General features: G+C 68.2%; 49 protein-coding genes and 10 pseudogenes (1 of these 59 running past the window's edge). 25 read left to right on the top strand and 34 right to left on the bottom strand.

Annotation, left to right across the window (positions count from 1 at the left end; all coding sequences use genetic code 11):
• Together ACFV8T_RS26480 and ACFV8T_RS26475 are read left to right on the top strand one after the other, a co-directional pair.
• On the top strand, positions 1–305 hold the final stretch of the coding sequence (locus ACFV8T_RS26480; protein WP_385331945.1) for an esterase/lipase family protein. The gene continues 985 nt to the left of window position 1, outside the view; 305 of the gene's 1,290 nt are visible here — the last part of the coding sequence; the start codon falls outside the window, past its left edge; its stop codon occupies positions 303–305.
• Between the two features lie 10 nt (positions 306–315).
• Positions 316–1,341, top strand: coding sequence for an alpha/beta fold hydrolase (locus ACFV8T_RS26475; RefSeq protein ID WP_385331942.1), 1,026 nt, complete (start codon positions 316–318; stop codon positions 1,339–1,341).
• Between the two features lie 93 nt (positions 1,342–1,434).
• Here ACFV8T_RS26475 and ACFV8T_RS26470 read toward each other — a convergent pair.
• Positions 1,435–1,785 (bottom strand): annotated as a pseudogene (locus tag ACFV8T_RS26470) (transposase); the annotation flags it as partial.
• A gap of 273 nt (positions 1,786–2,058) precedes the next feature.
• Positions 2,059–2,625, bottom strand: coding sequence for a TetR/AcrR family transcriptional regulator (locus ACFV8T_RS26465; protein WP_385331939.1), 567 nt, complete (start codon positions 2,623–2,625; stop codon positions 2,059–2,061).
• A gap of 126 nt (positions 2,626–2,751) precedes the next feature.
• On the opposite strand from ACFV8T_RS26465, the gene ACFV8T_RS26460 reads away from it, so the two are divergent.
• Complete coding sequence (locus ACFV8T_RS26460) at positions 2,752–3,135, top strand: nuclear transport factor 2 family protein (protein ID WP_385331936.1); 384 nt, start codon at positions 2,752–2,754, stop codon at positions 3,133–3,135.
• 459 nt (positions 3,136–3,594) lie between these two features.
• Here ACFV8T_RS26460 and ACFV8T_RS26455 read toward each other — a convergent pair whose 3' ends face one another.
• From ACFV8T_RS26455 to ACFV8T_RS26445, 3 genes are all read right to left on the bottom strand, one after another.
• Positions 3,595–4,698, bottom strand: coding sequence for a PP2C family protein-serine/threonine phosphatase (locus tag ACFV8T_RS26455; protein WP_385331933.1), 1,104 nt, complete (start codon positions 4,696–4,698; stop codon positions 3,595–3,597).
• 107 nt (positions 4,699–4,805) lie between these two features.
• Complete coding sequence (locus ACFV8T_RS26450) at positions 4,806–4,997, bottom strand: hypothetical protein (protein ID WP_385331931.1); 192 nt, start codon at positions 4,995–4,997, stop codon at positions 4,806–4,808.
• A gap of 343 nt (positions 4,998–5,340) precedes the next feature.
• Positions 5,341–5,955, bottom strand: coding sequence for a hypothetical protein (locus tag ACFV8T_RS26445; RefSeq protein WP_385331928.1), 615 nt, complete (start codon positions 5,953–5,955; stop codon positions 5,341–5,343).
• A 697-nt stretch (positions 5,956–6,652) separates the two neighbouring features.
• Between ACFV8T_RS26445 and ACFV8T_RS26440 the strand changes: the two genes are divergently transcribed.
• The 3 genes and pseudogenes from ACFV8T_RS26440 to ACFV8T_RS26430 all read left to right on the top strand — a co-directional run.
• Entirely contained in the window at positions 6,653–6,901 is a 249-nt protein-coding gene (locus tag ACFV8T_RS26440; protein ID WP_385331925.1) for a hypothetical protein, read from the top strand.
• 627 nt (positions 6,902–7,528) lie between these two features.
• Positions 7,529–8,029 carry a DUF4232 domain-containing protein gene (locus tag ACFV8T_RS26435; RefSeq protein ID WP_385331922.1) on the top strand — a complete coding sequence of 167 codons (501 nt, stop codon included), beginning with the start codon at positions 7,529–7,531 and terminating at the stop codon, positions 8,027–8,029.
• 254 nt (positions 8,030–8,283) lie between these two features.
• A pseudogene (locus tag ACFV8T_RS26430) lies at positions 8,284–8,661 on the top strand (ATP-binding protein); the annotation flags it as partial.
• A 38-nt stretch (positions 8,662–8,699) separates the two neighbouring features.
• On the opposite strand, the gene ACFV8T_RS26425 reads toward ACFV8T_RS26430, so the two are convergent.
• Entirely contained in the window at positions 8,700–10,847 is a 2,148-nt protein-coding gene (locus ACFV8T_RS26425) for a DUF6351 family protein (protein WP_385331919.1), read from the bottom strand.
• 395 nt (positions 10,848–11,242) lie between these two features.
• Positions 11,243–12,385 carry a mandelate racemase/muconate lactonizing enzyme family protein gene (locus ACFV8T_RS26420; RefSeq protein WP_385331916.1) on the bottom strand — a complete coding sequence of 381 codons (1,143 nt, stop codon included), beginning with the start codon at positions 12,383–12,385 and terminating at the stop codon, positions 11,243–11,245.
• 235 nt (positions 12,386–12,620) lie between these two features.
• On the opposite strand from ACFV8T_RS26420, the gene ACFV8T_RS26415 reads away from it, so the two are divergent.
• The 7 genes from ACFV8T_RS26415 (at position 12,621) to ACFV8T_RS26385 (ending at position 22,439) form a co-directional block, all read left to right on the top strand.
• On the top strand, positions 12,621–13,622 hold the full coding sequence (locus ACFV8T_RS26415) for a LacI family DNA-binding transcriptional regulator (protein ID WP_385331913.1): 1,002 nt from the start codon (positions 12,621–12,623) through the stop codon (positions 13,620–13,622).
• 80 nt (positions 13,623–13,702) lie between these two features.
• The gene (locus tag ACFV8T_RS26410) at positions 13,703–15,082 is read left to right on the top strand and encodes an ABC transporter substrate-binding protein (RefSeq protein ID WP_385331910.1); all 1,380 of its coding nucleotides are present in this window, start codon (positions 13,703–13,705) and stop codon (positions 15,080–15,082) included.
• 7 nt (positions 15,083–15,089) lie between these two features.
• Positions 15,090–16,040, top strand: coding sequence for a carbohydrate ABC transporter permease (locus ACFV8T_RS26405; protein WP_385331907.1), 951 nt, complete (start codon positions 15,090–15,092; stop codon positions 16,038–16,040).
• Positions 16,037–16,915, top strand: a complete 879-nt coding sequence (locus tag ACFV8T_RS26400; protein WP_385331904.1) for a carbohydrate ABC transporter permease — start codon at positions 16,037–16,039, stop codon at positions 16,913–16,915. The genes ACFV8T_RS26405 and ACFV8T_RS26400 overlap by 4 nt, the downstream gene beginning before the upstream one ends.
• A 103-nt stretch (positions 16,916–17,018) precedes the next feature.
• Complete coding sequence (locus ACFV8T_RS26395; RefSeq protein WP_385331901.1) at positions 17,019–19,310, top strand: hypothetical protein; 2,292 nt, start codon at positions 17,019–17,021, stop codon at positions 19,308–19,310.
• A 12-nt stretch (positions 19,311–19,322) separates the two neighbouring features.
• The gene (locus ACFV8T_RS26390) at positions 19,323–21,545 is read left to right on the top strand and encodes an FAD-dependent oxidoreductase (RefSeq protein WP_385331898.1); all 2,223 of its coding nucleotides are present in this window, start codon (positions 19,323–19,325) and stop codon (positions 21,543–21,545) included.
• Positions 21,546–21,569: 24 nt separating this feature from the next.
• Entirely contained in the window at positions 21,570–22,439 is an 870-nt protein-coding gene (locus tag ACFV8T_RS26385) for an NAD-dependent epimerase/dehydratase family protein (RefSeq protein ID WP_385331895.1), read from the top strand.
• On the opposite strand, the pseudogene ACFV8T_RS26380 reads toward ACFV8T_RS26385, so the two are convergent.
• Positions 22,390–22,640: pseudogene (locus ACFV8T_RS26380) on the bottom strand (GNAT family N-acetyltransferase); the annotation flags it as partial. The gene ACFV8T_RS26385 and the pseudogene ACFV8T_RS26380 sit on opposite strands and share 50 nt — an antisense overlap.
• A gap of 128 nt (positions 22,641–22,768) precedes the next feature.
• Between ACFV8T_RS26380 and imm45 the strand changes: the two are divergent.
• Together imm45 and ACFV8T_RS26370 are read left to right on the top strand one after the other, a co-directional pair.
• Positions 22,769–23,104, top strand: coding sequence for an Imm45 family immunity protein (gene imm45, locus ACFV8T_RS26375; protein WP_385331892.1), 336 nt, complete (start codon positions 22,769–22,771; stop codon positions 23,102–23,104).
• Between the two features lie 529 nt (positions 23,105–23,633).
• A complete protein-coding gene (locus ACFV8T_RS26370) occupies positions 23,634–24,134 on the top strand; it encodes a pyridoxamine 5'-phosphate oxidase family protein (RefSeq protein ID WP_385331889.1) in 501 nt (166 codons plus the stop codon).
• A 78-nt stretch (positions 24,135–24,212) separates the two neighbouring features.
• On the opposite strand, the gene ACFV8T_RS26365 is transcribed toward ACFV8T_RS26370, so the two are convergent.
• Entirely contained in the window at positions 24,213–24,959 is a 747-nt protein-coding gene (locus ACFV8T_RS26365) for a DUF2071 domain-containing protein (RefSeq protein WP_385331886.1), read from the bottom strand.
• A complete protein-coding gene (locus ACFV8T_RS26360) occupies positions 24,956–25,288 on the bottom strand; it encodes a metalloregulator ArsR/SmtB family transcription factor (protein WP_385331883.1) in 333 nt (110 codons plus the stop codon). The genes ACFV8T_RS26365 and ACFV8T_RS26360 overlap by 4 nt, the downstream gene beginning before the upstream one ends.
• Positions 25,289–25,447: 159 nt before the next feature.
• Between ACFV8T_RS26360 and ACFV8T_RS26355 the strand changes: the two genes are divergently transcribed.
• Positions 25,448–25,762: a hypothetical protein gene (locus ACFV8T_RS26355; RefSeq protein WP_385331881.1), complete on the top strand. Its 315-nt coding sequence runs from the start codon at positions 25,448–25,450 to the stop codon at positions 25,760–25,762.
• Positions 25,763–26,026: 264 nt separating this feature from the next.
• Here the strand turns inward: ACFV8T_RS26355 and ACFV8T_RS26350 are convergent, their stop codons facing one another.
• From ACFV8T_RS26350 to ACFV8T_RS26340, 3 genes are all read right to left on the bottom strand, one after another.
• Positions 26,027–27,934, bottom strand: a complete 1,908-nt coding sequence (locus tag ACFV8T_RS26350) for an SMI1/KNR4 family protein (RefSeq protein WP_385331879.1) — start codon at positions 27,932–27,934, stop codon at positions 26,027–26,029.
• 687 nt (positions 27,935–28,621) lie between these two features.
• A complete protein-coding gene (locus ACFV8T_RS26345; RefSeq protein ID WP_385331876.1) occupies positions 28,622–29,233 on the bottom strand; it encodes a restriction endonuclease in 612 nt (203 codons plus the stop codon).
• A gap of 107 nt (positions 29,234–29,340) precedes the next feature.
• Positions 29,341–29,550 carry a hypothetical protein gene (locus tag ACFV8T_RS26340; protein ID WP_385331873.1) on the bottom strand — a complete coding sequence of 70 codons (210 nt, stop codon included), beginning with the start codon at positions 29,548–29,550 and terminating at the stop codon, positions 29,341–29,343.
• Positions 29,551–29,836: 286 nt separating this feature from the next.
• Here ACFV8T_RS26340 and ACFV8T_RS26335 point away from each other — a divergent pair, with 286 nt between their 5' ends.
• The 3 genes from ACFV8T_RS26335 (at position 29,837) to ACFV8T_RS26325 (ending at position 33,118) form a co-directional block, all read left to right on the top strand.
• Positions 29,837–31,372, top strand: coding sequence for a hypothetical protein (locus ACFV8T_RS26335; protein ID WP_385331870.1), 1,536 nt, complete (start codon positions 29,837–29,839; stop codon positions 31,370–31,372).
• A gap of 257 nt (positions 31,373–31,629) precedes the next feature.
• The gene (locus ACFV8T_RS26330) at positions 31,630–31,959 is read left to right on the top strand and encodes a hypothetical protein (protein WP_385331868.1); all 330 of its coding nucleotides are present in this window, start codon (positions 31,630–31,632) and stop codon (positions 31,957–31,959) included.
• Positions 31,960–32,566: 607 nt separating this feature from the next.
• On the top strand, positions 32,567–33,118 hold the full coding sequence (locus ACFV8T_RS26325; RefSeq protein WP_385332187.1) for a YciI family protein: 552 nt from the start codon (positions 32,567–32,569) through the stop codon (positions 33,116–33,118).
• Positions 33,119–33,372: 254 nt separating this feature from the next.
• Here ACFV8T_RS26325 and ACFV8T_RS26320 read toward each other — a convergent pair whose 3' ends face one another.
• Both ACFV8T_RS26320 and ACFV8T_RS26315 read right to left on the bottom strand, forming a co-directional pair.
• On the bottom strand, positions 33,373–33,537 hold the full coding sequence (locus ACFV8T_RS26320; RefSeq protein WP_385331865.1) for a hypothetical protein: 165 nt from the start codon (positions 33,535–33,537) through the stop codon (positions 33,373–33,375).
• An 11-nt stretch (positions 33,538–33,548) separates the two neighbouring features.
• The gene (locus ACFV8T_RS26315) at positions 33,549–34,031 is read right to left on the bottom strand and encodes a DnaB-like helicase C-terminal domain-containing protein (protein ID WP_385331862.1); all 483 of its coding nucleotides are present in this window, start codon (positions 34,029–34,031) and stop codon (positions 33,549–33,551) included.
• A gap of 942 nt (positions 34,032–34,973) precedes the next feature.
• On the opposite strand from ACFV8T_RS26315, the pseudogene ACFV8T_RS26310 reads away from it, so the two are divergent.
• Positions 34,974–35,280: pseudogene (locus ACFV8T_RS26310) on the top strand (site-specific integrase); the annotation flags it as partial.
• A gap of 976 nt (positions 35,281–36,256) precedes the next feature.
• A complete protein-coding gene (locus ACFV8T_RS26305) occupies positions 36,257–36,472 on the top strand; it encodes a hypothetical protein (protein ID WP_385331859.1) in 216 nt (71 codons plus the stop codon).
• A gap of 564 nt (positions 36,473–37,036) precedes the next feature.
• Here ACFV8T_RS26305 and ACFV8T_RS26300 read toward each other — a convergent pair.
• The 8 genes and pseudogenes from ACFV8T_RS26300 to ACFV8T_RS26265 form a co-directional block, all read right to left on the bottom strand.
• Positions 37,037–37,948 carry a phosphatase PAP2 family protein gene (locus tag ACFV8T_RS26300; protein WP_385331857.1) on the bottom strand — a complete coding sequence of 304 codons (912 nt, stop codon included), beginning with the start codon at positions 37,946–37,948 and terminating at the stop codon, positions 37,037–37,039.
• Positions 37,949–38,044: 96 nt separating this feature from the next.
• The gene (locus ACFV8T_RS26295) at positions 38,045–39,004 is read right to left on the bottom strand and encodes a hypothetical protein (protein ID WP_385331854.1); all 960 of its coding nucleotides are present in this window, start codon (positions 39,002–39,004) and stop codon (positions 38,045–38,047) included.
• Complete coding sequence (locus ACFV8T_RS26290; protein WP_385331852.1) at positions 39,001–39,342, bottom strand: PadR family transcriptional regulator; 342 nt, start codon at positions 39,340–39,342, stop codon at positions 39,001–39,003. Before ACFV8T_RS26290 ends, ACFV8T_RS26295 begins: the two co-directional genes overlap by 4 nt.
• 394 nt (positions 39,343–39,736) lie before the next feature.
• On the bottom strand, positions 39,737–40,252 hold the full coding sequence (locus ACFV8T_RS26285; RefSeq protein ID WP_385331849.1) for a GNAT family N-acetyltransferase: 516 nt from the start codon (positions 40,250–40,252) through the stop codon (positions 39,737–39,739).
• A 133-nt stretch (positions 40,253–40,385) separates the two neighbouring features.
• On the bottom strand, positions 40,386–40,910 hold the full coding sequence (locus ACFV8T_RS26280; RefSeq protein WP_385331846.1) for a hypothetical protein: 525 nt from the start codon (positions 40,908–40,910) through the stop codon (positions 40,386–40,388).
• 271 nt (positions 40,911–41,181) lie between these two features.
• Positions 41,182–42,132 carry an SDR family NAD(P)-dependent oxidoreductase gene (locus ACFV8T_RS26275; RefSeq protein ID WP_385331843.1) on the bottom strand — a complete coding sequence of 317 codons (951 nt, stop codon included), beginning with the start codon at positions 42,130–42,132 and terminating at the stop codon, positions 41,182–41,184.
• A gap of 418 nt (positions 42,133–42,550) precedes the next feature.
• Positions 42,551–42,856: pseudogene (locus ACFV8T_RS26270) on the bottom strand (MarR family winged helix-turn-helix transcriptional regulator); the annotation flags it as partial.
• A gap of 122 nt (positions 42,857–42,978) precedes the next feature.
• Positions 42,979–44,466: a carboxylesterase/lipase family protein gene (locus ACFV8T_RS26265; RefSeq protein ID WP_385331840.1), complete on the bottom strand. Its 1,488-nt coding sequence runs from the start codon at positions 44,464–44,466 to the stop codon at positions 42,979–42,981.
• Positions 44,467–44,552: 86 nt separating this feature from the next.
• On the opposite strand from ACFV8T_RS26265, the gene ACFV8T_RS26260 reads away from it, so the two are divergent.
• Both ACFV8T_RS26260 and ACFV8T_RS26255 read left to right on the top strand, forming a co-directional pair.
• Positions 44,553–45,155: a TetR/AcrR family transcriptional regulator gene (locus tag ACFV8T_RS26260; protein ID WP_385331837.1), complete on the top strand. Its 603-nt coding sequence runs from the start codon at positions 44,553–44,555 to the stop codon at positions 45,153–45,155.
• Between the two features lie 470 nt (positions 45,156–45,625).
• Positions 45,626–45,976 carry a TSUP family transporter gene (locus ACFV8T_RS26255; protein ID WP_385331834.1) on the top strand — a complete coding sequence of 117 codons (351 nt, stop codon included), beginning with the start codon at positions 45,626–45,628 and terminating at the stop codon, positions 45,974–45,976.
• A gap of 117 nt (positions 45,977–46,093) precedes the next feature.
• On the opposite strand, the gene ACFV8T_RS26250 is transcribed toward ACFV8T_RS26255, so the two are convergent.
• Positions 46,094–46,495: a protein phosphatase gene (locus tag ACFV8T_RS26250; RefSeq protein WP_385331831.1), complete on the bottom strand. Its 402-nt coding sequence runs from the start codon at positions 46,493–46,495 to the stop codon at positions 46,094–46,096.
• A 107-nt stretch (positions 46,496–46,602) separates the two neighbouring features.
• A pseudogene (locus ACFV8T_RS26245) lies at positions 46,603–47,035 on the bottom strand (hypothetical protein); the annotation flags it as partial.
• 117 nt (positions 47,036–47,152) lie between these two features.
• Between ACFV8T_RS26245 and ACFV8T_RS26240 the strand changes: the two are divergent.
• Positions 47,153–48,106 (top strand): IS481 family transposase, encoded by a 954-nt coding sequence (locus ACFV8T_RS26240; protein ID WP_385331829.1) that lies wholly within the window; start codon positions 47,153–47,155, stop codon positions 48,104–48,106.
• Between the two features lie 22 nt (positions 48,107–48,128).
• Here the strand turns inward: ACFV8T_RS26240 and ACFV8T_RS26235 are convergent, their stop codons facing one another.
• Positions 48,129–48,566: a hypothetical protein gene (locus tag ACFV8T_RS26235; protein WP_385331827.1), complete on the bottom strand. Its 438-nt coding sequence runs from the start codon at positions 48,564–48,566 to the stop codon at positions 48,129–48,131.
• A 199-nt stretch (positions 48,567–48,765) separates the two neighbouring features.
• Between ACFV8T_RS26235 and ACFV8T_RS26230 the strand changes: the two are divergent.
• Positions 48,766–49,032: pseudogene (locus tag ACFV8T_RS26230) on the top strand (DUF6112 family protein); the annotation flags it as partial.
• Positions 49,033–49,561: 529 nt separating this feature from the next.
• Here the strand turns inward: ACFV8T_RS26230 and ACFV8T_RS26225 are convergent.
• The 8 genes and pseudogenes from ACFV8T_RS26225 to ACFV8T_RS26190 all read right to left on the bottom strand — a co-directional run.
• Positions 49,562–50,170 carry an IS3 family transposase gene (locus ACFV8T_RS26225; RefSeq protein ID WP_385331824.1) on the bottom strand — a complete coding sequence of 203 codons (609 nt, stop codon included), beginning with the start codon at positions 50,168–50,170 and terminating at the stop codon, positions 49,562–49,564.
• Positions 50,167–50,472 carry a transposase gene (locus tag ACFV8T_RS26220; protein ID WP_385331822.1) on the bottom strand — a complete coding sequence of 102 codons (306 nt, stop codon included), beginning with the start codon at positions 50,470–50,472 and terminating at the stop codon, positions 50,167–50,169. The genes ACFV8T_RS26225 and ACFV8T_RS26220 overlap by 4 nt, the downstream gene beginning before the upstream one ends.
• A gap of 205 nt (positions 50,473–50,677) precedes the next feature.
• Entirely contained in the window at positions 50,678–50,836 is a 159-nt protein-coding gene (locus ACFV8T_RS26215; protein WP_385331819.1) for a hypothetical protein, read from the bottom strand.
• A 233-nt stretch (positions 50,837–51,069) separates the two neighbouring features.
• A complete protein-coding gene (locus ACFV8T_RS26210; protein WP_385331816.1) occupies positions 51,070–51,867 on the bottom strand; it encodes a hypothetical protein in 798 nt (265 codons plus the stop codon).
• A gap of 507 nt (positions 51,868–52,374) precedes the next feature.
• Positions 52,375–52,704 (bottom strand): annotated as a pseudogene (locus ACFV8T_RS26205) (IS110 family transposase); the annotation flags it as partial.
• Positions 52,705–53,228: 524 nt separating this feature from the next.
• Positions 53,229–53,852 carry a histidine phosphatase family protein gene (locus ACFV8T_RS26200; RefSeq protein WP_385332184.1) on the bottom strand — a complete coding sequence of 208 codons (624 nt, stop codon included), beginning with the start codon at positions 53,850–53,852 and terminating at the stop codon, positions 53,229–53,231.
• A 632-nt stretch (positions 53,853–54,484) separates the two neighbouring features.
• Positions 54,485–55,294: pseudogene (locus ACFV8T_RS26195) on the bottom strand (IS5 family transposase).
• 56 nt (positions 55,295–55,350) lie between these two features.
• A pseudogene (locus ACFV8T_RS26190) lies at positions 55,351–56,036 on the bottom strand (transposase); the annotation flags it as partial.
• Between the last annotated feature and the right edge of the window lie 273 nt (positions 56,037–56,309).

Raw genomic sequence — 56,309 nt, 5'->3', positions numbered from 1 at the left:
GCTTCTACACCGCGGGCAGCGGCATCCAGGCCGCCATCGACGCCGGATCGCTGATCGCACCGCTGCACAGCGCCGGAGTACCCGCCTCCGTCACCACCTATCTGCTGGCCGGCGGATCCCCCGACATCGTCGGTATCTTCAACGAGAACCGCGGCCCCAGCGACGGCGTCGTCTTCATCTCCAGTGCGCTCGACACCACCGGCATCCCCACGGTCGGCGGCAAAGCCACCATCGCGACCGCCAACCACCTCGAACTGGGCTGGCACAGTGCGGCCACCTCCCAGGTCGCCACCTGGCTCTCCTGAAGGACCCGACATGGCCTCACTCCGCACCCGCCGCGTCTCCACCGGCCGGCTGACCGTCCAGATCCTCGACGTCCGGGACGAGGGCGAACCGGTCGTCTTCGTCCACGGCAACGTCTCCTCCTCCGCCTTCTGGCGCACCGCCCTGCTCGCCCTCCCGCAGCGCTACCGCCCCATCGCCGTGGACCTGCGCGGCTTCGGCGGCACGGACCCGCTGCCGGTCGACGCGACACGCGGACTGCTCGACTACACCGACGATCTCGCCGTGCTGCTCGCCGCCCTCGAAATCGACCGGGCCCACCTGGTGGGCTGGTCCATGGGCGGAGGGGTGGTCATGCAGTACCTGCGGGACCACCCGGCCGCGGTGCGTTCACTGACCCTGGTCAGCCCCGTCTCCCCGTACGGCTTCGGCGGTACGCACGGGCCGGACGGCACCCTCAACTCCCCCGACGGGGCCGGATCGGGCGGCGGCACGGCCAACCCCGAGTTCGTCCAGCTGCTCGCCAAGGGCGACCGCGGCGAGGACTCACCGCTCTCGCCCCGCAGCGTCCTGGCGACCTGCTATGTCAAGCCGCCGATGCGCCCCGAGCACGAGGACGAGTACGTCGAGTCCATGCTCAGCACACGGACCGGCGACGACCACTACCCGGGCGACAGCGCGCCGTCCTCCGCCTGGCCGGGTATCGCGCCAGGCACCCGCGGGGTGCTCAACTGCCTTGCGCCGACGTACTTCCGCATCGGCGACCTGCACCTGATCGACCCCAAGCCGCCGGTGCTGTGGGTACGCGGCGAGGATGACGTCATCGTCTCCGACACCTCGATGTTCGATCTGGCACACCTGGGCTCGATCGGCGCGGTGCCGGGCTGGGACGGGACCCCCGCCCAGCCGATGGTGGAGCAGACCCGCCATGTCCTGGACCAGTACGCGGCAGCCGGCGGCTCGGTACGGGAGGTCGCCGTGTCCGGAGCGGGACATTCGGTACACCTGGAACGCCCCGAGGAGTTCGGCGCAGCACTGTTGGGGATCCTGTCGGCATAACAGTGTGCACCCCGCGTCCGGGCGCCGTCCGAAGCCGACGGGCCCCGGACGCGCCGGCGTCCCCTCCAGGGTCCTGGGGCCGGTCGGGGTCAGCCGTCGCAGCTGGTGGCCGTCGGTGCGCGGGTGGTCGGCGAGCTTGTGACTGTCCCCTGCGTCGGTCTTGGCCGTGGAGGCTCCCCAGCGCGGACGCATGGCGTGGAAGGCGTTCGGGTGCACAGGCACCACCGGGTGGCCGGCGGCCGGCAGCCGGTCCACGACCAGCCCGCGGGTCGTCTCGATCGCCACCGGTGAGTCGGCCGAACTCCTGTGCCGGGCAAGGCGTTTGAGGGTCGTCCCGATGCCTTGCCCGGTGTGTGCCGGCTCCCAGCGGTCCACGCGGGTGCCGGAGTTGTCCATGACGCCGACGTCGTGGGTCTCGGTCGCCCGGTCCCATCCGATGAACACGAAAGAAGTACTCCTGTGACGTCGACGGAGCACCTGCCCGGTGGTGAGGTCGTCTGCCGGGAGCTCATTGATCGGCCCTCCGCGGGGCGTGTCCCTGAAGCCGATCAGACGGCCTCGGCCCGGCGGGGCCGGCGTAACTCATGCCGGCCGTCGAACGGCTCGCGCACATGGCCGTGCACCCACCGGGACCGAGAGGTCACAACCCTACCGAAGAGGGCTGCAGAAGGAATGGTCCTCCAATGAGCGCACCGGGCATCGGCAGCGCCGCCGTCTTCAGTCCGGAGGTCCTGCCAGGGCCTTGAACGCCGGGCGCAGTAGAGCGGCGATGCGGTCGGCTGAGGCGCCACGAAGAGCGGTCAGGCGGAGGAACTGATGGCCGATGGTGACGCCCAGCAAGGCGGTGACGAAAAGTGCGGCGCGCAGCTCGGGGTCCTCGGCTGCGGGCAGGGCAGCGCTGACGCTGTCGATCTGCCGATCGAGGGTGACGCGGACGTGATCGGCTGCTGCCGGGTCGGTGAGCATGGAGCGCAACATCGCCAGCGTGCCCTCGGGAAGGCCGCCGAGCTTGAGGTCGAGCGTGGCCAGCAGCTGCTCGACGAGCGCGTCGGTGTCAGTGGTTGCCGGCAGTACGGGAAACGCCTGCACGGCTTGGGTGAAAAGCTCGCGCTTCGAGCCGAAGTACTGCATGACCAGCGCCGGGTCGACGCTCGCCGCAGTCGCCACGGCACGGATGGTGGTGCGATCGAACCCCTTCTCGGCGAACAGCTCCCGGGCACTGTCGAGGATGCGCGCCTCGGTCGCTCGGCGGCGGTCGGCGCGGGACTGGCGAGGAGTGGACACCGATTCACTCTACAGCCGTTGACCGAACTTCCAGCCGACCCTACGGTAGGTGGGTCAACAAGTGTTGAGCGGATGGAGGCGTCAGTGCCGCATATGGATACACCTGCTGTTCGCACCCCTCGCGAGGTGCTGAACCGCTATTACCAGGCCATGCTCGACAAGTCCCCGGACGATCTCGCCGATCTCTATGCCATGGACGCGGTGCACGAGTTCCCGTTCACCTCTCCCGGTTTCCCTCCGCGCTACGAGGGACGCGAGGCAGTGCGCGCGGGATACCGGGCGGCCTGGGGCACAAGCCCCATCCAGGTGCAGGAGGTCAGGAAGATCGCGGCCTACGAAACCGCCGATCCGGAAGTGATCATCGCCGAGCACGTCGTGGTAGGAACGCTGCCGACCAGACGCACCAACTTCACCGTCCCCGGTCTTTTGATACTCCACATTCACAGCGGACTGATCACGCGCGCCCGCGACTACATGGACAGCTCGGCAGTCGCCGGCGCCAGAGGATGAAAGCCAGACCGATACGGGACACCCGGGCGCAAACGGAGCGTGATCAGCCGGTGTCCTGTGACAGCCAACCCTGACCGATTGCCACTGAACTTGACGACTGCGCGGTTCGCGCCATCGAACGTGGACAGGGCCGTCCCATAACCTGGCGGCGCATGTTGACACCGTGGCCCCTGAGGGACGCATGGACTCGTCGTCCTTGGTCTCGGCGATCGTCGCCGTCTGCAATGCGGCGGCTGCCGCGCTCTTCAGCTGACCGAGCAGCTCACCCGCCGCCTCGGCGTCACGCCCGACGAGGTGACCGCCGCGTACACGCCGGAGCTGCGGGCCGCCACCATCGACGAACCCAACCAGGCCCTCCACCTGTGACTGAGCGCTGTGGTCGGCCATGCCGAGCAGCCCAGCCGACCGCCCGAAGCACGGGCCGAGGGGTTCATCGGCCACTGGGAGTGGGCCCGTGCCTCATCCGTTACGGACCGTCGTCACCGTCTCCTCGACCAGGCGAGGCTCGTGTACTTGCCGGTCCGGCTCGATGGGGAACTGGCTGTGGGTGTGCTGGAGGGCGATCACGGCGGCGTCGTCGGCCAGGTGCCCGCCGACGTGGGCGAGCAGGTCGGTGCGCAGGCGGCGGATCAGTGCCGGGGGACTCTCGTCCGTCCAGGCGGCGGCGCGCTCGGCCAGCGGGTAGAAGACGCCCCGGGCGTCGCGGGCCTCGATCAGGCCGTCTGTGTGCAGCAGCAGCACATCGTTCGGTTCCAGGGTGAAGGTGTCGACGTGGTAGTCGGGGCGGCTCAGCTCGCCCAGGCCCAGCGGTGGCGCGGGCCGGAGAACAGGCAGCGCGGTGACGTGCCCGTCGTGCAGCAGCAAGGGTGGCGGGTGCCCGCACGTGACCATCTGCGCCCGCGAGGTCTTGTCGGGGATGTCGAGGACGGCGGCGGTGATGAAGCATTCCCCGGCTGTCTCCGCTTCGGCGGGCTCGGCCAGGTTCCAGCAGACGCTGTGCTCCAGGTAGGCCATGAGGGCGGGCAACGCGGCCTGGCGGTGCGCGGCCTCACGGAAGGCTCCCAGCAGCAGGGCGGCGTCGCTGATCGCGGTCAGGCCCTTGCCCCGGGCATCGCCGATGATCAGCCGGGTGCCGGTGGGGGTGCGGACGGCGGCGTAGAGGTCGCCGCCGATCAGGGCGTGCTCCTGCGCCGCCAGGTACATCGACGCCACCCGCAGTGGGCCGATCCGGCGTGGCAGCGGCCGCATGACCACGTTCTGCGTGGCTTCCGACACCGTCCGTACTTGCGTCAGCTCACGGGCGTGGCGCACCTGCAGATAGCGGAACACGGTCACGATCACCGAGACCACCAGCAGGGCGATGATCTGCGAATCGAAGTAGAGCGTCCCCAGGAGGTTCTCGTGTGCCAGGCCGATGCCCAGCAGGGCGGCCACCGCGGCACCACCCATCACCCCGGTCAGCACGGGACCGGCGAATGACGCCGTGATCGCAGGCGCCACGATCAGCAGCGGCCCCAGCGGGACACCGCGCGGGCTCAGCCCATCGGCCAACACGATGGTCACGATCAGCCCGAGCGGGACCGCCAGCAGAGCATCGGACGCTTGCCGAGAGCGCTGCCGGCGCGGAAGCCGCTGCCGCAAGCCCATAAGCCCGGTCTACACCCACGGGGTCAGTCGCGCAGGTCCTCGCTGGAGAAGCACACGAAGGCGGCCTGCGGTACGTGGGCACCGCACCAGAGGAACGTGGCGCGGCCGTGCCGGGCGGTGCGGCGGCGTACGACTTCGGCGTAGGACTGGGAGGCGAAGCCGCGGACGACCAGGACGGGGATGCCGTACTCGGCCGGCCAGGAGGTGGTGAACATCTACCGGAGGGTGTCCCTTTCCGCCGCGACGTACACCGGCCGCCGGCTCTCGGTGCGTCGAGGGCGGACCAGTTGGCGGCCTCGTGCAGGAACGTGGCCGCGTCCGGCCAGGCCGGCGGCTCACCCCTCCCCATACCCCATGGCAACCGCCCTTCTCACCACCTCATCGACCGAACGCCAACTACATTTGAACGCGCTCAAAATAATGTAGGGATCCGCCGTCAAGGCAGCAGGCAGAGCGCAAGGGCCCGGCGAGAGTTTGCCGGCGCATCAACTTCCATCCATCACTCAACGTGTCCTCATCAAGGAAGTTGAGCCAGAACCACTGCCCGATACCCCAGGCTCACCGGTCTTGGACGTCCGGCAAGGTGGTATCCGCGGCGGCATAGAGGAACTCCAGGAGCTTGCCGTATGCCTCGCTGTGCGCCCTGTCGTTCTCTGCCCCGTGCTGCGACGTTTCTGTGTCATTGTCAACCGCGTGCAGCCAGTCGATGACTGTGCCGAAGTACGGCACCAAAGCGCCTGTTGCCGCTTGCGCGGCAGTGCCCATCTCGCTGGGGCCTTCGATGAAGACGATGTGCTGAAGGCGGTCGAGCCGACGGTGCAGAGTTCGTGCTTCGTTCCAGAGGCGGCGGGCGGCTTGGCGGCGCTCTTCACGTTCCTCAGGAGGGTCGCTTGCTTCGATGCCTCCAAGTTTGATGCCCGCATCGCTCAGCGCTCCGTGTACCAGATGACAGCTTTCGGCGAAGGCCAGGTAGGCACTCTTGCGCGATTCGCGAAGAGCACGAGTCCGTTCAGCATCCATCTGAAGGTGGGCGTGCCTCAACTGCGTCTCGGACTGGATCTCGGCCTGTTGCGCTGCCTTCCTTCCAGTGATCCAGGCGGATGCCGTAGCTCCGAATGCGCCGACCGCAGCGCCGATGACGCCACCGAGGAGTCCTGCAAGTCCTGCGTCCATGGCGTGATTCTGGTGGCCACGCGGTGTGCGTTGCCAGTGGGGCGCGATCATTGTGCCTGACCACTCAACCAGTCACTGTGGGCCTTTGCTGCCGACATCGGCAGCGCAGGCGGCCCATTCTCCGGCGGCGGCTCGCTGCCACTTGACGGCGACGGCGATGTGGATGCCGAGGATGCGGGAAAGGACAGCTGCGGGCAGCTCGGTGGCACGCTGGAGCAGGGCGGTTGAGCGGGCTTCTGCTGGCGCCAGGCCCGTCCTGGTCGTCCCCCGCTGGTGCGAAAGTACCGCCGGCAGGCCCGCCGCCGTCGCCCCCGAGGATCGTTGGAACCGTGGTTGGTGGCGGAGCGGGCCGCGGACCGGGACTGGCCGGCCGCGAGGCCCCGGCCGGCGAAGTCGTCGCGCACGGTTCAGGTGGCGTTCCGGCTGTGGAGCGGTCAGCTGGCCCTGGTCTACGTGGCCGACGCCGACCTGGACGCGGCGGCTATGCGGCGGGCGCTGGAGGCAGAGGTGGGCCCGCATGCGGAGGTCAAGGCCGCCGCGCTGCTGCTGGACGAGCTGCTGCCGCCCGGCGCACCGGCCCCACGGGGCACGGCGCGCGGAGAATGGACACTCGCCACATACGTCATACACCGCCCCAACGAAGTCCAACTCGGAGTAAGTCTGGGGACTTGCAAAGTCGGGAGAATGAGGAACCCGCGTGGAGGCTGTCGTCCTGGCGTTGTGCGCCCTGGCCGCATACGGACTTTTCCTGAAGACCCGGACCGTGCTCCACACCTGGCGGCTCCCCGCCCCGTCCATCAGTATGGATCGGCTGGACGTCTACCAGAAGCAGGCGTTCCAGGAGATCTGGCGCCAGGACATCACCCCGGCTCCGCGACGTCCTCGACCCTCCGATCCCGCCACAAGAGGAAACCCTCTTCGAGATCTGACTGGTGACACACGGTAACGAACCACAGAACCTGAGCCAGAACCGGGATTCGTGAATAGAACCATCCTCCACTGACACAAATCCGCGGGCAGTCATCCCTCACTGGCACAGAAGCTCGTTGATCGCCCATCACCGGCAATCGATCAACGTTCACTGACACAGGTCACAACTGACCCGACCACCCGCACGGATCGTGATGGCCGGGATAGGGACTGTCACGCTTGCCGTGCTGTCACGAAAGCGGCCCTGGACGGGGGTTCCGGGGGTGTCCTGGCCTCAAAGAACGTTCAATTCGGGCATTCGGACGGCTGCTGTCACGCGGTCCGCGGTCCGCGGTGAGCGGTGAGCGTGACAGACAGCGTGACGTGACGCTCAGTAAGCATGAGCGACCACCTCGCTGCCTTCAGCGGCGGCTCCGGTTCGACGGGCCCGAACTGCTGAGAGCCTTGGCCTGAAAGACCGGTGGGCGGCCCGGCCCCGCACCCCGCACCCCGGCCCGGCTCACCGGTGACTTTGTCCGGAAGGGCTGTTCTTTGACATTTCGTGACATTGTCGCGAAGAGCATCGGGCAGGAATCCCGCTGACCCGTGGTTCCGTGGGGGAAGGTCCGCGGGACCAGTCGGCAAGGCAGGGAGAGAGCTGAGCATGCGCACCAACCGCACGTCCGTCATCGTCGTCGCCATCGCTTTGGCGGCCATCGCGAGCGCTGGCACCGCGCGGGCCGCGACGTCTTCCGATGTCGCCGCCCCGTCGGCCTGTCGGCCCGCCAACCACCTCGCGAAGATCAGGCAGGACCAGGCCAGTTCCGGGCACGTCCACTTCCGTGTCACCCTGACCGCGCCGAAGGGATACGCGGCGTGCCGACTGGCCGGCTCCCCGACCGACGTGGCCTTCGCGCACCACGGCACACCGCTCGGCATCACGGCCGGACAGTACGGTGATCAGAAAGCCGTGGTCACCTTCGGGCCGGGCCGACCCGTCCACTTCGACATCCAGGTCCCCAACAACGGCCACGCCACCCCGGCGGACGAGGCGTCGTTCACCCTCAGGGCCCCGGATGGAGAGATCCCGGGCACCTCCGCCGCCGAAGGCCGGTTCGTAGTGACCGCCGGGACCGTCATCGGCCCGATCCAGTCCGGAGCCTGACCCTTCGGACCGCTCGCCGCGCGGGGCACCGACATGCAGCGCGGCGGTGGTCCGACCGGTCGGCGAAGCGGCCGCGGAGCGTGCTGCCGGGTGGCATGCCGGGGGATGCCGGGCCCGGCCGCCCGCTCCGCGGGTCCAGCGGCCCGATAGGCCAGGACTTCGGACACGGGCGGGCGGCTCTCGCGCCCGTACGAGCACGCACTGCCGTCCGCCCCGTACGTCACCACACACTCAGGCCACATCGGCGCGCGGGGAAGAAAACGCTGCGGGCCTTCGACTTCGACGCCAACCCGAACATCGACCCTGCGGTCATCCACACCCTGGCCACCTGCGAGTGGATCAGGAAAGGGCTGCCGCTCTGCCTGATCGGCGACTCAGGAACCGGGTAGTCCCACCTGCTGATCGCGCTCGGCGCCGAGGCCTCCGTAGCCGGCTTCCGGGTCCCCTGCGCACTCGCCACCAAGCTGGTCAACGTGCTGGTTGAGGCCGCGGACGAGAAGATCCTGACCAAGACCATCGCCCGCTACGGACGCGTCGATCTCCTCTGCATGGATGAACTCGGCTACATGGAGCTTGACCGCAGGGGCGCTGAGCTGCTGTTCCAGGTGCTGACCGAACGCGAGGAGAGGTCGCAGCCGCCCCCCGGTTTGGGTCACCTGCCGCGATCCTGTCACCGGTCGAAGGAGAGCCAGGTACCGGCGAGGCCCTGCTGACCCGCCCCAGGCTTGGACCAGTCGCAGACACCGTCCCGGAAGATCGCCTTCAGATCCTCGAACTGGCCATCGGTCACCGGCACTCGGTAGTCGGAGCGGACCACGGGACGCTTGCGGCACTTGACGATGTCGTTGGCCACATCGGCTCCGGCGACCATCCGCGGCGATGTCCACACCGGGTAGAGGGTGTTGCACTCGGTGTTGTCGATGCCCTCGACCTGGGGCTCCGCGATCTTCTTCGCACCGATGCCACGGGTCCAGCAGGCGTCCGTCAGACCCTGCGGCTGGTGGCGGACGATCTTGTCGATGGGGGCATCCTTGCTGGAGTCTCCCTTGATGCCGGTGAGCCACTGGTCCATGTCGGACAGCATCCCGGCGAGAGTGAATCCGTGCCCGTTGGAGCGGGTGAGCATGACCTGGTTGGCGTGGGTGCCGTTGGCCTTGTCCAAGCGCGCCCGGGTGGAGAAGGAGTGGAAGCGCATGTGCATGTCGCCGGTCGCCGCGTCGTCCGTGTAGTCGCGGTAGTCGATGATCGGAACGTCGGCGAGGCCGCCGCCGCCGTTCAGCATGCGGCCCGTGCGGTAGGCGAGCCGTACCGCCTTGAGATCGGCGACGGTGCGCTCCGCGGCGGGCTTGGCGTCGTCGTCGAGGCCGCCGATGCGCCGGTTCAGGTCGATGAACTGGCCCATGTCGATGGTCCCCTTGTTCAGGGCATCGAGTCCGTACTGGATACCGGTGTTGTCGAGCGGCCTGCGCGCCTTCCCGGTCTCCGGTACCTCGCCGTAGACGTTCACGGTGTGGCTGTAGACGTCACAGCGGGCACCGTCCGGGTTGGTGACGGGGTCGTAGCGCTGTCCCTCGGGCAACTGGGGCGGACAGAACATCGTGGGGTCGATACGGCCGGCGGCCCTGGCCAGGCTGCCGATGCTCTCCCACTTCCCGAACCCGGAGACCGCCCTCTGCTGCTCCTGGGTGAATGCGTCCGGCGCGACGTCCTTGAAGTAGTGGTTCAGGAGCTGGGCGTCGCTGAGCGTCTGAATCGTCCCGAAGCCGACGTCGGGGAAGCTGCAGCCGGAGAGGATGCCGTCCAGCAGACCCGGGTAGTTGTCGGCGATCTGGTGGGTCTGGTACGAGCCGCCGGAGCAGCCGTTTCCGATGGTGAAGGCCGGGTCGCCGTACGTCTCCACGAAGCGTTCCTTGACCATGCTCATGGTCTCGGCGGCCAGCAGGTCGTTGCAGTTGTTTCCGAAGACGTTCAGCGTGGACGATGCGACGCCGTAGCCCTTGCTCAGATACGTGTCGTTCATGATGCCGACGGTGTTGCGGCCCTGGACGTACCAGCCACCGTTGCAGCCCCCGCCGAAGCCGTACACGAGGCGCCCGTTCCAGCCCGGCCCACGCTGCAGCGGGTCGGGGGTACCGGCGTTCGGGTCGTGCAGCACGGCCGTCTCGTAGATGCCGCGGTTGATGGTGCCGGTCTCCACGCGGACGATGTACGGCACCTTCTTGCCCGCGCTCGTCGTGACGGTCGCCAGGTCGGCGGGACGGACGTTCTCGTCGGGCAACGGAACGAACTTGCCGGCCGTGGTGCGATACATGTAATCGACGCGGGTCTTGACCGAGCAGTCCTTGTCGATCGGCTGCCCGAGAGTGTCGCCGGTGACCGTCTTGAACTCGGCGGTGTCACAGACGAACGGCTGCTCGTGCGGCCCGGCGAACACCGGCCCCGTGATGGGGTGGTTCTTCAGAGTCAGTTGTCCGGAGTCCGCGCCCTGGGCCCTGGCCGTGAGCCTGTTGTCGCCCTTGGACAGCTCCTTCACCACGCCCATCAGCGCATTGTCACCGGAGGGCCGGAAGCTCGGGGTCACGTCCCGGCCCTCCACCTCGACCCGGACTTTGTCGACCGCTATGGAGGCGGGCACCTCGACACGTATCAGGGCGTCGTCTCCCGACACCGTGCCGGGCCGCGACGACACGGCCGTCACCTGCAGCTTCACGCGTTCCTGGCTGCCGGCCGGCGTCGCCGACGCGCCTACCAGCACGCCCATGAACGCTATGCCGACAAGGCCCAGTTCGACCGGCCTCGCGGCTCCTCTGAACAACACGACGGAACTCGCCTCACTTTCTGGAGTCGGAGATCATGCTCAGTGTGTGGATGCGGGCCATGGGCCCGCCGGGACGGTGATGCGAATGTCCCGTTGTCATGGCGTGCAACTTTCCAGTCAATGACATGCACATGTAACATCCGGCTCGGCGTACGGCTGCGCCCGCCGATGAAGACGCCGAAGGACTTCGGGCAGGCCGGTATCGGCTGCTTGTTGCCCCGTCCGGCGGTGCCGGGCAGGACGACCGGAACAACTACGTCGCAGACGAGGCAGCGCCGTCCCCACCCCGGTGTTCCGACAGGGACACCGGCGGCTGATACAGCGGGGCGAAGGAGTCAGGGCCGGCCCCGCGCCGGTGGCCACGCCAAACGCCTGTACGTTCCGGCCCTGCGCGACTACCAGTTCGTGAACGCCCCGTCCGCCGTGCGCAAGTGCGGGCGCTCGGCCGCCGCGGCCTGATAACGCCGCGCCCCCTCCCGGTCGATGTCGACGCCGATGCCCGGCAGTTCACTCAGCTCCACCCGCCCCGGCAGGATCGTCGGCCGCGCGGTGAAGAGGGCGGCGATGGCCGGATCCAGGTCGGTCTGGTGCTCCTGGATCGCCACATTGGGGCAGGCCAGGTTGAGTTGGAGCGAGGACGCGGCGGTGACCGGGCCGAGCGGGTTGTGGGTGGCGAGCTTGATGTGGTGGGTCTCCGCCATCGCCGCGATCTTCTTCGCCTCGGTCAGGCCCGCGGCCACCCCGACATCCACGCGCGCGTAGTCGATGAGGTCGTCCTCGATGAGTGTCCTGAACTCCCATTTGGAGCCGTACTGCTCACCTGCGGCCAGTGGTACGCCGGTGCGGGCCCGCAGCATGCGGTAGCTGTCCGGGTTCTCACAGCGCAGTGGGTCCTCGACGAAGTACGGGCGGGCCGCCTCGATCTCCCGGCACAGGGTCAGCGCCTCCGGCGGATCCAGGCGCGTATGGACGTCGAGGATCAGCTCCACCTCGTCACCGACCGCGTCCCGCACCTGGTGGAAGAGGTCCACCGAGTCGCGCAGGCAGCGGCGGGCGTCAAGCGTGCCGTCGGCGTCGTGCGGCGAGGCGAACCGGAGATGACGCCAGCCCTCGGCGACCAGGTCGCGGCAGCGGTCCAGGAACCACGCGCGGTCGTGGTAGCCGTCGCCGACATGCACATAGGCGGGTACGTGATCACGCACCCGGCCGCCGAGGAGCTCATGCACCGGTACGCCGAGCGCCTTGCCGCGGATGTCCCAAAGGGCCACGTCCACCGCTGCGATGGCAGCGCCGAGTATGCGGTCGGCGGGAAAGAACCCGCGCCGGAACATCACCTGCCAGAGGTGCTCGATCCGTCGCGGGTCCTCGCCGACGATCAGCTCCGCCAGGTGCCCGAGCCCCCCCGCGACCGCCCGTTGGCGCGACCTGATGCCGACCTCGCCCAGTCCGTGGATGCCCTCGTCGGTGTCGACCACGACCAGCATCATGCTGTCGCCGTGGTCGGGGAGAGTCAGCACTTCCAGGCCGGTGATCTTCATTCCACTCCTCTATGAAAACGTTCCCGCAACTTCAGTGCCGTTCTTGAGAACACATCATCAACAGCAGTCGAGTCGAAGCACAAGACCCATGCACCCAGAAGGTTTTTCTCGATGAAATAGTCCTGACACACGTCTTGACACGTCATGGGAACGTTCGCAAACATCAACCGCATTCGCAGGATCCAGATGCGAGACGACCGGGGTCCCCCGGCTCAAGACGACGAGGAGGCCGTCCGTGGCAGTCACGATCCGGGAGGTGGCGAGCGCCGCGGGTGTCTCGGTGTCGACGGTGTCCCGTGCGTTCACCGCACCCGACCAGGTGCAGCCGACGACGCGGCAGCGCATCCTCGACGCCGCGGCCAAGCTCGGCTACTCCCCCAACCCGGCGGCCCGTTCACTGCGCGGCAGCGGCACCGGAACGCTCGGCCTGATCGTCCCGGACATCGCCAACCCGTTCTTCCCGCCGATCATCAAGGCGATGCAGGCCCGCGCCCGGCACCTGGGCTACACGGTCCTGGTCGCCGACAGCGACGAGCGCGAGGCGGACGAACTGGCCGCCATCGCGGCCGTGTCGAAGCGGGTCGACGGCCTGATCCTGTGGGCCTCCACCCTCACCGAGGACCGGCTCCATGAACTCGCGGGCCGGATGCCTCTGGTGGTGGTGAACCGTCACGTGCCGGGCATCCCCGAGGTCCGGATCTCACTGTCCGCCGGCATCGCGCAGGCCGCCGAGCAGTTGAAGGCGTACGGTCATCGGCGCTGCGTCTTCATCAACGCATCCCGCGCCGAGCTGAGCCGCGGAAAGTCCATCCAGGAGTCCTTCGAAGCGCTCGACCTCTCCCTGTCCGAGCTCGGCCCGTACGAGCCGCGGTTCGAGACGGGCGTGCACGCCGCCACCCTCGTCGCTGCCCACGATGCGACGGCCGTGATCGCCCACAACGACCTGGTCGCCCTCGGCGTGCTGCACCAGATGGCCAACCTCGGCGTAAGCGTGCCGCGCGACGTCAGCGTCATCGGCATCGACGACACACTGCTCGCCTCCGTCTCCACCCCCAGTCTCACCACGATCAGGATCGACCCCGAAGAGATCGCCACGCGGGCGGGGGACCTCCTGATCGAGACGATCGCGAGCACAACAGGACGTACTGGACAAGGACTTGACGTCACTTCCCCCTTCGTGGAGATCGGCTCCCGCCTGATCCCCCGCGCCTCGACGGGCCCCGCACCCGCCCACTGATCCACGGCGCACACCACCACAACGAGCAAAGCACCGCACTACACCGCACCGAGCCCACTCCTGCCCTTCTTGGAGCCGTTATGCCCAGAAATTCCCGCTGTGCGGCCATACTTGGCTGCATAGCGCTGACCGCGACCCTCGCGGGCTGTTCCTCCCTCACCCCGAGCAGCGCCGGCGGGGACGGCGATCTCGTGCTGCGGGTGCAGGGCATGCCGCCGGCCACCGACAAGCCGGGGGTCGCCCTGTTCAAGAAGCAGGTGGCCGACTTCGAGAAGGCCAACCCGGGCATCAAGGTCAAGGGGTCGACCACGGTCTTCGACCCGCTGACGTTCTCCGCGAAGCTGTCCGGCGGCAATGTCGAGGATGTCATCAAGGTGCCGCTGACCGAGCCGCAGCGGCTCATCCAGCAGAAGCAGGTACAGCCGATCACCGGGCAGCTCAAGGAGTGGAAGCACTTCAAGGAGTTCAACCCTCAGGTCCTCCAGCCGCTCACCGACAGCGCCGGCGACGTGTACGGCGTACCGCAGAATCCGTACGCCCAGGGCCTGGTCTACAACCGCGAACTCTTCGAGAAGGCCGGCCTCGACCCCGACAGACCGCCGACCACCTGGGCGGAAGTCCGTACCGCCGCCAAGAGGATCAGCGACAGTACCGGCAAGGCGGGCTTCGTCCACGAGTCCAAGGACAACCAGGGCGGCTGGCAGCTGACGATGCTGTCGTACGCCTTCGGTGGCGAGCTGGAGAAGGAGCAGGGTGGCACGTACACCGCCACGCTCACCGGGGAGCCGACGAAGAAGGGGTTGCGGCTGCTCAAGGACATGCGCTGGAAGGACGATTCGCTCGGCAAAACCCTCCTCAACAATCAGAACGACGTGATCAAGCAGTTCGCGGCCGGGCAGGTCGGCATGTTCATGGGCAGCCCGGGGACGTACCGACTGGCGAAGATGCAGTTCGGCATGGAGAACACCGACGCCTTCGGAGTGGCCCCGATGCCGCAGTCCGGCGGCGACGCGACACTCACCGGCGGCGACATCTACATGGTCCCGAAGTCCGCCGACAAGAAGCATGCGGCAGCCGCCGTCGAGTGGCTGACCTTCGCCTACGCCAAGCCGCAGTACAGCACCGACATCGCCGCCGAGCAGGCCAAGGCGCTCTCTGCCGACCCGAAGTCCGCGGTGGGCGTGCCGACGCTGCCGGTCTTCGACAAGAAACGGCAGACCGAGATCGACGCCGCGGTCAAGCCGTACGTCAATGTGAAGCTGCAGAACTTCAAGCCGTACATCGACGGCCTCTCCACGCTGAAGCTGAAGCCGGAGCCGCCGTACCAGGCGCAGAAGCTGTACACCGTGCTCGACCCGGTGGTCCAGGCTGTGCTCACCAAGCGCGACGCCGACATCGACTCCCTGCTGGCCTCGGCCGAGAAGGACGTCAATGCCAAGCTCGCCGCGGACCAGAAGTAGCCGGCCCATGGCCCTGCTCACTCCGTCCCGGCGCCCGGCCGCTGTGTCCAAGGAGCCTGTGCCGCCGACCCTGCCGCAGCGGCGGCGTGGCACCGGCGCCCGCAAACAGCTCACGGCCTGGCTGTTCCTCGTTCCCGCGCTGCTGGTCTTCGGGCTCTTCGCCTGGTGGCCGATCGTACGCAGCCTGCTGATCAGCTTCCAGAAGACCAACCTGGTCGAGCCCGCGGTCTGGGTCGGCCTGGACAACTTCCGTACACTGTTCGACGATCCGCTGCTCGGCACCGCCGTCGGGAACACGCTGTTCTTCGTGGGCCTCGGCCTGCTGATCGGCTTCCCGGCGCCGCTGATCCTGGCCGCGATCATGTCGACGGTGCGGCGCGGCGCTGGCGTCTACCGCTTCCTGGTGTATCTGCCGGTGGTCATCCCGCCGGTGGTGGCGATCCTGCTCTGGAAGTGGTTCTACGATCCCGGGAGCGGGCTCTTCAACAACGTCCTCGGCAAGGTCGGGCTCGGCCCGTACTCGTGGCTGGAGTCCTCCGGCAGCGCCATGCTCTCGCTGGTCCTGGAGGCCACCTGGGCGGGAATGGGCGGTGCCGTCCTGATCTACCTCGCGGCGATGGTCGGCATCCCCGGCGAACTCTACGAGGCCGCCGAGGTGGACGGCGCCGGGATCTGGCGGCGGATCTGGCATGTGATGCTGCCCCAGCTGCGGTCCGTCATCGGACTGTTGCTGCTCGTCCAGCTGATCAACACGGTGCAGGTCTTCACCGAGCCGTACATCTTCACCGGCGGCGGACCCGAGAACTCCACCCTCACGGTCCTGCTGCTGATCTTCCGGTACGCCTTCCAGGACGGCGAGTACGGCCAGGCCGCCGCGCTCTCCTTCCTGATGGTGCTCACCCTCGCCCTGCTCTCCGCGGTGTATCTGCGGGCCACCCGCAGCTGGAGCACGTCATGACCACGCTCACCACCTTCGTCTCCACCAGCGACCGCCAGCGCCCCGGTGTGCGCGCCGCAGTGCGCTCCATCCAGGTGTTCACCCTGATCCTGCTGCTGCTCATCGGCATCGGACCGCTGTACTGGATGATCAAGGGCGCGGTCTCACCGCCCACCGAGCTCACCACTCAGCCCCTGGCCCTCTGGCCGGACCGGCCGGCCCTGGGCAACTTCTCGGCGGCGTACACCGACCTGAGTGTCGGCCGCTATCTGATGAACACCTTCCTGGTGGTCGGCGGATCGTGGTTCGTGCAGCTCTTCGTCTCGGCCACGGCGGGCTTCGCCCTCTCGGTACTCAGGCCGAAGTTCGGCAAGGTCGTCTACGGGGCGATCCTCGCCACGATGTTCGTGCCGTACACGGTGAACATGGTCAGCCTCTTCATGACCGTGATCGATGTGCCGTTCCTGCACCTCAACCTGGGCGACACCTACTGGGCGATCTGGCTGCCGGCCGGCACGAACGCCTTCACGGTGCTACTCGCCAAGCAGTTCTTCGACGCCCTGCCGAAGGAGCTGTTCGACGCGGCGCGGGTCGACGGGGCGAGCACCTGGCAACTCCTCACCAAGATCGTGCTGCCCATGAGCAGGCCGGTGCTCGCCGTGATCAGTCTGCTCGCGGTGATGCACTCCTGGAAGGACTTCATCTGGCCGCTGGTGGCCATCACCGACCCCGAGAAGCAGCCGATCAGCGTCGCTCTCGCCCAGCTCGCCACGCAGGCTCCGCAGGACCAGCTGATCGCCGCGATGGTGCTCGCCGTCGCCCCGCCGGTGCTCGTCTTCGTCGTCTGCCAGAAGTACATCGTCGCCGGGCTCGGCTTCACCGGAGTCAAGGGCTGAGTCCCACCGGAGCCGACGGCCGAGCCCCGGCTCCCCCACCGCACGTTCCGCTTCGGAACATGCGCAGCATCCGGAACACCCCGAACAAGAGAAGGGCACCTCCATGTCAGTCGCCCGCCGCAGATTCATCCAGGGCACGGCCGTCGCCTCCGGCGCCGCGCTGCTGCCGACCGTTCCCGCGTACGCCGCGGACCCGGTCACCATCGAGGCCGACGGCATCACCCTGGTCGGCCGGAGCGACGGCAGCGTCCTCGTGCAGGACGGTGCGGGCGCCGACCGCATCCTGCTCAGCCACTTCATGATCAAGGACACCGCTCTCGGCCAACAGCGCACCTTCGGCGGTACGCCCGCCCGGATCACGCTCCCCGACGGGCGGCCCGCGATTCAGGTCACGTACACGATGGCGAGCGGCACGGCCGGAGTCACAGTGCGCGGCACCTTCGACGTCACCCCTCGCAAGGCACACATGAAGTGGGAGGTCGGCGGCTCCAGCACGCTCACACCGGCCGGCTTCATGTTCTCCCGCACGGTCTACGAAGCGAGCGCGGCGGAGTCGTACGAAGCACTGACCGTCTGGGAGCGGGACGCCCGAGGCGGCATTCCGTACGAGGTGAACGCGGGCGGCGCGTACGTGGAGACGTGGGCGGGATCGAAGGGCTTCTTCTGCCTCTCGTCGACCAACCCCGCGAACACGAACGCCACGTGGGTCCATTCCCCCGGTACGTCGACCGGCGCGAGCACCGCGGTCACCGAGGCCGATCTGGTCCTCGGCGATCTGCGGCCGCGCGGGGCAGGAGCGCTCGCCGCCAAGAGGCCCCTCGGCGTGGAGGTGTGGACCGACCAGCCGTTCAACCTCTACAAGGCGGCCGGGCAGACGATGACGCTCAAGGCGCAGGTCGTCAACGGCTCCGCCACGGCCAGGAAGGTGACCCTGAAGTGGTGGGCGCGGGACTTCGGTGGCAAGAAGATCGCCGGTGGAACGCTCTGCAGGAGCCTCGCGGCGGGCGCCGCCTGGAATGCCTCCTTTCCCCTGACCTCGCCGTCGCAGAACATCGTGTTCACCGAGGTGGAGGCGGTCAGCGGCAGTGACAAGGCGCTGGCCCGCACGAATCTGAGCGTGCTCCCGGAGTTCGCGTACAAGGCGGGCAAGGAGTCGATGTTCGGCCTCGCCAACTACCCCTGGCTGCTCAAGCCCGGCAAGGAGGCAGTACTCGGGCTGGTCAGGACGCTCGGCATCAAGTGGATCCGCATCGCCTACGCAGGCGCCCCGGGCATCGACACCGAGACCCTGGACGCGAACGGCATCGGGCACAACGTGGAGCTGAGCGGCATCCCCGTGGGCGGCAGCGCGGAGCAGATCGCGGCCTGGGCCGACACGAATGTCGCCAAGGCCCTGGACGCCGAGGCCGCGTACTTCGAGGTGAGCAACGAGGTCAACCAGCCCTGGATGTCGGGCCGCGGCGCCGACGCCTACGTCCGGGACGGTCTGCGCCAGGTCACCACGCGCCTCGACGCGGCGGGCTCGCGGATGAAGGTCATGAACGCCGGCCTCGGCGGCATGGACTACATATGGACCAAGAACTTCCATGACGCGGGCGGCTGGGACCTCATCGACGCCTTCGCCTTCCACCCCGGCCGCGGCAACTTCACCCCCGACTTCGCGCCGCCGCCCGAGGAGTGGACGCAGGGGCCGTCCGGCTCGTACTGGAACTTCCTCGGCGCACTGCGCAAGGCGAACCAGGTCCTTCAGGAGTACGGCGGCGACAAGGAGCTGTGGCTCACCGAGGCGTACGCACCGACCCGGCCCAACGCGTGGTGGAGCGACACCTACCGGCACGCCGCCGAGAACACGCTGCTCACCCTCGCTCTCGCCAAGTCCGAGAAGGTGCGCGCCGTCAACTGGTACCAGCTGCACGACTCGGTGCTCTACCACCCGCAGGAGGCCGACCCGGCCAACCCCGAATACCACTACGGCCTGATGAACCGCGACACCAGCGCCAAGCCCTCGCTCCTCGCCTTCGCGACCGCCGCCCGAGTCCTGGACGAGGCCGAGTTCGTCCGGCATCTCGCCTTCGCGGACCAGGACATCAAGGGGCTCCTCTTCACCACTCCTGGCGGACCGGTGTCGATCATCTGGAGCCGCAAGGACGGGTACATCCTCAACTCCGAGCACGGCGAGGATCCTTGGTACGCATCGCCGGAGCCCTGGATCGACACCTGGACGACCAGGACCGCGGTCGTCGCCCACTCGGGGACGGCCGACGGCACGGTGCGGGAGCTGAACTGCATCGGCCAGGAACGCTCTCTGAAAGCCTCCGGCGGCAAGGTCGCCCTCACCCTCGACGGCGCCCCGCGCATCTACTACGGTCTCGCCGCCAATCCCGACTGGAAGTAAGTGACGTACGACATGAGGAATGAAACCGCACGGCACGACATCACCGTCGTCGGCGGCGGCCTGGCCGGGGTCTGCGCGGCAATCGCCGCGGCCCGGCTCGGCCGGAGCGTCGCGCTGATCAACAACAGGCCGGTGCTCGGCGGCAACGCGAGCAGCGAGGTCCGGGTCTGGGTGTGCGGCGCGACCGGCCACGGCAAGAATCACCATGCCCGTGAGGGCGGCATCATGGGCGAGTTGCTCGTGGAGAACCAGTTCCGCAACCCGGACGGGAACCCCTACTACTGGGACGCCGTGGTTCTGGACGCCGTACGCGCCGAACCCGGCATCACGCTCTACCTCAACACCGACGTGCGCGAGGTCGACGCCGAAGGCCCGGACGAGGCCCGGCGGATCACCTCGGTCACCGGCTGGATGATGGGCTCGGAGCGGCGGATACGTTTCGAGAGCTCCCTCTTCCTCGACTGCACAGGAGACGGCCTGATCGGCCACCTGGCGGGCGCCCACCACCGCATCGGCCGGGAATCGCGCACCGAGTACGACGAGCCATGGGCTCCCGAGACGGCCGACGACATCACCCTGGGCTCCACTCTCCTCTTCTACACGAAGGATGCCGGTCACCCGGTCAAGTTCGTGCCCCCGAACTTCGCCAAGGACATCACCCGGACCTCCATCCCGCAGCGCCGCATCATCAAGGCGGGCGACAACGGCTGCGCGTACTGGTGGATCGAGTTCGGCGGCGAGCTCGACACCGTCCACGACAACGAACGCATCCGCGACGAGCTGTGGTCGGTGATCCACGGCGTCTGGGACCACATCAAGAACTCCGGCGAGTTCGACGCGGCGAACATGACCCTGGAGTGGGTGGGATCGGTCCCCGGCAAACGGGAGTACCGGCGCTTCCTCGGCGACTACGTCCTGCACCAGGGCGACATCCTCGGCCAGACCGAGTTCGCCGACCGGGTCGCTTTCGGCGGCTGGTCGATCGACCTGCATCCGCCGCAGGGCATGTACGCCACCGAGGCAGGTGCCAGACAGCTCTACGCGGACGGCATCTACCACATTCCGTACCGCAGCCTCTACTCGGTGAACACCGAGAACCTGCTCTTCGCCGGGCGCAACATCTCCGCCAGCCATGTCGCCTTCGGCTCGACCCGCGTCATGGCGACCTGCGCCACGATCGGCCAGGCGGCCGGCACGGCGGCGGCGCTCTGCGCCGCCGGGGATGTCACCCCGCGCGAACTCCCCGTACCCGAGCTGCACCGGGCGCTGCTGTGCCAGGACGCCTCGCTCATCGGCCTCGCCTCGACGGACCCGGAGGACCTGGCCCTGCGGGCGACGGCCACGGCATCGTCCACCTTGAGCAGCCTGGCAGTCGAGGACTCCGACGCGCTATGGCCGCTCGCGGCGGACGCCGGACTCGTCCTCCCCGCGGACCCGGACCTCTCCGGGGTGGAGCTGCTCGTCGACGCCGATCGCGACACCGAGATCGTGATCGATCTGTACGACCCCGAACTCGGCCAGAACTACGTCCCGCGCCGCCTCGTCACCTCTATCACCCTGCCCGTCGCCGCCGGCGCCCGGCAATGGCTCAAAACGGGCCTGGACTGGTCTCCCGAATCTCCGCGCAACGCCTTCCTGGTCGTCCGCGCCAACGACGCCCTCGCCCTGCACCGCTCCGACCGCCCGACCCCCGGCGTCCTGTGCTTCACGCGGGTTCCGCTACGCCCGTCGGACGAATCGCCGCAGCCGCTGCGCGAGTGGACGGACACGGGTCTGCTGCGCCGCACCTTCTGCTTCCGTACGGGAGAGACCGCGGCCTATTCCCCCGCCAAGGCCACCGACGGCTACGCCCGCCCGTACGCGGGACCGCACATGTGGGTCTCCGCGCCACTGGCAAACGCCCCTTCCCCCTGGCTCCAGTTGGCCTGGCCCGAACCGGTCGCTCTGGGCCGGATCGAGGTCATCGCCGACGACGACGTCAACGAGGACCTGATCAACCTGCACCACCACCGCACGCCCTTCGACACCCTGCCCACCCTCCTTCGCGACTACCGCGTCGAGGCACTGGATACTGACGGCACCTGGCGCGTCATCGCCCGTGCGGCGCAGAATCGGCGGCGACGCGAGATGCACACGCCGGCGGAGCCGGTCACCACATCGGCGATCCGGGTCGTCGTCGAAGCCACCAACGGGGCGGCGTCGGCGCACGTCGTCGCCGTGCGCGCCTACGAGTAGAAGCACGAGCAGGAGAGTGACTGGATGGTCGGAAGAGCGATGGTCACCGGGGCCGCCGGGCGGATCGGGCGGGCGGTCCTCACGCTGCTGGCCGAGCGCGGGATCGAGGCGAACGCCTTGGTCCTCGATGATCCCGGTGATCTCGCGGCACGCCTGGTCGTGACCGGTGACGCCGCCGATGCGAAGACCGTGCGGGCGGCTCTGGAGGGCGCCGACGCGGTCATCCACCTGGCGGCGATCCCGACTCCCGCGCGCAACACCGCATTCGAGGTCTTCGCGGGCAACAGCCTCTCGACCTTCACCGTCCTGGAGGAGGCCGGCCGGGCCGGGATCCGGCATGCGGCGGTGGCGAGCTCCTGGGGTGTCACGGGCCTGCCCTGGACGGACGCCGAGGATCCGCATCCACCGTACGCACCGGTCGATGAGGCGATGGCCTCCCAGGTGGCCGACCCCTACGGCCTGTCCAAACAGGTCGACGAGCTGACAGCGCAGATGATGGCGCGGCGGCACGGGATGAGCGTGGTGTGCCTGCGCTATCCGTACGTGGGCGGATTCGAGGAACGGCTGCACGCGCACGCCGCCCGGCTCACGGCCGACCCGGCCGCGGGGGCAAGGGATTTGTGGACGTACCTCGAGGTCCATGACGCGGCGAGGGCCGCGTTGCTGGCCTTGGACGTACCCGGCCGTGCGGCGCACACGGTACACCTCTGCGCCCCCGAAATCATCGTGCCGTACCCGACGGAGGAACTGCTGCGCCGCTACCACCCCAGCACCGTGCTGCGGCGCCCGCTGCCGGGTCGCACGGCGCCGGTCGACACCTCGGCCGCGCGCAGGCTGCTCGGGTTCACGGCACGGAATCTCCTCGGTCGCGGGGCGGTTGCCCCGCATCGATGAACCCCAGCTTCGCCGCGAGGCGCATCGAGCGAACGTTGGCGGTCTGGGTGGCGAGTACCACTGGTTCGCCGGGAAGTGCACCGGCGAACCAGTCGAGTGGCGCGGCGCACGCCTCGGCGGCGTATCCGCGTCCTCACGCCTCCGGCAGGAACAGGTAGCCGAGCTCGGCCTCCCGGCAGCCTGACGAAGGTGTCCCGCTATATCCGCACAATCCCGATCCTCTCGTTCCGGATCGCGATGGGGCGCAACACACGGTCCGCGCCGCCGAACGGGGCCCGGATGAGGCACTGCAGAAACCAGGTTGGGACAGTCTCGATAGCATCCTGGCCATGAAGTGGATCCTGCTCAGTGAACATCCGGAGGAGATTGCACGCGGATCCGTCTTCCAACTCCCGGCCCGGTGGCCGTACGAGGAGACTGTCGAGTTCATGCTCGCGGAGCTGCCACCGGGTGTCGGCGATCGGATGGGTCTCATCGTGACCACCGGCTACAAGGCCGGGCTGTGGGTGGTGTCCCTGCCGGACGAGGCGTATGCGGCGGGGCGGCCATGGGCGCTGTCCGCCTCGTGGCTGCGCGACAACTGGACGGCAAAGGTATACGTGGAGACCGACCTCGAGAAGATTCTGGTCTGCACCAACTACTCGCCGTCGCAGCAGCACGGATAGTCATGAGCGGCCGACAGGTCTCCCCGGTGATCACAGAACGTGGCAACTCCGTGATCACGGAACCTGTGCCTGCCCCATCTGCCCACCAGCCCACCCCCGGCACCCATCTGCGCGACCTCTTGCATCTGCTGTTGGGATTCGTGAATATAACCATCCCCCACTGACACAAATCCGCGGGCAGAGGGTCGTCGCGATGTCGTCGGTGTCCATGCCCTTGGCGCGGCGGCACACCACGCGCTGACCGACGCGGGAGGGGGCGGCCGACTCGCGGGGCACAGCGACGCGAGGGGCGAGCGGTCGGCGGGTACTGCCGCCGGGTAGCCACATCCTGGTCATCTTCGGCCTCGTATTCGTAGTGCGGAATCGGGAGCGGGCCGCCGCCGGACCGCAGTCCGGCGGACCGCCTAATACGTGTGACTGAGCGCTGTAAGTTGGCCGCGCGAGGCACAGGCCCAGGGGTTCATCGGCCGCTGGGAGTAGGTCCCGCGCCCCATCCGCTCTTCAAGTTTCACGGCTAGGGTCTGCACTCATGCAAACCACGGAGATGGCTCATCGTCACATGCTGGAGCGTAGGCGGGACACGCTGGAACGGCTTGTTACGGAGCGGGATATTTGGGTGTCGACAGCTCACCCTGATCACGGTCCGCATCTGGTGCCGCTGTGGTTCTTGTGGGATGGGCGGGCGGTATGGATGTGCACCAGTGCGACATCCGTGACTGCGCGGAACGTCCGCACGGAGCCGCGCGTGCGGCTGGCACTGCCGGACACCCTTGATGTGGTGCTTCTCCAGGGCGAGGCGGAGTGCTTCCCCAGCCAGGAGGTGCCCGGTGGCGCGGCAGAGGCCTTCGCCGACAAGTTCGGGTGGGACCCGCGCACGGAGGAGAGCCCCTTCCTGTATGTGCGCGTGGTGCCAAAAACCGTGCGCGCTTGGCGCGGCGAGCGGGAACTACGCGGCAGAGTCATCATGCGGGACGGGACGTGGCTGGGACAGCAACCGTCCAATTCCCTGCCCCGGTCACCGGAACGCTGATGGAGCACCATGGTGGCCACATGGAAAACACGGTGGCCAACTGCAGCGTTCAGTCACAGATACGTGTGACTGAACGCTTCAGCCGGCGAGTTGAGCACCTCGCCCGGAAGCCATGGCCGGGAGTGGCCGCCAACTGGCGGGAATGTCACGCATGACCAGAGCGCAGTCCAGGGTCGCACTCCCCGGCGGGAAGCGGTCCGAGTCGTCGAAGAAGGACGACCCGGCGGAGCGGACCCGGCCGGCTTCCACGTGCCAGACGTTGGTCCGCAGTTCCATACCGTCCAGGTGACGGCCAGAGCTGGTGGCCGAGAAGCCCTTTGACCCGTTCCGGAAGAAGCGGGAAGCCTCGGCAAGATCGGCGAAGAGCTCGCTGCCTCGCAGCTCGTCGGACTGCTCGACGGTGATATCCACTCGGGTATCGCCATCCCATGTCGCCAGTGCGACGCGCATCTGACCGGGCCCCTCGTGTACCTCGAAGTCGGCGCGACCGTGTTCACCGGGGAAAAGGCGGCCTCCGGCCCAGGCGTTCAGCCGCGAGGCAGTGTCGCGCCGCGGGATGTAGACCCCGGTCTCGACGCCGAACGGCCCGTCCCATTCGACGGCGATCCGATGTGCCACGTTCTCGCTCCGCAGTCCGAACACCTTGGGCGTCCAGGCGGGCCGGACCCTTCCCAGGCGCAGCAGGCAGATGCCCGCGACCGCGTAGCCGTGCACCAGTTGCGGGCGCAGCGGCCCGGGGAGCAGGCGTGCCGCGACATCCGGGGCGACTCGATAGTTCACCAGCAGCCGTCGTTCAATGACGCTGGACAGTCGCGGCTGCATCATGATCCCTCGCTCTGCGCCCCGGGGCGCCATTTGGTGTGGCGAAGCACGATCTGCTCGGGGCAGACGGCGCTGAGGAACCGGCCGATGCAGGTGGCCAGGCGATCCTCGGCCAGCGTGTAGAGGATCCGGTTGCCTTCGCGCCGTTCGGTGACCAGCCCAGCTCCCTTGAGCACGCCGAGATGTCGTGAGATGGAGGGCGCGCTGATCGCGAACCTGGCTGCGATCTCCCCGGCCGCGAGCTCGCCGTCTCTGAGGTCCTCGAGGATTTGGCGCCTCGTCGGATCGGCGAGAGCACGGAAGGCTCCCGCCTCGTCCTGAGCTTCTGTCATACCTAATATTTAGCACCTTGGCTAAATATCTAACAACTGGTCCTGCGACCTCTGTCGGCAGGTGCTGCTGACCACTTCGACTCAGCCCGCCAACTGGACCGCTCTCTCGGCAGTCGAGCACGATGGCGGCCACCTCCGTCTCCTCTCGGGGCGCTGCCCATGCTGCGGTCATGGCTGATCCGAAGACCGCGGAGACCGCCTACGACTGCCTGGTCCAGCGGTTGGCACCGCTGGGGCACCAACGAGGGCCTGGCAGCCGCGCGGGCCCGCGGCCGCGTCGGCGGCCGGCCCACCGTCGTCAACGAGCAGCTGCTGCGCGCCGCCCGCGACATGCTGCCCAATCCTGACGACAACATCGAGACGATCGCCAAGCTCCTCGGCGTCTCCGTCGGCACCCTCTACAACCACGTCCCCGACCTCAGAGAGCTGTCGGTCCCCCGCATCCCCGTCCAACTCGACCGGGGCGCCGGGTGAGCCCTCCCCCACGCCGCATGAAGGCCACCTGTTGCTTGTGGCCCGCCGCGCGGGAGAAGCCGATTGTGGCCCCTTCGGACTGGACGGTGCGGACACCGGCGACGGCGGCGGAGGTGTCGGGCATACACTCCGCCGCCGAGGAGGGTGGGGATCCCATCGGCGCCAGTGGGTAGAGGAAGGCCGCGGTCCCGGCCGGGGTGTCCGCGTCGGTCAGGGCGTGGACCGTCCCCGGGCGGGCGTCGACCCGACGCAGGTCTCTGTCCGTCAGCGCGCGGCATCCCAGTTCATGCTGATCACGGCGTACGTCTCCCCGTTTCCCGGCGGCCGTGTCCATGAGCGGGTGGTGAACGTGTGCAGCCGTCCGTCCGTGATCGCGTAGCGCGGCAGTTGGACACCGAACTCGGCGGTCATGGCTTCCAGTAGCGACCGTTCCGCCTCGGTGCTCTCCTCCTGGGAGCCGAAGAACCGGTCCGGGTCCAGTGCCCGTGGTATCTCCCCGGTTCGGCGTATCTCTCCGTCCGCGTACGTGAAGGCGTACTGCTCGGCACCGTCCTGCGCTACGGAGAGGTGGAAGAACGGTTCCCCGCGCCAGGTCCTCAGACCGCTCCACACGACCACCGCGCGGGTGCCCGCGCTGGCGGCCGCAGCCGGGGAGACGAACCGCTGCGGGTCGAAATGCGCAGGGTCGCTGTCGAAGGCGAAGCTCCAACGAGTGCCGGCCCGGCCGACCGCCATGAGGGCCTTGTCCTCGTAGGACGAGAACTCCCTCTGTCCGCGGAGCAATCGGTGGCGCGCTTCGTCGCAAGTCATGGGATCGTCCAGCGCTGCCTCGTTCCCGTCCGCGAGTCGTCCGGGCAAGTCCTTTGGCTTCACGCCTTCGACCAGGACGAACCGGTAGGACGTGAGGTTGTCGTGGGAGTCCGGGTCCGCGAGCCACGCCAGGTTGTCCGGGTCGAGGCCGGCCGTCGGGCTCGGTGCCTCACCCACCTGCCCGCCCCTGGGGGTGGACAGCAGCTCGCGGCCCCGTTCCGGGGTCAGCAGGGGTCCGAGCAGGGGGTCGGCCACCCACCCCAGCGGCGCCAGGTGGTCGGGTCCCAGCGGCTGCCATACCGGCAGAGCGTCCATCAGCGTCCGCCATGCCCCGTCGGTGTTGCCCCACCGCGCCAGCTCCCGTGCCCGTTCCACCGCTTCCCCGAACGGTCCGGCCGCCGTGTACCGGTACGTGCCGTTGCGTACCTGCTCCAGCGTCGCGCAGGCCGGCGACACCACGTCGTCACCGGCTCCCCGCAGGTGGAACATCAGCGTGGAGTCGTCCCCGTACGAGCGCGCCGCGTGCCCGGCGACCAGCACTGGCAGCAGCTCGGGCGCGTACTGCGGGTCGGTCACCACATCCTCGAAGTACACCATGCAGGTCTGTCCGAGCAGACGGCGTATCTGGTCACCCAGCCCGGCGGCCCGCGGTCTGCCGTACTCCTTTGCCTCGTCCAGCGCGTGCCCGGCCCGTTCCCAGTCGCCGCGCAGCGCCTCCAGCCGGGCCTGCTCCATCCGGGCGTCCAGCTCTCGCGTCGTGTCGTTGGCGAACTCCGGCTCCCCGTCGGCCGGGCGTGCCCGCAGGCTGTGGAACTCCTGGTACATGCCCCGCATGAACTCGACGAAGTTCGCGTACCGCTCGGGTGGCGCGGCCCGCCAGCTCGCCCACGTGTACACGGCCCACTCGCCATCCTCGTCCACGTCCTCGGGATCCAGGAGGACGTGGGTGATGTCGGACTCGACGTCGAGCTGAAGCCCGCGCCGCCAGATGTCCGCTTCCCGCCGCTCGTCGGGTCCGGCGTCGTCGTCCAGGTACTCCTCGAACACGTCCGCGAGCCCGGACTCGTTGTTGTGCCAGCGCGCGTCCGTGGTCCCCGCCAGCAGCCAGATGAACCCGCCGGCGTGCTGCCACCCGTCGCTGACCTTGAGGAATTCCCGGTACGACGGGGGCATCCGTCGGCCGAGGCGCTCCTCCATGGCTGCGATCCGCTCCTCGGACGCAGGCGGGAACCCCAACCACCGAACCCGCCGGGCGGCTTCGTCCCTCTCACTCCGCGTCTCATCATCGGGCAGGGAATCCGACCACTCCTCGCTCCATCCGAGCAGGAACGGCCGCCAGTCGGACGGTGTCGTATTCGTCATGCGCCCGATGCTGCCATCCACCACTGACACAGCTCTGCGATGTCAGGCGGCATCGGGCGGCTACTGACACTTCTCATGGCCAACCCGATGACGTTCCCGCGTCCAACGACACCCCGATTGCTCGTGAGGGGCCGGCACCTCACGCCTGGACACACATTTGTGCGCGGAGCTGACGGGGTTCAGTCTGCGGACATCGGGCTCATGCCGCCCGTCCACGAGGCGACTTCTGTCCCCTGCTGAAACGACACCAAGGCCGACGGCCGCTGCCCCTACGTCCGTGTGTACTTCACCGACGGCTGGTGGGACTCTCCGTGGGCCGGCGGGAGTGGCAAGGCCGTCAACTTCAGCGGATTCCATGCCGGTGAACCGACGTCGGCAGTGCTCGACTACATCTCCTGCTAGTAGCACAGCCTGCAGTCCTGTTCCGCTTGTCCAGATCGACTCGGGCCGAGCCTCCGCAGCCTCCTCGTAAGGACGACATAAGCGGGCGCCATGGTCATACCGGTTCGACGAGCGCCGCCCGGCCGGGCCGTACCTCCGGCGCCCGGCGTCGGCGGCGAGCTGCCACCAGAACACGGCGCCTTCCGGGTGGTCGGCGAGGTGGAGCATGCAGGCGAACGTCCGGGCGCCGTCGACGTCTCGAACAGTCAGGAAGGGCAGGGCGCACGAGGGCGCCGGCGCGCGGCTTCAGGAGAGCGAGGTCGGCTTGCGGGGCGGTGGGACGGCCCGGAGCAGTTCCCACAAGGGTCGTGAGCCGGCCGCCCACACACCGAGTGTGTGGCGGTCGACGACATGGAGACGCTGCTGCTTGGCGAAGGCGACGGCCGGCGCCGTGACGCGGCCGTTGGTGACGATCACCGCGACGTCGGCGCCGTGGACCTGGCGGGCGGTGCCGTTGAGTACCTGAAGATCCGGGCTGCCCACGGCGGACCCGGCGAGGCCGTTGCGGCGGTGTTTGCACTGGATGACCCAGCGCCGTCCGTAGGGGTCGGTGGCCTTCACGTCGGCGCCCAGGTCGCCGCCGCCTCCGACGCGGACCGCGTCCTGGCAGCCGTCACGGTGCATCAGCTCCCGCACCGCGTCCTCGAACCGGGCGTGGTGCAGGCCGTCCAGCTGCGTCAGCCCGTAGCGCAGGCCTTGCGTACGGACCGCTTCCCACCGGGCTCGCTGCTGCTTCTGGTGGAACCAGACGCCACCGGCCAGCACCGCAAGGACACCGATGGCAACCAGGACCCACCAGTGGACCAGCAGCCAGTTGACCACGGCCACCACCAGGGCGACGGCCAGAACCGCGGCCACGAGGGGCCCGACCAGCCGGTCATTTGCACGCTGCCGTCGGCCGCGCCCGCGGGTACGCCGCCGCGCCGCTGTGCGCCTGGTGGCCGCGGGCCGACGCCTACGGGGGCTCACCGGCTGGCCTGTGTCACGCCGCTCGCGACCTGTCCCAGGAAGGTCAGGACGCCCTGGCCCACCGGGGTGGGAGCCAGGAGGATCCCGAGTGCCAGGACGATGACCACCGTCATCTTCTCGTCGAAGCGGCTGCGGGCCTCCGTACGCCGACGCAGCCGGAAGAAGACGACGACGGCAAGCAGCACAGCTACGTTGATAGTCAGCAACCGCCAGACCTCCCGCACGACCGGCCTACACACAGATGAGGCCGCTACGTGCCACCCCGCCTTCTTGTGTAGCCGGACCTCAGCCATGTTGGTGGCGGGTTGCCGACGAATGGCACAAAGCCATCGGACCTGGCCGAATACCACGCGATGGATCAGTCATCGACATGCACGTCGCAGGCGCCCCTACTGGCTCGGTGAGCCGCATACGCTGGGCCCGCCGCGCGCCATCTGCCATGGCAGGCAGCGGGTGGCAGTCGGGGACACGGAAACGAGGAGGAAGATCGGGATGACACAGGCCGCGGGGAGCGAGCTGGACGAGCGGGTGCCGGGGCGCCGGTGGACAGTGCGTCTGGACGCCGCCGGCCGGGGCAGTGCGGCGGTGCGCATCTCGTGCAGCCGCCCCGCATGTGCCGAGCAGCGTCTGCCGTCCGCGACCGCCGGCCGTGCTGCCGCGGTCGCCCACCTCAAGGCCCACCTGCGCGCCGCCAACGCCCCCAGGACCGGGGCGCACTGCGCGTGCAGGGCCGAGGGCTGCCACACCCATCTGCCCGACACCGGTCGGCATGCGCGTGCCGAACCCTGGCGGTGCGGCGGACCGGTCGTCCTGGCCGTGGTCACCGACCGGGGAGGACGCTGGTGGCAGGCCATGGAGTGTTGCTCGCGGTGTGCGGCCGCCACACCCGGAGCGAAGACCGCGGCCACCTCCCAGGCCCCCGGGTCCCGGCTCTCCGAACGCCCGGCCCCCGCAGCCCCGGGCGCGGGCACGCCGCAGTTCTCCGACCACCAGGTCGCAGCCGGGGTGCCGACTCCTCGCTCCGCGCCCGTGCGGCGCCGCCCACCGCAGGTGAAGATCGCCCAGCGCGTCATCCCGCACAGTCTGCGCCCCATCTCCCTGCGGGACGAACTGATCGAACTCGGTGACCTCTTCCGCGCCTACCAAGAGCGCGACCAACCCGACCTGGCGCTCCTGGCCGACCTCCACACCCGCAAGGCGAGCGCCTTCGCGGCCTGGGCCGAGGCCACCGGTGACACCCGCCTGGGACTGGACGCCCAGCGTGCCGAGCAGGCTGCCACCGCCGCCCGCCTCCAGCACCAGCAGCGCACCGGCCTGGCCACGAGCAGCACCGACCCGGACAGCAACACCCCGGCCGTGGCCCGCCTGTTGTCCGGCCCCGCCCAGTGGGCCCACGCCCGGTCCGTCCTGGCCCACGTCACCGACACCTCCCCGCTGCCCGGGCCGGAGGCGCGGCTGCTGGTGGTGATGCTGACTCTGCGCACCGCGCGCACCGGCACGGGCAACCTCGTCGGCCAGGACCTCACCGGCCTGGGCCTGAGCGAGCCGGAGGACCTGGTCGCACAGCTGGCCGACTCCGGCTGGCTACGCCTTCCCGGCACCCCCGGTGACCTGCTTGCTTCCCGACCTGAGAGCCCCACCCTCATCACCGTCTCCTCCATGGTTCCCGGCGATGGCGGTTCGGAACTGTTCACGTTCGGCAAGAAGCTGCGGCCCAAGCTCTCCGGGTGGGCCCAGAAAGTCGTCTCGGACAAGAAACTCCGCAAGACCAAAGCAGGCGCCGGCCCCCGGCTGCTCGCCCTGGTCCTGGCCACCCACAGCTCCCCTGACGGACGGCTGGGCCCCGGCGGCCAGGGCATCGACCTGGACCACCTCGCCTCCTGGTGCGCCGTCGACCCCGGCGAACTGACTCCTCTGGCCGACCAGCTGGCCGCAGCAGACTGGCTCACCGAACCCGCCTTCACCACCACCCGTCTCACTGGCCGGCTGACCGAGCGGGTCCTCCCACTCACCTGCCCCCTCACCTAGCCGGGGCAGGCCGAGGCTCGAGGTACAACACTCGTCCGAGTGAATCCGCGACAGTGTCGTCCGCCCTGGCCCCCGGGTCCGCTGAATGATGGACGGGCACGGCCCGAGGCGGGCCACGTTCCGACCGCCACCCGATCCGGCGTATGGAACGCAAGGAGCGTGGCCTTGCACCGGCCTGCACCACCGAGATCACACAGCTGCTCGTCAGTGCTCATCGGCGTGCGGGATCGGGACGGGCACGTCAGGAAGGCACTGTCGTGAGCAGCCACTCCTCGTGGGAGTCCCGCAAACTCCGCTACTGGGCCGAGTGCAGCGGGCAGTCCCGCCGCGCCGGCCTTCGAACCCGCCACCCGGCACCCGCGGCCTTGCTGGCGCAGATGCGGCTGGACAGTCGGGTCCTCGAGCAACTGGGCACCACTCCGGATCTGTGCGCGCACCCCTTCGGCATCGCCTCACTGACCGGCTCCGGCACGTCCCTCACCCTGCATCTCGACGCCTGCATGGGCCAGGAACAGTTGATGAATGCCGACGGCGGCTTGGAGGTGCATCCGGCTGGAGTGAGTAGCCCGACGCCCCTGCTCCTGTAGATGAAGCGCACCTGCTCGCCCCAGGCATCTGCCTCCGATAGAGGCAGTTCAGTTTTGTGCTCGGGCCTCGGTGCTCGGTGTTCTTCCAACCCGGCAGGGGGCGAGAGAGCATCGGATCGCTCTCGACCTTCTTCTGAGTGAGCTTCATGCCCTCATTGATGAGGGCATCCCACTTCTCCGTGGCGAACTCCACCCGGCACGGCAGCTCTTTGATGACGCGGTGGTCCACGGTCAGGTGCAGGACCGCGTGGCGTCCCTGCTGCTTACCATCGGCCTGCTCGGGATACAGAGTCATCAACACCGCATCCCCGGTCTTCAGCGATCTGGCGAGCGGCTTTCCGCGCAGCGCTCACCTCTCCCTCTGCAGGAGTCCGCCCCAGGGACGCCGACAAGACTTCCCGCATGTCGCTCGTTTCTCGTTCGCCCAGAGCCGCCAGCAGGCACTGTCGGGACGAATCAACCATGGAACCCGTGGGAAGAGTCCGCTGCTTGGGTGTGGCCACGCTTCGTGACGGCCGTCTTAGGGAAGGACCCCGCCTGCGGAGCGTGCGGTCATCGTCGCGAAAGCCTCTTGAAGTGCTGCCGTACGTTGGAGAAGGTCATGGGCATGGAGTTCTTCTGCTACCACCGCGACCGGCCCGACTCCCTCACCCTCCGCAACGAGCTGCTGCAAGAGCACTGGTCGTACATGGACCAGTACGCCAAGGAGATGATCGCTCGCGGCCCGGTCTTCGCCGCCGACGGCGAAACGCCCACCGGCAGCGTACACATCGTCGACCTGCCGGATCCCGCTGCTGCCCGCGCGTTCGCCTTCAACGAGCCCAACTACCAGGCCGGTGCGTACCGTGATGTGCTGCTGCGCCGGTGGCACAACATGCTGGGACGCACCATGTGGGACTTCCCGGGTGGCCCGGCCGGCGACAACCGGTACCTGGTACTCGGCCTCGGCTCGGGTCAGCCTGCCGACCTCGTCCCACCGCCCGACCGGGACGAACTGATCGCGTTCGGGCCACTGCTGGCCGACGACGGCGACACCTGGCTGGGTACAGCCGTGCTGCTCAGTGCTCCGAACCCGGACACGGCACGCGCCGTCCTTACTCCGGACAGGTACGCCGACATCGAGGTGCACCACTGGGAGTTCGGCGGGCGGCGCTCATGAAGCAGGGAAGCACCGCGCCGCCGACGCCTGCCGGTTGGCTCAGGAAGCACGATTTCAGCCGGTTCTTGAGGTTGCCACGTGCCTCGTCGATTGCTTTCCTGGCTGTCTCCAGGTTGCGTGCCGGCGCGGCCGCCGGGCCGGTCCGCGGGTACGCGCTGGCCAACTGAACCTGCGGGGGGCGAGCTCATCCCGCATCGCGGCGAGGCACTGACCAAGTGTGGTGTGCTCTTCCACGGTGAGCTTCTTTTTCGTCATCAACCGATCTCCCATTCGCGCTCGGGACTCTCGACGATGCCTACTGCGTCGTCGAGAAGATTTCCGAGGAGGTCGTTGATCACGCTGGGCTTGTCGGAAGCTGCCTGATCCGTGGTGGTGTCGGTCCTGATCCCCCTTGGGCGTTGCGATGGCGTACTGAGCATGAGCTACACGATCAGGCCTGATGCGGCACGACCTTCGAGGTGTTCTGGTAGTAGGTGCGCGGCAGCACCTCCCAGGCGACGGTTGTGGTCTCGGTCGGCCCGAGCCTGCTCTTGGCAACCTTCAGCGTGGCGGTTGCTGTTTGACGGTCGGGGTCGACCATCGCGAAGACGTCGCAGTCGTACTCAAGGGCTCCGTCGGAGCGCAGGTCTGCGATATTCAGGCTGGCGTTCTTCGTCCTGCGGAGCACCACCAGGACGGGCAGGGACGCCCGCAGGGCGAGGGAAAGGAGATCGCGACCGGCATTCTCAACGGCTTCTTCGCGGGCTGCGTGGGTGGTGGCCCGCCCCCAGTGGAGCCGGGAGAACTGGTCGATGATGACCATCCCCGTCTTGCTGCCCTTGGAGGCAAGGTCGTAGTCGACCTCGTCAGGGAGCTCGGCGGGGCGCCGTACGTCCAGGGTGCCGTCCCAGTGCGGTGACCAGCTGGGGAACAAGCAAAGGGGGTTCGCGCCGCTCTTCGCTGCACGCTGTGCAATGTGGAACGGTGTCTCGCCGCCCGGCTCCCAAGGCAGGGCCAGAACCGCGAAGCGTTTGCGGCCGAGCTCCATGTCGAGGACTTCGTTCAGGGCCGGCCAGGGGGTTAGCGGATGTTTCGCACGTTCGCTCGCACGCTGTCTCTTCTCCGCCATCCACTCGTCGCTGCCGAGCCTACTGTCCACGAACTCTCCAAGGGGGGTTGCTGTTCGGAGCCGGTCCAAACAATCCGACCGGCTCCGAACAGCGTGTCAAAGCACAGAGCGTCACGAAGGCTTTTCGGCCGCTCTGGGAGAGCAGAGGGGGCAGGACGTGTAGGGCCAGCCAGGCCAGCTGCGATGACTGGCCCGGCGATCAGTCAGAACGGAGGGAAAGCGCCCGCGTTCTCAAGGTCACGCCGCTCTGCGGCATCCTCAGTACAGTCTGGACAGAGGGTCTGGCCGTGGGCAAGTTTCCGACCGTACATATTGCCGCGGCCGCTCCGCTCGTCGTTCGCTCTCCTGCCGGAGCGCGGTAACCCACAGCGGGGGTGACCGTTCCGTGCACGCGCGGGCTGGACCCTCGCTGAGGGCCGACCGCCACATCACCGATGCAAACGAGGACGCCCTGCCGTTCAGCGCTACGACCTCGGCCGGCCCGAAGGCCGACCGTCACGTGAGAGCCCATCCAGGTCCTTTCCCGCGGCCACTACCGGGCTCTCGTCTCCGGCGACCTCTGTGTCACGTCCAGCGTTTTGAGCAAGAGCCGACTGGACCCTCTGATCCGGCGAGGGCACTGTGGGTGATCACGACTGACGGTGATCTGACCTCACCGCTCGGATTCGGTTTCGGGTTGCCTGCTCACGGACGTGGCAGCGGGCATTCCGGAGAGTGAGTGTCCGCTCCGCCTGTCTCACGTACTGTTTCAACATCCAGGAGTGGAAGCCCGCGCTTACGGCCGCTGGCCCACATCCCCGACGCCGGGCCCGACAGCAAGCGCGCATCGGCACGCGAGCACGGCATGCACACGCTGAGGTACTTCTACGCGTCCGTTCTGCTGGACGCCGGGGAGAGCATCAAGGCCGTCAGCCAGTACCTGGGGCACACCGACCCGGCGCTGACGCTTCGGGTGTACGCGCACCTCATGCCGTTCAGTCAGGAACATACGAGGAAGGCCGTCGATCATATGTTCCGTTGGAGCGTCAAGTCGCCTTCAGATACGGAAGACTGACGCCATGCAAGAGACACTGTCGCAGTCGCCTTGATCACGGCGCTCTCCACACTCTTCGCGGCTGGCTTGACCAGGGCCATCACCCTCCGGTTGCAGCGTCGGCAGGCTGCAGTTGAACGACTGCGTGCCCGTGAGGAGGCACGTCGTACGGCGTATGCCGGCTCGCTCTCCGCATCGACAGAAGCGTGGTTTGCGATCGACGCGATGTGGAGGCTTGTACCGCCGCAAAACGTGGCCGACCCGATGGGCCCCGGAGGTCGGCGAAGGCCTATCGGCTCTCAAGCGACTCGACCAGGCCCTCCACGTTGCCGGCCTGCACGGCCCGCCGTCCATCGATACGGAGGCAGCTGAGCTCTACTTCCGCGCAAATGCGGAGTTCGAGGTCATCCTGCGGGTACTGGGAGACAACGTCGGCGACAGTCGGAAGGCTGTGGAACTGTGCGATCCCGAGCAGGGCCCAAATTTCACGATGCGCTTGTTCAGACGTACCGCCTTCACAGCCGCAGCCCGACAAGCGATCGAGAATGCGAACTGACGGCCCCAAGACCGCCCAGTCGCTCGAAGCGGGCCCCCTATCAGCGCCAAACGCGCAGGTGGGGCCCGTTAATGCCTGATGGCTGCCAGTTCTCCGGGATTTCAGACGTCGACCAGTTCCAGGGCCTGTTTCAGGTTGTGCTCGGCGAGGCCCGCCATGAACGCCTGGTCGGGGAGTCCCCGTCGAGCACCCGCAGCTGCCCCACCGCCAGCGCGAGCCTCGGTGCGAGCCACCGACGCACTGACCGGCCCAGACGGTGACCAGCCCTCGCTTCTGGCCTGGGCGCGCACCCACCTGCGCGACGGCATTGCGACGGTCTGCTGATACCTGCCTGAGTTGAGCGCACTGTGCCGCCCCGGACTCGCACCCGCACTCGCACCCGCCGGCTCGGGGCGGTCGCAGTGGACCCTCAACTCAACGGAGCAGGAGAGGAGATGGGCCGTGGTGTCGAACGGCAAGTTCTACGAGGCAGACGTCCCGATACACAACACCGCCGACCCGGCCCGCCGGGCGCTGCACGTCTTCACCGGTGAGGCGGACTCCCCCACCACGGCCCCGCGCCGCGCGCACGAGGTGTACGACGCCGCGCTCGCCGCGCACACGGCCGGACAGTACGACGCCGCCCACCGCACGGCGAACCTGGCGGAGACGAGCTGATGGAAACCAAGCCCTTCAGGGTCGAAGGCTTCCTCGTGGTCACCGACACCACCACCCGGTAGCACCACCCCGAGCACCGTACCCCGCCCTTCCCGGCCCGGCGCTCCGCACGTTCCCACCCTTCATCCCGAGCAGGAGACCTCCTTGCACCCGATCCGCCTGATCTCGTTCGGCTACCGGCACCGGCCCGCACGGCTCCTCCGTCCCGCCCGCCGCCGACCACATCGAGGATGTCCGTGACCGGCTCCGCGACGCGGCCGCCGTCCGGGACATCGTTGACCTGGACGGCTTCCGCCCCCGCGGCCAGGGCGTCGTCCTCAACACCCCCGGCGCCCACGAACTGCTCGCCAACCTCGCTGACCGCGCGACTCTGCCCGCCGGACCCCGCAGCATCGCCATCGGATGCGCAGGCGGTCGCCACAGGCCTGTTGACCGGACCACGGGAGGACACGCCGGGCGGGAGCGCATCCCCGCACGGGCGTCGACGGCTTCTCGACTGGGCGGTGAAGTCGGACCGCCGCTTCGCCAGGATGCGTCGGTTCCCGCCCGGAGTCGGCCGGGTGGTCACCCCAGTGCGGGGCGTGTGCGGCGTGCGGTGTGTGCGGGCCCCTCCGCTGTGGTGAACCAGAACAGGGTCGCGCACAGGAAGGCCGCTGCTGCAAAGACCAGCGATTGTGTGACGGAGTCGTCCCGCGCGCCGGCGAGGAGCGCGCCGGCCGCTGACAGTGCCAGGGCGACCGCCGGCAGCGCGCGAGGGCGGCGCGTGACGTCTGGTGCGGCGACGGGTGGCAGCAGCCGGGCCGCGAGGCAGTAGCAGGCGCAGGCCAGCAGTGTGGAGCCCAGTACGTCGCTGGGCCGGTGGTGGTAGGTGGCCTGGACGGCGCCGGCGGTGACGGCGAGCCACAGCATGCCGGCCGCGGTGGCGTAGGGGCGGATGCGGGGGGAAGCGATGAGGGTGGCGCCGAGGGCCAGCCCGGCGGGGATGGCCACGTGTCCGCTGGGGAAGCTCGGCTCGATGAGCGAGACGTGCGCGTCCACCAGATCGGGGCGGGGCAGGATCATCCTGGTGAGTTCCTTGCTCCCGAGCGTGACCACGACGATCCCGGTCGCCGCGCAGCCTTGCCACCAACACCTCCGCACCAGAGTGACGGCCGCGATGACCGCGATGCCCACGAGCAGCGTGGGCATGGCGGTCTGTTCCAGCGGCGGCATGGCCGATGAACCGTAGACCGCCCCCGACCAGTCGTAGATCCATGCCGGTTTGGCGTCGTATCCGCTGAGCAGGGCGTTCTCCGCCCGTTGCCCGAACGGGGTGCAGACAGCGATCAGGTAGACCACCAGGAACAACCCCACGAGGCACAGCGGAGCCGGGACTCGTAGCCGTACCGCCCGCGCAGGGCTGGGTTCGGCCGTGGTGCCCGGGTCCTGGCCGGGGTCCGGGTGCGTGGGCAGGGTCGAGGGATCTTGCTGAGTCATCGTTTTCTCTGTCTTCGTGCGGGAGCAGTGCGGTCACGCGCCGCTTCGGGCGCGAGGTGGGACGGCAGGTCCGGTCGGCCCGCCGGTGGTCTGCTCCTAATCGAGGAGCGCCCGGCTCTGCCGGCGCTGGGCGGCGATCACCAGGACCGGGAGGGGAGCGATGAGGAGGAGAAGGACAACCAGGTCCGGCAGGGACTGCATGAACCAGTTCGGCTGGATGACGATCGCCTGTGTGCGGATGAACGCGAACGTCACGACGGGGATCAGCCACCGGTAGTCACCGGTTGCGGCCGTCGCCACCCACGCGGCGATCAGCGCAGCGACTTCGAGTGCGAACATGCCGCGTTGGAAGGCCGGACTGATGGAGATGATGTGCAGTCCCCCGGCCACGGACATGGCGAGCACGACGGGGACCAGCCAGCGGTACGAGCGGCGCCGCAGCCGGGTGGGACGGCAGGCCGCCAACACGGCGCATGCGGTGCACAGTGCCCCGGACAGCACCAGGTCATGGGCCGTTATCGGGGCGCCCAGCCCGTAGTAGCCCAGGCCCACCTTGCCCTCGTCGCCGAAGAGCGTATTGCTGTTGAACGTGGCACCGGCGCAGACCATCGCGGCTGCGGCCGGCAGGGCGATCCACGGCTTGCCACGCAGCAGGGCGATCAGGCAGGCCAGCGGAAGCAGCCCGTAGGGCAGGAGCCGGGTCCGCGTGCCGGGACCTTGCGCCCACGGGAACCAGCCGGAGAAGTGGAAGGCGATGGCATGCCCGCCGGGATCGATGCGCAGTCCCCAGTGCCACACATCCTGCAGGTACGGCACCAGCGCCAGCGCGGCAAGGACGAGAGCGGTCAGATGGATGCCGTCCAGCCACCACGGCCGGGCCGTGTCGTCGACGACGGCACGGGCGCGGGCCTGCGCCCCGGCACGCGCCAAGGCGACGACCTCCCGCGGCGGGGGCCAGGAACGGCCGGGATACGCCTCGGCCAGGCAGGCCAGCAACTCCTCACCCTGCCGGGAACGGTAGGGCTCGGGATAGGCCCAGAGCAGCAAACGGTTCATGCCGGGGCCGCCCCGACATCGCGCGAGCGTCCGATGACGATGGCCGCCGCCTGCTGCATCCGCAGCGCCTCCCGGCCGAGCGCCTCGGTGCCGTCCTCCGTGAGCCGGTAGTAACGCCGCGCCCGCCCGTCCACGATCTCCTCATGGCCGGCGGCCACCAGCCCGGCCCGCTCCAACCGCTCCAGCGCGCCATAGAGGGTGCCGACAGCGATCCGGAGCCGCCCGTCGGTGGCCTGCTCGGCAGCCTTGATGATGCCGTAACCGTGCAACGGTCCGTCCATGAGTGCAGCAAGGATGAAGTACTGCGGTTCCGTCAAGGACGGGTTCTGCCTTGTCATACGTCGAGCATATATCGAGCTACGAAATATACTTGCCAGACCTGGGTGATCACGGCAGCGCCTCCACGCCCGCAGCGAGCGTCCCCCTCTCCCGACCGGCGGGCGCGACGGCGGTCTCCTCGACGCACCCGCGCGGCGTCGGCAGATGCTCACCGCGACCCGGTCCGGGCCGAGCGGAACGTCATTCCCACCGTGTCCGCCGGCCCCGTCTTGTTGAACGACACTGAAAGTGCCGACAGGTGCGGCACTGAGGATGCCGGCGAACGAGGACGAAATGTCCCGCCGGGAGTGATCCCAACGGGGCGGTCGTCGGCGAGGTGTCGTCTTGGTCGGCAAGGTGTCGGGGCGGCTCACGCGGGCTTTGTGCGTCACCTGGCAGCCCGGTGTCCGGACATCACCTTCGCGTGAGGGCAGTGCTGGCGTCGATGACCCAGTGATTGGTTCGTAGAACTCGGTCCGCGAATGTCACATTTCGTTCGTCGACGAGCTGGAAGCCGAGAGAGCGGCAGATGCCGTTCGAAGGGCCGTTGCTCGTTGCCGGAAATGCGTGCACGAGCCCCCAGCGGTCCTCGTCCCGTGCCTGTTCGAGCAAGGTGCGGACTGCGAGTTTGCCCAGTCCGCGTCCCTGGAATTCCGGCAGGACCATCCATCCGATCTCCGACATGGGCCCGTCCTCGGCGTCGTGGGACCATATGGTCACTGTTCCTGCCACGACTTCAGGCGCGGCGGGGTCAGGGATGATCATCTTGGTCCAGTCATGATCTGCCACTGCCTTGTGGACGTCTCGTCGGACTTTGTCCTCCATGCCTTCGCGTGGCAGCGGTCCGCCGAGGTCGGCCATCATGGCGGGATCGCACCGCATCCTGACGTATGCATCGACATCGTCAAGTTGGACGTTGCGCAACTGCACTGGCTTCTCCTTGGTTACCTTGGCTCCTCAAATGATCCGACATGACAACCATCGGCGGTCTCGTGTCTCCTTTGCGCGGTCTGAAGCGGCCCTTCGCCGGCTCGGCAGCCAATCCGCCTACGGAACCCGCGGATCAGTCGAGGATCTCGGTGACGGCGGACTGAACCGCTTTGTCGTCGACGATGAAATTCCCGGTGGCGAATGTGGTGACCGGGGCTTGCGGGCAGAGGTTGTCGACCGCGCGGGAAAAGCCGCGGGCGGTGGTGTGGACGAGCGTGATGGCGTCCTCGGTGAACAGCTGGTCGGCCCGGCCGGCCAGTCCGAGGTGGCGCTTGATGCAGCTGGCGTGGGTCCAGGCGGTGGCGGTATCACGGCTGATCCCGAGGAGTTCTGTGAGGACCGCGGCGGGCAGTTGAGTGGCGGGTCCCATCAGGGCGGAGGTCCGGCCCGGACGGGAGTAGGTGCCCTGCCGCCTGAGACGGGACCCCAGGTGGTAGCTGTGGTAGCTGCTGAGAGGCTGGCCGGGGAAGAGCCGGGGCGGGTCGGAGGAGGTGCCGATCGTGGTGTGTCCGTGGCGCCGCGCGAGGAGCTTCCGGGTGAGGTTGTCCAGAGGATCAAGTTCCTCGTGGTCACCAACACCACCGCCCTGTAGCCCCACCCCGCAGCTCCGCGCCCGCCCCTCCCGACCGGGCGCGGAGCTCCGCGCGTGCCCGCCATTCACCACCGAGCAGGAGGCTCCTTGCCCCCGATCCGTCTGATCTCCTTCGGCTACCTCCACTTGTCCACCGGCCCGGACGGCTCCCTGTCCCGCCTGCCGCCGATCGGATCGAGGACGTCCGCGACCGGCTCCGTGACCCAGCCGCCGCCCGCGACATCCTCGGCCCCAGGAACTGCTCGACAACCTGTTGGCCAACGCGCGCGTGCCTGAGCTATCCGGAGATGGCGCAGGGGTCGGCGCCGGTCAGATCACAGCTTGCGTCCCACAACCGTGCCGCGACGGAGGGGGCGGCGAGGTGGTTCCACACCGGTTCACGTCGGGGCTCGCCGCGCAGGCCGAAGACGCGCGGTCCCCACAGTTGGCCTCCACGCACGGCCGGGTCGAGCACCGCCCGGACCGCGGGCCATGCGCCGGCGTGCTTGCCCTGGACGAGGAGAGCCGCAGGTGCCGCGCTCAGCCGTGCGCCGGTGGTTCGCACATGGACCGGTGGCCGTGACGGGGTGAGAGAGTCCAGCGCGCCGCCGGGATGGACCACCACGCTCGCCACCGTGCTGCCGACAGCGCGCAGACGGCGGTCGAGTTCGACGCCGAAGTACATCTGGGCCAACTTGGAGCGTCCGTAAGTACGCTTGGGCTGGTAGTCCCTCCGGGACTGCAGGTCGTCGAGGTCGAGCCGCTCGGACTTTGCCGCGAAGCTGCCCATGGTCACGACGCGGGCCGCCGGCGCAGCCGACAGCAGCGGCATCAGCCACTGGGTCAAGACGAAGTGCCCGAGGTGGTTCGTGCCGAACATGAGCTCGTGACCGTCCCCGGTCTCCTTGCGCGGCGGATCGTCAAGTGCGACGCCGGCATTGTGGACTACCGCGTCGAGGCGTTCCACCTTCAGTGATTCCACCGCTGTTTCGAGGGACGAGAGGTCGGCAAGGTCCAGCCGTACGGCCCGCACCCGTGCCCCGGGGACACGCGCACGTATCGAGGCCGTGGCGGCTTCGGCCTTGGCGGGATTCCGGCTGCCGAGTACGACGGTGGCTCCGGTTGCCGACAACTGCTCCGCGACGAAGTACCCGATGCCGGCGTTGCCGCCGGTGACCAGGAAGACGCGGCCATCGGCACCGGGCAGTCGTTGGACATTCCAGCGCGGGGTTGAGGATGTGGACGACATGGCGACAAGGGGTCCCTTGCTGTTGAAGGCGGCTGTGGCTGCTCCCTTGGGCAACTCGACACCCACGGTTCCAGCGGCCGCCGATACATCGCCTATGGATCACCGACAGTCTCGCCTGACGGCCGACACCCCGGGGACACGGTGCTGGACCCTCGCCGCCCCGTACCGCTCGACGGACACCCGTACGTGCGCTGCGGCCAGGAGGGCGATGACCAGTGGCTGCCCGAGATCAGCCGAGGGCGCTGACGGGCTGCTCGGCAGCGCCCCCTACCGTCCCGAGTTCCGCATGCTCTCGCTCGACGGGAACGTCCTGTGCTTCGCGACGCCAGGGGAGCACGACGTCAGCGCCTCCGTGCCGACAGCGCCGCATCGTTCGCAAGTCCTGCCGAATGGGTGGCGAGCCGGTGGAAGCGGGGGATCAGTTCTCCTCGTCGTCGAGTAGGGCGAGTCGGGTCGTCACATCGTCGGCGAAGCGGGCCAGGAGGCGGACGAGGTCGTCGCGGTCCTGGTGGGGCCAGTCGGCGAGGGCGTCGGTGAACCAGCCGAACAGGAAGGTGAGATAGCGGTTGACGGCCTCGGTGCCGGCGTCGGTGGGTTCAATGAGTCGGGCCCGGCCGTCGTGCGGGTCGGGGATACGGCGGACGAGTTCGCGCTTCTCCAGGATCTGGACCTGGCGGGTGATGTGCGGGCCCACGACCTGCATGCGGTCGGCGATCTCGCCGATCCCGCGGTGCGTACGTGATCCCCCGCTGCTCTGCGGCTGGTGTCCGAGCCAGGGCACCGGGGCCATGATGGGCACCTCTGTGCCCCGCTGGTCGGGAAGACCCAGACAGACTGGATCCTCGTCTACATGAGGTCAAAGGGGGCCGGGTCGTGTCGCTCCCAGATCTGGCGAGAGGCCACTTCTGGGTACGGCAAGGTCTTCGACTCGATATCCAGGACGCGAGTCAGCTGTCGCTCGGGCCGGTGGGCGGGCCACCCGGGGTCGCCGGCCGTGGCGAAGCGGACCCATCCCCGCTGCATCTCCCGGGATACTGCCGAGACCTCCGGCGTCGGCCGGTCGCCGAAGAAGTGCCGGCCGGCGGGGCTGTCCAACGTGCCGAACGCCAGGGGAACGTCGAGGCTGTGGCAGGCGCCCAGGACTCCGCCGGACGCCGGAGCCGCCAGTTGCAGCTCGAAGAGAAACGACGTGCCTCCAGCCGCTTGGTTCGCCTGGGCCAGCCGCAGTGAGGGCATCCGGAAGAGGGCATCGGAGTACACCAGTTCAAGCAGTTCTTCAGGGGTGGCCTGCGGGTAGGCGGCACGATAGGCGTCGGCGCCGTCTGGTGCCGGGGCGAACAGATCCAGGGCCGTATGGACCTCGTCCTCAGTGAAGGTGCCCAGCCGCCCCATCATGACGCTGAACAGCCGGAATTCATCGCGGGTGTGGCCGACGAGGAGCTCGATTCCGCCTGTGCGGCCGCCGGCCAGCGCCCTCCAGGGCGTTTCGGTGAGCACCACGCCGTCGAGGACCGGGCACACGGCGACACCGATCTGCGAGAGCCGGCCCCAACTCTTGTGGTGGCCGGGAAGGTCGACACCAAGGGCGGTGAGCTCGCCGGCCAGGCGCAAGGGGTCGATGCCGGACAGGGCTTCGACGTCAGGTGTCGCACCGACCCGGCCCGCGAGCGCGGCGGCAACTTCTTCCGCCAGTGCGCGGGTGCACAGCGATCCCGGCACCGAGTGCACGATGGCCCTGCGGAACAACCCGTGCGCCCGCTTCATCGTCAGCAGAGCCGCGATCGACCCCGCCCCGGCGGACTGTCCCGCTACCGTGACCTGGTCAGGGTCTCCGCCGAAAGCGGCGATGTTGCGATGTACCCATTCCAAGGCCGCGATCTGGTCGAGAAACCCGCGGTTGGCCGGGGCGCCCTCGACAAGAGCGAAACCCTCGGCTGCCACCCGGTAGTTGATGCTTACCACGACCAGGCCCGCACTGGACAGGGCCGCAGGGTCGTACATCGGATCGCTGGAGGCCCCTGCGATGTAGGCACCACCGTGGATCCACACCAGCACAGGCAGCGCGGCCGTCCCCAGGGCCGGGGTGCTGACGTTGAGCGTGAGCCAGTCGTTCCCGACTGAGCTCTCGGCCGTCGGTCCCGCCTGCGGAACCACGGGGCCGAACTCGGTCGCCTGCCTCGCCCCGTCCCACCCCTTGGCCGGGGCAGGCGCCTGGAAGCGCAGCAACCCGATCGGCGGCTGAGCATAGGGGATGCCACGGAACACCGCATGCTCTCCCCGCCAGCGCCCTTCGACGAGGCCCGCCGCAGTCCGTGCTCTTGGTCGTTCGGACATGCCACATCCTTCCTCCACGAACGGACTCCCAGCTTTTACCGGTCAGCTGTAATATGTCAACTGTATTGAAACAAGGAAGGCCAACGATGCCCAAGCAAGTGGATCACCGCGAACGCCGCGAGACGATCGCCCGAGCACTGTGGCGCGTAGTGGAACAACGCGGCTTCGCGCACGCGAGCGTGCGCGAAGTAGCCCAGGAAGCGGGCATCTCCCACGGCGCGGTGCAGCACTACTTCGCCACCCGAGAAGAGATGTTGGTCTTCGCCATGGACTTCGCGTCCGAACAGACATCACTACGCGTCGCCGAAGGCGTCAGAGAACTCGGCAACCCACCACACCCCCGTGACATGCTCCGAGTGATGCTTACGGAGATGCTCCCGCTACATCCCGACGCACGCGCGACGAGCCGGATGAGCGCCGCCTACGTCCTGGAGGCACTGCACAACGCGAACATCCATACACGGGCACGCGACGGGCTGACTCATGGCCGCGACCTCATCGAGCAGATCGTCCGCCAGGCAATCACCGATGGCCACATCAGCCCCGACCGCGACCCGGCGACAGAGACCAACCTGCTCCTGACACTCACGGGCTTGACCCCACTCATCGAACTGAGCGTGATCGAGCCCCAAGAGGCCCTAACCGCCGTCGACCAGCACCTCGACCGACTGTTCACCAACAAGACCTGACCGCACCAATCGCCGGCGGTCACGTTCCGGGACGGAGGCTCGAAGCGCGCGGGTTCGCAGAATCTGGCAACGGCCTGACGGAGAACCCGTCCACCAATCTGGTGTCTCCGACGTAGAACGGCTGGTTTCGGCCCGGCTGGCTGTATGGGCCTGGGGATGGGTGCCGGTGTTCAGAGGGCCGAACGAATCTTGAGCGGGAGCCCGGTTCCCTTCGCCGAAGATGGGGCTGTGTCATAGCGGGCCGGAACCGCTACCGGCGAGGATGCCCGTCGTGACCACGGACCAGAAGCTCGCTCCACCCCGCTCGACGCACCCAACACCGGTGGCGTTCGGGGCAGGCGCGGCCATCGGTGTGCTGGGCGGGATGATCGGGCTGGGCGGTGCGGAGTACCGCCTGCCGCTGCTGAGCAGCCTTTTCGGATTCGCCGCGTTCTCAGCTGCTGCTGTGCGCTCAGATGCCCTGCGAAGTCGTGGCCGGCTTCGGCATCGGCGCGGTCGCGGCGATCACGGGCGTGGCCGGCGGCGAGCTCCTGATCCCGACGCTCGTGCTGCTCTTCGGGGAGGGCATCAAGGCCGCCGGAAGCCTCTCACTGCTTGTGTCGCTGCTGACGATGCTGGCGGCCTTCGCTCTCTACAGCCGCGACGGCAGCCTTGCCGTTCTCGGCATTAACCTCCGCTTCACCTTGATCACGGCGGCAGGCTCGATCGTCGGCGCCGTGCTGGGCGGCCTGCTCGTCGGCGTATTCCAGGACGTGGTGCTCATCCCCGTGCCGGCTGTGATCCTGCTGGTTTCCGCGGTCAGTCTCGCTCGTCACGACTGAGTCTGCCAAGACGCCCGGACAGCGCCCCGGCGCTGGTTCCGGGGCCCGCACCAGCTGCCACGCTGCGAACGAGCAGGCCGTGCCCTCAGCCTGGTCTTCAGCCTCCGGTACTGCTGGTCAGGTGGGGGTTTCGAGTCCGGCCAGGAGGTAGGCGACATCGAGTCCAGTGGTGAGGTACTGCTCGAAGGTCCGGTTGTTCAGGACCCAGGGTGATCGTCGCTGTCGGATGAGGTCGATGGCCGTGGTTGCGTCCTGGCCAAGCTCGATCAGGGTCTGTGCAACGACAAGGGCCGAGCGGTTGTAGCCGGAGTGGCAGCGCACGAGAACGGTGCGGTCATTCTGTACGGCCCCTGCGGCGGTGACGGCCAGCCGTTGGGCCGAGTGGAGCTGCTCGGCTGTGAGCGGGGCATCGGGGATCCTGCTGATCAGATGCTCGACTCCGGGGGTCGGTCCGTGGCCTGTTCGAGTGAACAGGCTGATGACCAGGTCGAATTGATCTTCGACAACGGCAGTCTGCACAGTGCCGTCGGGGCTGGCCCAGAAGTGTCCGCCAATCCATAACCGCGGCCTGACTTCGTTCCACGGTGCTTGTGGTTCGGGGGCATCGCGGTCCTTCTGACGTGTCCTCACCGGCGCTCCTCTCCCAGAGGACCAACGACACGGTCAGGCGCTCGTGTTCCCTGTTCGATGCGTTGCCGTCTTTCCCTGAGCGTCAGGTCACGGAGTTCGGTCTTGCCGACATCGAGGCGTGGCGCCCGTTGTCGGTCGGTGGAGCCGGGCGGTCTGCCGGGGCCGGATCGTCCGGTTTTCGTGGCCTTGGCCGGGAGGAGGGACTTCGCACGGATGTTCCTGAACCCTCGCCGGACTCGCGCCGGGGTGAGACGTCCCGGCGCAGCGGCCTTTCCCCAGGAGCGGCGGAGGTCGGTGGCGAGCGGTCGGGCGAGGCGGATCTGGGTGTGGGCCGCGATCACGAGCCGTGCCCAGCGGTCGGCCGCTTCGGGGATGCGGAGGGCGGGTCCAGCCGAGGGTCTGCTTGAACAACCGGAAGGTGTGCTCTAGGTGTTCTGTCCACGGAGGTTGGTGACAGGGTTCACGGCTGATTGATCTTGAAATGGGTGAGGGCCTTCTGGCCTGGTGTGGATTGCGACATCTGCACCGGCGACCAGAAAGGCCCTCGTGCCCCACCGTAATGCACCCCTGACCGAGACCGGACGGCTACGTCTGGCCCGCTGCGTGGTCGAGGACGGCCGGCCCCTGCGGAGGGCCGCCGAACGCTTCCAGGTCTCCCCGACCACGGCCAGGCGGTGGGCCGACCGCTACCGCGAGCTGGGCCAGGCGGGCATGAGTGACCGCTCCAGCCGCCCGCACCACAGCCCGCGCCGGACCCCGACCCGCACCGAGCGCAGGATCATCAAGGTCCGCGTCCTGCGCCGCTGGGGACCGGCCCGCATCGCCTACCTCCTGGGCCTGAACCCGGCCACCGTCCACCGGGCCCTGACCCGCTACCACCTGGCCCGCCTGACCCACCTGGACCGTGCCACCGGCCGCGTCATACGCCGCTACGAACGCAACCGGCCCGGCGAACTCGTACACGTCGACATCAAAAAGCCCGGCAACATCCCCGACGGCGGCGGACACAAAGCCCCCGGGCGCCAGGCGGGCCGCAAGACCCGCTCCGGCACCGGCTACAGCCACCTCCACAACGCCGTCGACGACCACTCCCGCCTCGCTCACAGCGAGATCCTCGCCGACGAGAAGAAAGAGACCGCCGTCGCCTTCTGGCAACGGGCCCACGCCTTCCTCACCCAGGCCGGGATAACCGTCGAACGCGTCCTGACCGACAACGGCTCCTGCTACAAGAGTCACCTGTGGCGCAACTCCCTCACCGCTCAGGGCATTTCACACAAGCGAACTCACCCCTACCGGCCCCAGACCAACGGGAAGGTCGAGAGGTTCAATCGCACCCTCCTGGACGAATGGGCCTACGCACAGCCCTACCGGACCGAGGCCGACAGACGCGCCGCCCACCCGGCCTGGCTGCACACCTACAATCACCACCGCGGACACACCGCGCTCAAGGGCCAACCACCCCCCAGCCGCGTCCCCAACCTCACGGGTCAGTACACCTAGGGATCCGGCCAATGGCTTCGGGTCAGGTCCGCTTGCGGCTCGCGATCTCGTCAGAGAGCTGCTGCACGTGGGCGGGGTCCGCGTCCCGGGCAAGGGCGACGTAGTGGTCCATGACGGCCGGCCGGTAGCGCACGGGCAACGTCTGTCCTGGGGCGAGTCGGGTGAGCTCGGTGATCGTGAGGTCTTCGTCTGCGATACCGCGGAACGAGACGCCGTCGGCGGTCTCCACGTCGAACATCAGGACCACGCGTGGATTGTTGTTGACCTCCCGCCAGTCGACGAGAACGCCGAGCGCAAGCGCCCCCGTACGCAGTTCCGCATTGCGCTTCCGTGCATCACTGCTCAGGAACGGGTTCGGGGCGACGCCCGGGAAGTCGGGCCCGACGCCGAGCGATTCCCGACTCAGGTCGGGCCTGAGCTGCGCCATCAGATCGTTGAGCTTCTTCTTCGAACCGAACATCCTGACCCCTCCCTCACATCGGTGCCGGAATCTCGGCCCGGCGCTTCGCCTTCACTGCGATTGTACGTCGCGGCCATTCCCGACCTCCGTCGCATCGCCCCGTCCCGATGGGGTCGCCGTCTGCGGTCGCGGACGGGCTCGGTCGGTGCACCTGTCTGTCGGACGAGCCACGTCCGCACGCCGACAGGAGGACCAAGCCGTGATCGATATTGACCCCAGCAGTAGCGGGCTTCCGGGGATCGCGCAGTTGCGCGACATCGTGGGCGCGGTGATGACCGTCGGCCTGTTCCTGAGCGTGCTCGCGCTCATCATCTCGGCGATCGTCTGGGGTTTCGGAGCCAACAGCAGCAACCCTCATCTCGCGTCCCGTGGCAAGACCGGGGTGCTGGTCTCGTGCGGTGCCGCGATCCTGTGCGGAGCGGCGGTCACGCTGATCAACTTCTTCTGGACCGTCGGCCAGGCCGTGAACTCAGGCGGACATCCCGCCGTGCCGGCGTTCGCATCTGTCGTACTGCAAGTGCAGCCGGCGGAGGTCTTGCAGCGCAGCAACAGGGAATGGGTGCTGAACCCACTTCGCCCTATAGCCGTCCTCCCCGTGGAGCCGGACCACCGATTGAGCAGCCTCCAAGACGACGTGCCCAAGGAGGCTAAGGGGCTGAGTGGAGGTCCACGAGAGTGTGCCTGCCTGGTCCGGCGCGTCGAAGCTCGTGGAGATGTCGGGAAACCGGTAGATCGCGACTTGAACGTCTGAGCCTCTGCGGCGGAGAACCCACCTCACTTCGGCTGGCTCAAGATCGAAAGAGAAACGCTGGACGGAGGTGCGACCGTAGAGCCCTACGACACCGTGGAGCGCGTCTGCAAGGGCGTCCGTGCAGTAGCTCACGATGTCTTTCCGCTCCGATACGTCGTCCGCGATGCGGCAGGTTGCCCAACCACTACCACTGAGTTCCCAACTGAACTCAAGCTGACTCATCCCGCCCCCTGCCAGTGATCTCCTACCCAACGACGGTACAGCGGCGTTGAGGGCAGCCCTCACCCTCCCTTCGCGCTGGCCGTTGTACGCGTAGTTCAGAGAAGAGGACCGTCATGTCGTGTGGCGCCGTATCGGCACCCACTCCGTCCTCACCGGCCCCTGACCCGCACGTGCGAAGGGCCGGTTTCCCAGATTCGGGAAAACGGCCCTCACAACCACCCGGCGGGAGAACGCGTCGCGGATCACGGACAGCCACAACGGCCCCTCCCCGGTGGAGATCATGGTCAGGTCGGTAACCCACAGCCGGTTCGGCCCATTCGCGGTGCACCAGGTCAGGGGCCAGATCGGCGTCCGGGGCACGGCGAGTGAATCCCGTGCCCCGGCTGGGGCTGATCCCGGCCGGGCCGGCCTCCCGCATGAGCCGCCCGACGCGCTTCCTCCCGACGTGGACGCCCTCACGCTTGAGGACGGCGTGCACGCGAGGTGAGCCGTAGATCCCGCCGGACTCGTCGTGGACCTGCCGGATCCTCTCGGCCTGGCGCCACCGGCAGTAGGTGGAGGAGGGTATGTTCAGTTCCCGGAGTGCGGGCTCGACCCCCAGATGCGGGTGCTCGTCGACGAGCGCCGTCACCTGGGCCGGGTCAAGTCGAGCTGGGCCGCGAAAACAGCCGAGGCTGTCCGCAGGACCTCATTCGCACGCTTGAGCCGGGCATTCTCCTTGCGCAGGGCGGCAAGCTCCTCACGCTCGGCGGTGGTGAGCAGGTCGTCGCGTTCACCGGCGTCGTCCTCGGCCTGGCGGATCCGGTCGCGCAGGGCCTCGTGGTGCACGCCGAGTTCCTCGGTCATGCGGCGGATCACGGGCTTCGGCTCGGCGGTCCGGTACATCCGTACCGCACGCTCACGCAACTCCAGCGGGTACTTCGGCGCGGGCATCGTCCGGGCTCCTCTCATGAGACCCATCTGACCTTCTGTCACCCATCCCCGCATCTCGGGGGAACCTCACTGACTTGACAGACATCCCATGAGCTGGCATGTCAAACAGCGAGTGCGTGGGGCTGGCGGGACCAGGCGGTTGGCTCGTCGCGCGGCTGCCGGTCGCTCGGACCGAACGGATGCCCTAGCCTCGGCAGGTGACGCTCTACAGGCGCGACCACATGTACCGCCGGAAAGCCAGATACCGTTTCAGCCGGCCTGCGCTGCCGTCGGCAGGGCGTTCCTCGTCGGGCATCGTGGCGTCGCACAGCCCGGCGGTGGCACCGGACTTCCAGGATCTCCAGCCGTAGTGGGGGCGGTTCACGGTCGGTCCTCTGCGGCATGACGCTCAGCAGGGTGCCGCGTACCGCGGGGTCCCGCCGGGACTCGAAACCCTGCCGGTGAGTGCACGGTTGTCACCGGACCGGATTCCGGATCGCTGTGCCGGAATTCCTTATCGGCCATCTGCGGCTGCTCCATGGGTGATGTGCCTGGCAGTTCGGTGAGTGAATCGGGAGATGGGCGCCCAGGCCGACGGACGAGCTCGCCCAGCGTGCCTCAGCGCCCCTCGGAAGCTGCGTCGGCGCGGAAGACTGGCAGGCCCTCGCGCAGCCGTGCGAAGAGCAGGCCGGCCTCGAACATCTCCTCGTCCTCGTCGGCGTCCTCGTCGGCGGCGAAGACCTCGTCCACCAGGAACGCGCGCAGCTGCCCCTGCACGCCGTCCCCGTATCCCTGCTGGTAGTCGTCCAGGTCGAAGTAGAGGTCCGCCTCCACGGTCGCGATCGTCTGGTGGTCGTCCTCGATGACCAGGCGGGCGCGGATGGTGCCCGCGTGAAGCGTGCTGTCGTTGTAGTCGCCGTAGACGACGCCGGCCTCGATGTCGCCCATGACCAGCATCTCGCCGCTGGTGAGGACCCCCCGAGCCTTCACCGTGCCGCCGATCGCCACCACCGAGTAGGGGGCGCAGTCCGCCACTACACCTTCGACCGTCACCGATCCGGTGACCACGAAGGGCGCGCCCACGCCCAGGTCGCCCTTGACCACCAGGTCGCCGTGGTGGAAGAACGGGGTGTCCACTTGCTGGTCGCCGATCAGGGTGCGGGTCGTTCCGGTGTCGCCGAGAGTTTTGGCGCACATCTCTGGGACGTACCCGAGCAGATCGGGGTCGAGGGTGACACGCAGCTGGGCGACGAACTCCTGGTAGCTGTCGAGGTCCCACTCCACGAGATCGGCAAGCCAGCCGCTGTCGTCGGCCTCGAACGTGGCGGCCCGTTCGGCCCGCATCACCTCAACGGTCCGCCGGATCGCGGCCATATCGATGGGCAGCGGGGTGTCGCCGTTCTTGTTGTGCGCCATGACGTTCGCCTTGTCTGTGATCAGGGAACGGACCGGTGTGGCCCGCCCGTCGGGGTCACCCGCACCAGCAGGAGTGCAAGCAGCGAAGAAGCGAACCGCAGGCTATCGGCCCCGCTGCGAGCCTTGGCCGTCCGGGGGTTGCGGCGGCGGCAGGCAGGTGGCCGGGAGCGCTCTCGGCGGCTCTGGAGGGAGCTGCACACGCGCCGTCCCGCGCGGGCATCCATAGAAACCCTCAATGCGGTACTGAAGCCGGGCTGTGCAGGTCCACCGGCAATTGGTGTCATCGGCGTGACCGGAACGCCAGAACCCCAGTACCTCTCCAGGAAGGCACGCACATGACCATCAGGCCGTTTGCGCTGGTAGTACGCCTTCGTTGCCGGGCAGCTCTTCGGGCTCGACAGCGAGGAGAGGTAGAAGGCGCTGAGCAGGCCGCGGTGGAACCGGCGTGGTCGGCGCAGGTTGCCGCTGACGCGGCCGGAGTCGCGTGGGGCCGGCGTAGCCGGCGAGCCGGTCGGCGATGACGAAGGCGTCCTTGGCGTCTGTCTTGCCCTCGCCCCGGTAGGAGGCCGAGGCACGGTGCATGGTCAGGCCGGGGATGTAGACCATCGGCTGGTCGTGACCGAGCAGCAGCCCGATCAGCAGGGCGGCAGCACCGTGGTTGAGATCGACAGCCCACAGCACGTCGCTGTCGAGAGCCAGGACATCCCCGATCAGTTCCAGCAGGGCCGGTTCGTTGTTCAGGACCCGGCGGGACAGGAGTCGTTCGCCGTCCGTGTTGGACACCACGCAGTGGTGATGTTCCTTGCCGATGTCCAGTCCGGCCCATATCCGGCGCACGGCCACCTCCGCCGGCTCGTCGCTCTACCTCTGCCCAACAGACGACCTCGCCGACGTTGTCCTACACAGCGATCGAGTCGCATCTCCCAATTGGCGGTCGAGTCGTCGCGGAGCTCCGGGCGGCCAAGACTTGCCAGCCATCGGACGGCTACACCATGACAGCCATACCCAGAGTCCCTGGGTTCCGCTGATCTTACGAATGACCAGTTCGAACCACACCAGGGAAGTAGGGCCCTACCCATGAGCTGAAGTGTCAAGCGGCCAGTGCGTGGGCTCGGTGTGACCAAGCTGTCGCCTCGTCGTACGGTGTGCCGGTAGTGAGGCAGCCGTGCAGGATGCCAACGGGCCGGTTGGCGAGTTGGCGCAGGGCGGCAATTGAATTCGATACCGCAGGCGCGTTGCTGCTCGTAGTAGGCCCTGGCGCCGGAGGAGACCCGCAGCGCGGAGAATGCCTGGGCGATCAGGGCATCGATGAGTCGGTCGTTGCGAACAACCGCCCTCCGCCGTCTCGCATCGTTGCCTGGTCAGATGTGGAGTTCGGGTGGAAAGCCCGTCCAGCGCAGTTCTGCAGGCAGGTGCCGCATGTCGTTGTAGAACAGCACGGAGGACGGCCTGCCGGGTGCGTAGCGGATGACCGTCAGAGCTGCGTTGGCGTGGTTGAGGCCCATCCAGCGCCACTCGGGCGCGTCGATCGCAGCCCGGATCAGCCATCCGATGAGGAAGTTGTGTGTGACAACCAGTTCATGGCGGGGGCGATCTCCGTCGACCGGACCTGCGAATTCTGCAAGTGCTTCCCGGGCCAGCGCTGGACCCCGGCTGCACTCCTCTTCCGGAACCTGAGCGAGGAAACCGAGCATGGCGTCGGCCGAATCCGGTGGCAGCTCCTCCTTCGTGGGCAGGTAGGGGACGTAGTCGCCGGCCAGTTCCGACTGGTGCAGTGGGACGGCGTCAAGTTGTGCGCCGATCAGCTGGGCCGTCTGCTGCGCCCGAGGCAGCGGCCCGTGGTGGATCAACGAGAGTGGGGTGCTCTGGAGCCGTTCACCGAGCAGAACGGCTTGGCGCCGACCGCTTTCCGTCAGGGTTGTCTCATCTGCTGATGCTTCACCGTGCCGAGCGAGGTAAAGGTATCGAGTGGCTGCGTCTGTCATGTCCCGGGGCTCCGTCGTCATCCGTGATCTCGTATGTCAGGGATGGACGCCGAGCCCTTTCTGCATGGTTCCGTCGCGGCTGTCCTGTCTCAGTTCTGCCTCACCGGAGGAAGATTGAGGGGCAAGAGGGCTTCGATCTGCCTGGCTGTGGCCTCGACGCTGGTGCTGATCCGTCTGCGGCTGGTGCCTCGCGGGGGCGCCCGCATCGGGAAGCGGCGGTGGAAGTCCGCGATGGCCTGCGCGACAGTCTGCGCGGGGAACCCTTGGGCGGGGCGGTGATGCAGACGACTGGGATGCGGTCGCTCCCGGGACAGCGCCGCCGAACCCGCAGCTTGTGCAGGCAGCCGAGCCGCTGGAGCACGGTGGTCTTCCCGGTGGTCCATTCCCTGAAGACGATGAGTCCGTGCTCGTGCTCGCGGCGACCTCACCGAGCCAGCCCTGTTCCTTGGTCTCCCGGAGGGGGTCGAGCAGGTTCGCGTGGTCTCCTCCAGCCAGGCGCCGGTCGATCGCCATGCGCCAACGAGTCTCCGTCCTATGGGCCATGTTCCGGGACGGCCGGCTCCACGAGAGGGAGTACAACCCCCGCGAGAAGGCGGCCGACGAGGCTCAGGCGGCTTGACCAAGAGGTCATCTCAATTGGTGAGTCTGCGGTAGCAATTGAGGGTGCAGGCGATGCTGGTGAAGGCGAGGAAGTGCTCGGCTTTGCGCTCGTAGCGTCGGTGGAGCCGGCGGCAGCCGGTGAGCCAGGCCATGGTGCGTTCGACGGTCCAGCAGTGGCGGCCCAGTCGCTGTGCGGACTCGACTCCTCTCCTCGCGATGCGGTGCTGGATGCCACGCGGGTGTAACCATCGTCGCAGGTGGGAGTAGTCATAGCCCTTGTCGGCGTGGAGCTTTCCGGGCTTGCGTCGTCGGCGTCCGCGGCGGGAGCGGATCGGGGGATATCCCTTGCACGAGGGGCATCAGGGCCTGGCTGTCGTGCAGGTTCGCCCCCGAGATTCCGACGGAGAGGGGCAGACCGGTCCGCTCTGTGATCAGGTGGATCTTCGACCCTTACTCGCCCCGGTCGACAGCATTCGGACCTGTCAGGTCCCCCTTTTCAGGGCGCGCATGTTCACCGAGTCGATCGCGCACCGGGACCAGTCCAACTGGCCGCGGGCGCCGAGTTCGTCGAGGACCGGGCGGTGGAGCTTGGCCCACACCCTGGCCTTCGCCCACTCGGAGAGACGCCGATGAGCCGTTGCCCCCGATGGCCCGAACGAAGCAGTGGGCAACTGCTGCCACGTGCAGCCTGACGTGGCCACAAACACGATCGCGGCCAGCACCTCACGATCACCATACCGACGCCGCCCACCACCCTGCGGCCGCGAAGGCACCTCCGGCACCACCCGCTGAAACAGCTCCCACAGCTCATCCGGCACCAGCCGCTCAACGATCCCCACCATGACCGGCAGCCTACCGACCTCGCCAAATGAGATGACTTCCAAACCCATTAGGAGTCGTGGAAGTAGGTCACGCCGTGGGTGCAGTGGGAGGTCGCCGGGACACGGTCGGGCCGGCCCTGCTCGGCCCAGCAGGATCCGCCGGTCGGGCGTATGCCGAGCGGCCCGAACTCGTCGAACGCGAAAACGCGGTCAGGGAAATGGTCCATGACGTGCTCGATCCGGTCCAGCTCGGCATCGCGGTCAGGATCGGTTGACTCCTTCCAGGTCTTGGTCCCTTCCAGGTCTTGGTCCGCTGAAAAGTGACGCCGCGTCGGGCGAGCAGGCAGCGCAGGGCCTCGCAACCGATACGGATCACCCGCCCGTGGACTCTGTGGAGATATGCGGCGAGCTTGCGGATCGACCACCGGATGGAGGGCTGGGCGAGCTTGGCAGGGCGGGTGGTGGCCGCCCGAACGACGAAGCCCTCTTCCTCAGAGCTGAGTTGGCGGGGACGGCCTCCCGCCCACTGAGGGTCCAGACAGGCCGGACCGATCTCGTTGAAGCGGTGAATGATGTCGCGCTCAGTGTCCTCGTCGGCCGCCACCAGCTGGGCGATCACTGGCAAGCAGTTCCCGCCGGCCGTGGCCAACAGCATCATCGCGCGCCGGTACCGCATCGAGCTGGTGCTGCCCCGCCGCACGATCTGCTGCAGCCGATGCCTCTCCTGGTCGGTCAGTCTGCGGACTCTGACCGGCTCTGTCACCACGCCTCCATGCACCAGATCGGATGTGTCCCCACATCCAACCGGCCCACGGCCGCTGACCGCCAAGCACAACCCGGTGAACCATCCCGGTCAGAGCACTAGTAGTGCTTGGTCATGTGCGGTCCGTGATGGCGTGTCTTCTTGATCGGTCGTTTCGTTGACCGTGTGTGCTGAGTGAGGAGTTGGCTGCGGTCCGGTGTGATCTGGAGGACTTCGCGGCGGAGATGTTCGAGCCGTTCGCGCGGGCGGATCAGCGGCGGTGGGGTGGGGTCT

It is taken from the genome of Streptomyces sp. NPDC059832, assembly GCF_042731715.1.
Classification (GTDB): domain Bacteria; phylum Actinomycetota; class Actinomycetes; order Streptomycetales; family Streptomycetaceae; genus Streptomyces.
The sequence above is the reverse complement of the archived record's forward strand: the minus strand, read 5'-3'. Positions and strand labels throughout refer to the sequence as shown.

What these genes read in the sequence shown, in the direction of transcription:
- ACFV8T_RS26395 (WP_385331901.1), top strand. Translation starts at nt 17,019, where the DNA reads ATGTCAGTCGCCCGCCGCAGATTCATCCAGGGCACGGCCGTCGCCTCC.
- ACFV8T_RS26420 (WP_385331916.1), bottom strand. Translation starts at nt 12,385, where the DNA reads ATGAAGATCACCGGCCTGGAAGTGCTGACTCTCCCCGACCACGGCGAC.
- ACFV8T_RS26275 (WP_385331843.1), bottom strand. Translation starts at nt 42,132, where the DNA reads ATGTCGTCCACATCCTCAACCCCGCGCTGGAATGTCCAACGACTGCCC.
- ACFV8T_RS26325 (WP_385332187.1), top strand. Translation starts at nt 32,567, where the DNA reads ATGGAGTTCTTCTGCTACCACCGCGACCGGCCCGACTCCCTCACCCTC.
- ACFV8T_RS26355 (WP_385331881.1), top strand. Translation starts at nt 25,448, where the DNA reads ATGCTGCGGTCATGGCTGATCCGAAGACCGCGGAGACCGCCTACGACT.
- ACFV8T_RS26390 (WP_385331898.1), top strand. Translation starts at nt 19,323, where the DNA reads ATGAGGAATGAAACCGCACGGCACGACATCACCGTCGTCGGCGGCGGC.
- ACFV8T_RS26410 (WP_385331910.1), top strand. Translation starts at nt 13,703, where the DNA reads ATGCCCAGAAATTCCCGCTGTGCGGCCATACTTGGCTGCATAGCGCTG.
- ACFV8T_RS26320 (WP_385331865.1), bottom strand. Translation starts at nt 33,537, where the DNA reads ATGCTCAGTACGCCATCGCAACGCCCAAGGGGGATCAGGACCGACACC.
- ACFV8T_RS26370 (WP_385331889.1), top strand. Translation starts at nt 23,634, where the DNA reads ATGCAAACCACGGAGATGGCTCATCGTCACATGCTGGAGCGTAGGCGG.
- ACFV8T_RS26295 (WP_385331854.1), bottom strand. Translation starts at nt 39,004, where the DNA reads ATGAACCGTTTGCTGCTCTGGGCCTATCCCGAGCCCTACCGTTCCCGG.
- ACFV8T_RS26290 (WP_385331852.1), bottom strand. Translation starts at nt 39,342, where the DNA reads ATGACAAGGCAGAACCCGTCCTTGACGGAACCGCAGTACTTCATCCTT.
- ACFV8T_RS26235 (WP_385331827.1), bottom strand. Translation starts at nt 48,566, where the DNA reads ATGTTCGGTTCGAAGAAGAAGCTCAACGATCTGATGGCGCAGCTCAGG.
- ACFV8T_RS26405 (WP_385331907.1), top strand. Translation starts at nt 15,090, where the DNA reads ATGGCCCTGCTCACTCCGTCCCGGCGCCCGGCCGCTGTGTCCAAGGAG.
- ACFV8T_RS26475 (WP_385331942.1), top strand. Translation starts at nt 316, where the DNA reads ATGGCCTCACTCCGCACCCGCCGCGTCTCCACCGGCCGGCTGACCGTC.
- ACFV8T_RS26360 (WP_385331883.1), bottom strand. Translation starts at nt 25,288, where the DNA reads ATGACAGAAGCTCAGGACGAGGCGGGAGCCTTCCGTGCTCTCGCCGAT.
- ACFV8T_RS26435 (WP_385331922.1), top strand. Translation starts at nt 7,529, where the DNA reads ATGCGCACCAACCGCACGTCCGTCATCGTCGTCGCCATCGCTTTGGCG.
- ACFV8T_RS26220 (WP_385331822.1), bottom strand. Translation starts at nt 50,472, where the DNA reads ATGCCCGCGCCGAAGTACCCGCTGGAGTTGCGTGAGCGTGCGGTACGG.
- ACFV8T_RS26200 (WP_385332184.1), bottom strand. Translation starts at nt 53,852, where the DNA reads ATGACAGACGCAGCCACTCGATACCTTTACCTCGCTCGGCACGGTGAA.
- ACFV8T_RS26385 (WP_385331895.1), top strand. Translation starts at nt 21,570, where the DNA reads ATGGTCGGAAGAGCGATGGTCACCGGGGCCGCCGGGCGGATCGGGCGG.
- imm45 (WP_385331892.1), top strand. Translation starts at nt 22,769, where the DNA reads ATGAAGTGGATCCTGCTCAGTGAACATCCGGAGGAGATTGCACGCGGA.
- ACFV8T_RS26300 (WP_385331857.1), bottom strand. Translation starts at nt 37,948, where the DNA reads ATGACTCAGCAAGATCCCTCGACCCTGCCCACGCACCCGGACCCCGGC.
- ACFV8T_RS26445 (WP_385331928.1), bottom strand. Translation starts at nt 5,955, where the DNA reads ATGGACGCAGGACTTGCAGGACTCCTCGGTGGCGTCATCGGCGCTGCG.
- ACFV8T_RS26260 (WP_385331837.1), top strand. Translation starts at nt 44,553, where the DNA reads ATGCCCAAGCAAGTGGATCACCGCGAACGCCGCGAGACGATCGCCCGA.
- ACFV8T_RS26365 (WP_385331886.1), bottom strand. Translation starts at nt 24,959, where the DNA reads ATGATGCAGCCGCGACTGTCCAGCGTCATTGAACGACGGCTGCTGGTG.
- ACFV8T_RS26210 (WP_385331816.1), bottom strand. Translation starts at nt 51,867, where the DNA reads ATGGCGCACAACAAGAACGGCGACACCCCGCTGCCCATCGATATGGCC.
- ACFV8T_RS26265 (WP_385331840.1), bottom strand. Translation starts at nt 44,466, where the DNA reads ATGTCCGAACGACCAAGAGCACGGACTGCGGCGGGCCTCGTCGAAGGG.
- ACFV8T_RS26335 (WP_385331870.1), top strand. Translation starts at nt 29,837, where the DNA reads ATGACACAGGCCGCGGGGAGCGAGCTGGACGAGCGGGTGCCGGGGCGC.
- ACFV8T_RS26450 (WP_385331931.1), bottom strand. Translation starts at nt 4,997, where the DNA reads ATGTTCACCACCTCCTGGCCGGCCGAGTACGGCATCCCCGTCCTGGTC.
- ACFV8T_RS26350 (WP_385331879.1), bottom strand. Translation starts at nt 27,934, where the DNA reads ATGACGAATACGACACCGTCCGACTGGCGGCCGTTCCTGCTCGGATGG.
- ACFV8T_RS26400 (WP_385331904.1), top strand. Translation starts at nt 16,037, where the DNA reads ATGACCACGCTCACCACCTTCGTCTCCACCAGCGACCGCCAGCGCCCC.